This window comes from Pantoea cypripedii, from assembly GCF_011395035.1.
Lineage (GTDB): Bacteria > Pseudomonadota > Gammaproteobacteria > Enterobacterales > Enterobacteriaceae > Pantoea > Pantoea cypripedii_A.
In genome coordinates this window covers 335929-393599 of the sequence record NZ_CP024768.1, presented here as the reverse complement: position 1 = coordinate 393599, position 57671 = coordinate 335929, and the positions used below count along the sequence as shown (strand labels likewise).

Below are 57671 nucleotides of genomic sequence, written 5' to 3'. Positions count from 1 at the left end.
AACTGGCCACAAAATTTACATGTCAACTTCACATGTCAATAAAATGGACATTCCATCCCGTAGCGGAGTGCCTTATGCGATCCCTGAATGAGCGGTTGCCGTTTAAAGATGAAAGCGATCCGATCTTCAGCCTGCCGGACGGCGCGGAAGTCGGCGAGTGGGATAATTTGCTGTGGCAGGGCTGGCATAGTTTTCAGCGTGGTGAACAACCTGGCTGGATGCGGCGCAGCATTTTGCAGTCGTGGCAACGATCGCAGCAGCGTGGCACCGATCCCCACGATTTTACCTATATCTCCCCACCCGCCGATGAACTGGCCGCGATCCTCGAACATAACGCCGGGCTGATCCTGGTGGCGCGCAGCATCATGGAGAACCTGCTCGCCTACAACCCGGATGGGCATATCAACCTGACCGATGCGCAGGGGGTGACACTGCATTACTGTGGCGCGGATATGACGCCGGTCGGCAGTATTCTGCGCGAAGAAGTGCTCGGCACCAACTGCACCGCGCGCTGCCTGATTGAGCAGCGGCTGGTGTATGTGCTGAGCGGCGAGAACTGGAAATTCGATCTGCGCAAACGTCATCGCCAATGTGCGGCCGCCCCGGTACGTGATGCCAGCGGCCAGCTGATTGGCGTACTGACGCTCACCGCCACGCCCGATAACTTCAATGCTCACACGCTGGGCACCGTGCAGGCGGCAGCTGAAGCGGTAGGCCAGCAACTGATGCTGCGCCGTCTGCTGGCGGAGCAGCAATCGATCCTCGAAACGCTGAATGAAGGGGTGATCGTCTGTGATCGCCATGGCCGGATCAAAACGCTCAATCGTTACGCGCGCCAGATCTTCAGCGGGCTGGATCCCGATGCCGGACCGATTGATGTCCTGTTGCAGCCACAAGGCGGATCGCTGCTGACCATGCCGTTCTGCAACGATCGCGAGCTGCAATTTATGCCCGATGGTGTGCAGTCGATCCCCTGCCTGATTTCGCTGATGCCCGCCCCCGACGGCGGACGCGTGCTGTCGCTGCGCGAGAATCAGCGCATCCGGGCCATTACCCGTCGGGTGATGGGCGTCAGCGCCAGTTATACCTTTGAGATGATTCGCGGCCACGCGCCACGGGTGCAGCAGGCGATTCAGAAAGCGCGCGCCAGCAGCCGCACCGACAGCACCGTGCTACTGACTGGCGAAAGTGGCACCGGTAAGGAACTGTTTGCCCAGGCGATCCATAACGCCAGTCCGCGTCAGCAGGAGGCCTTTATCGCGCTGAACTGCGGCGCACTGCCGCGTGATCTGGTACAGAGCGAGCTGTTTGGTTATGTCGATGGCGCATTCACCGGCTCGCGCCGTGGCGGTTCACCGGGCAAATTTGAGCTGGCTGATGGCGGCACCCTGTTTCTAGATGAAATTGGTGAGATGCCGCTGGAAGCACAAACCAGCCTGCTACGCGTGTTGCAGGAAAGCGAGGTGGTGCGCATCGGCGCGGCGAATCCGCTGAAGGTCAATGTGCGCATCATCGCCGCCACTCACTGCAACCTGCTGGACGCCGTGGAGAAAGGGGCGTTCAGACGCGATCTTTACTATCGGCTGAATGTGGTGTCACTGGCGATCCCGCCGCTGCGCGAACGTCAGGAGGACATTCCCGGCCTGGTGAATACCTTTATTCTGGCACTCTGCACCCGGCTGAAACGCATTGCGCCACAGGTCTCACCGGAGGCGATGCGTTGCTTACAGACGTGGCACTGGCCGGGTAACGTGCGCGAGCTGGAGAATCTGGTGGAGCGGATGGTGAACCTGTGTGAAGGGCTGGAGATTGGCAGGCAGGATTTGCCAGATGAGATGGTGCACAGCCAGCAGCCACCGATCGCGCTGCCCTCGTTGCAGGAAAATGAACGCCAGCATGTGTTGCAGGTGGTGGCGGAGCAGAAAGGCAACCTGCGCCAGTCGGCGCAGCTGCTGGGGATTTCGCGTACCGCGTTATACAACAAACTGCATCAATGGCAGGTGGATGTGGCTGCCTTACGTCAGCCAGGTCACCATAAATGGTGACCCTACGGGTTAGCATGGACATTAAAACGTAGGGTCGGTATTCATGCCGACCTGGTCAAATCGACGATCACAACGACGCACCGCCGCATATCACCAGCTCCTGGCCGGTGATGGCATCTGCGGCGGGCGACAGCACAAACGCCGCCAGCGCCGCTACCTCTTCCGGCTTGATATAACGCCCGATGGGCGGCAGTTTCGGCGGCGAACTGGCGCGCCCCGGTTGCCGCAGCATCGGCGTTTCCGTGGCACCCGGCGCTATCACATTCACCGTGATCCCTTTGGGTGCCAGCTCGGCAGCCCAGCTACGCGCCATCCCCACCATCGCCGCCTTGGTGCTGACATACTGGCTGCGGCCCGCCGCCCCACGTGAAGTCCGGCTGCCTATCAGCAGGATACGATCGCCCTGCTGCATCCGTGGTTGCAGCGCATTAGCCATAATCTGCGCGGCCTGCACATGCAGATACCACAGACGCCCGCTGGCCTCTTCATCCAGTTCGCCGAGCGGCGCGGCGGCCATCATCCCGGCAGCATGCACCAACGCGTCCACTTTTGGCAGCACGGCCAGCGCCTGTGTCAGCAACGCCGCATCAAACAAATCCACGCTGACCGAGGTAAAACTTGGATGATCTTTTTTCACCTGAGTGCGGCTGAAACCCGTCACCTGCCAGCCCTGCTGCAACAGCTCATCGGCAATCGCCGCGCCGATCCCGGAACTGACGCCTGTCACCAGCGCATGTCGGCTCATGACATAACCCAGGATTCATCGACGCGTACATACTTTATCGCCTGACGGAACCAGGTGTAGGCGATGTGCAGCGCGCCATCGTCGCCCTGTTTGATGCTGGGATAGGAGAACTCACGATTCAGCTTCTGCTGCGAGTTATTGGTCATGCAGTAGCCGTCACCTTCGTCGAGATTGCGCTGCCACGGCCAGCTGCGCCCGCCATCAGCAGAAATCGCCAGCGTCATCGGTGCGCGTGGTGCTCCCCAGAACGCGGTACGGCCGCTGTGCACCACCGGCTCCGCCGCAACCGCAACATCACCCTCGTCTTCATCTTCGATCTCGTCATACAGCGACAACCGACGCTCGCTGGCATCGCGGGCGCTCATGGCGTTAAACACCAGCGCCAGATGGCCGTTTTGCAGCGTTGTCACCTGAATCGACGAGTTGTTGTTGGGCAAGGTCGTCGCCTGCGGTGCGCTCCAGCTTTCGCCGCCGTCGTGGGAACGGCTTTGATAAATAAAATCCGCCCAACGGCTGCGATACAGCGCCAGCAGGCTGCCATCGTGCAACAAGGTGATATTCATATGCACACAGCCGAGGCTATCCGGCACCGCCACATCACGCCAGCTTTTGCCTTTATCACTGGAGATTTTCACCGCGCTGACATCATCGTTACCGACCCATTTCACCCCCGGCTGGGTGCGGCAATAGAATACCGGCAGCAGCCAGTGACCATTCGGCAGCACCACCAGCGGCTGGCGGATAAAGGTGCCGGGTTGATCAAGCAGCGTGTCGATAGCACTCCAGCTGCGGCCAAAATCACGAGACTGGCGATAACGTACAATCGCGGTGTCCTGATTGCCGGATTTCTGCGCGGTCCACAGCAGCCACAGCACCTGATCCGGATCGAGAAACAGCACCGGGTTTTGTTCCGATCGCGTCGGATCGTCCGATAACTTTTGCGCCTCACTCCATTGATCACCGCCTTTTTCCAGCCGCGAGCACCAGACCGAAATATCAGCGATCCCTTCCTGGGTCCCACCGAACCAGACGCACAGCAGATCGCCATTCGGCAGCGGCAGCAGATTGGCGGCGTGGTTTTGCGGACAGACCGAAGGCAGCATCGCAGTGAGCTGCTGCGCGTCCTGCGCGTGCGGATGAAGGTTACCGTTGCGCTCAACGGTCACAGTTAAATCGGTCATATCAGGCTCCACTATTTTGCATGGTTGGTTTCGGGGCTTGCTTTTCCTGCACCTGGCGCGACGGGATCAGCCGGTCAATCACCATCACAATCGCGGGTGTCACCAGCGCCACATACATGTTGTTGATACCAAAAGGGTCGCCCAGCAAATACCACACCGAGGTCACCACGCAGGCGGCAATCAGCCCGGCATTGGCACCACGGGTACTTTTAAAGAAAGGCAGGTAGAAAGCGATGATGGCCACGACCGAAATCGACAGGCGGATCGCGCGGGTAAAGAACGACAATTTCAGCACTTCAGGCACGAACAGCACGAAAATCAGCGGCAGGAAGCCAATCACCAGCGACAGCCAGCGCGTCATGCGGAACTCGCGTTCCGGCGTGGGATTGCGGTATGGCACATAAAAATCTTTCACCACCAGTGAGGCGATGGCGAGCGCCACGGTGCTGACGCTGACGAAAATCGATGCCACCAGCGAGGTGGTGACAATCCCTGCCAGCCACGGGCTCATATCCTGCAAAAACACCGGCAGCGCATACAGGCTTTTGATATCGGGATGGAGGAATTTCGCCGCCACACCGATCAGCGCGATGGCGATGGCAATCGGCATGCAAAAGAAGAAAGCCACCCAGGTCGCGCGCTTCGCCGAGGCGGCGCTTTTGGTTGAAGCAATCGCCTGAATCACGAACTGAGTACAGAAGATCGAACCGATGGTGCCAATCAGCCAGGCGAAAATGGTGCTACCGCCGACGTTGCCATCCCAGGTCCAGTAGAAGTGCGGCATTTGCTTGATCATCGGACTCACGCCGCCGGTCATATGCAGCGCCACACCGAGAATAATCATAATCCCGATATATTTCAGTCCGCTGTGCAGCAGCGTCACCCAGGCAATGCCCTTCATGCCGCCGAACATAAAATAGAAGGTACTGACGATGGCGGTGATAAAGGCCGCCGTGGTGAGGTTGAGGTTCAGCACCGTGGAGATGGCCGCTGCACCGCTGACATAGTTGCCCACATTTACCAGCAACAATGCATAAATCATGATCAGCGAAATGATATTTTTGGTCGAGTTGCCGTAACGTTCGGCAATCGCGCCAGAAATGGTGATTTTCCCGGTGTTATAAATACGTTTGACCAGCAAAATACCGAATAACGGAAAGCCAATCGCCGCGCCAATCACTGACCAGGACGCGGCAAAACCATCTTCAAACGCCGCCTGTGCGGTGCCAATGGTCGATTTGGCCCCGATATATTCCGACATCAGCATCACCCCAACAATAAACGCCGGCATGACGCGCGATCCCGCCATAAAGTCGCCGGTGTTTTTACTGCGTAAACGCCAGGTCAGCCAGGTGGTAAACAGGATATAAGCAATCACAATCCCGACAATAATCACCATCCCTTCTGCAGAGAATTGTTTCATTTCAGCCTCATCGATAACGTAGGGTCGTGGCACGCGCTGGGCTTCACGCGCACCGTTATTAAGGGTGGCAGCTGTTATTTTTGCAGGTGTCTGAGCACCGGGTATCGCCACTGAACATAAAAATGATTTAAATCGCTCACACAGGAGCAAAATCACGCACTGACAGGGCTACTTTATAGGTGATGGGCGGATAAATTTGTTTGATCATGCTCACAAACACTCAATGTTGATTGAAAATAATCAAATATCATCCACAGGATCGTGCATCCCGTGGGAGGAGAAAAAGAAGGGGTTGTAATTTTTGCATTCAGCGCAATGGGGATGGCAGTGATATTTTCTGGATATGGAATGGATAGTGAAATATTATTTTGTCCGAATCAGATTGATTAAATTTCATTTAATTCACACCATCAGCCGTGATCGGTTAAATTCAGAACATAATAAACAACATAAAATAAAAATCATTTATATCAATAAATTAAATAATTTTAATTTCCAGAAATTCGTAAATCCACTGGTGATATTCGCCATCAGATCCTGAGGAAATGTGACATAAATCACACATCATGCTATATCTTTATCTCATCAAAATAATATCAAGGAGCGAGCGTCGAATATTTCGACCGCACTGTACCCCTGCATAAAAATAAATTCATTATCTGCAAGGAATACTATGCCTACATCAGAAAATAAAACCTGGCGATATTCGTCGGAAACCCCGTCTGCTCAGGCTGACAATGAAAAGTTATCCGCAAGCGCAACCGCAGAAAACAGCCGCTTTCTCAGCGCAGATGCCTTTTTATTGACAGCGACCGCCATCGCCGCCATTGCTGGCTTTCTCTATGGCTATGACACCGGCATTATCTCCGGCGCGCTGTTGCAGATTACCCATGATTTCAACCTCTCCTCCCATGCTCAGGAGCTGGTGACCAGCGCGATCCTCGTCGGCGCGGTGGTTGGCGCACTCAGCTGTGGACGCCTCTCCAGCCAGCTGGGCCGTCGCTACACGGTGATGATTGTGGCAGCGATTTTTGCGATCGGCGTGATCGGTTCTGGCCTGTCTCCCAATGCTGTCTGGCTGGGTGTGGCGCGCCTGGTACTGGGCTTTGCGGTGGGTGGAGCCTCGCAAATCGTCCCGGTGTATATCGCCGAGCTGGCCCCCCCGGACCGCCGTGGCCGTCTGGTGACGTTCTTCAATATCTCGATTGGCGTTGGCATTGTGACCGCCGCACTGGTCGGTACCTTTATGCAGGATATCTGGAGCTGGCGCACCATGTTTGCCGTCGCCGCCATTCCAGCGGTGATCCTGCTGCTGGGGATGCTGCCGCTGCCCGAAAGTCCGCGCTGGCTGGTGGGCCAGAAGCGCCTGAAAGAAGCCCATCTGGCGCTGGATAGCGTGCGCGACACGGAAAAGCAGGTACGTCAGGAAATTCGTGATATTCAGCGCGTACATGCCAAAGTGGAGCGCAAGGCAGTCGCGAGCTGGGGCGATCTGAAGCAACCCTGGCTGCGCCCGGCATTGCTGGTGGGGCTGGGTATCGCCGCCTTTACGCAGCTCTCCGGCATTGAAATGATGATTTACTACACGCCCACCTTTCTCACCAACGCCGGATTCAGCCGTGATGCGGCACTGTATTCGGCACTGGGCGTGGCGGTGATTTACCTGACGCTGACAATCATCGGCAAACTGCTGGTTGACCATGTTGGCCGCCGCGCCTTAACCCTGTGGATGATGCCGGGTGCCATCATAAGCCTGGTCTTGCTGGGCACGGTGTTCCGTCTTGATGCGCAGGGCGGCGGCCATAGCCTGCTGATCGTACTCTGCCTGTTTGGCTTTATGGTGTTTAACTCCGGCGGGATTCAGGTGATTGGCTGGCTGATGGGGTCGGAGCTGTATCCGCTGGGGATTCGCGAGAAAGCCACCAGCCTGCACGCCGGGATGCTGTGGGGTTCCAACCTGCTGCTGACCGCTACCGCCCTGTCGATGGTCAATCTTCTCGGCATTGGTGGTGCCATGTGGTTCTACGCGCTGCTGAATCTGCTCGGCTTTGTGTTTGTCTATTTCCTGATGCCGGAAACCAAAGGCCGCTCGCTGGAGGAAATTGAAACCTCACTGAAAGCCGGGGAGTTTTACCCGCTCCAGCAGCGCCGTCAGCAGACGGCGGAGGAGTAGATTTTTACAGCGCCTGCTGCAAAAACTCGACAAAGGCGCTGATACGCGCCGGAAGCTGGCGCTGCGGTTGCCAGACGGCAAAGATATCGCCGTCTGGTGCCGTCCAGTCCGGCAGCACATGCAGCAACTTGCCACGGTGAATGCTGTGCTGCGCATCCCACCATGACCGCAGCAGAATGCCATGCCCATCCTGCGCCAGCTGCATCGCCACCTCCCCGTCATTGGTGATCAGCGTGCCGCGCACCTTTTGCGTTAACTGCTGCTCGCCATTACTCAGCCGCCACAGGGCAAAATCGCTTTCGTACTGGCGCAGCAAAATGCAGTTGTGCTGTGCCAGCGCCGCGATGCTCTCCGGCAGGCCACAACGTTCGGCATAGGCCGGGGCGCAACACAGCACGCGCGGGTTGGTACGCAGCTTGCGCGCCATCAGCCGTGCATCCGGCGGTTCACCGACGCGAATATCAATATCGATATGCGCATCAAGGAAACTGAGCGGCTGGCTGCTCAGTTGCAGGCTGAGTGACAGCTCCGGGTGCAGTGCGGCAAAACGTGACACCAGCGGAGCAACATGGCGACGGCCAAAACCAAACGAGGCATTGATGTTGAGCGTACCGCGTAGCACGGCGGTCTGGCTGCTGACCGACTCCTCCAGCTCCGCCAGCTGATCCAGCAGCGGGCGGGCCCCTTCCAGGTAACGTTTGCCCTCGGGTGTCAGCTCCAGCCGACGCGTAGTGCGACGCAGCAACTGCACCCCGAGACGCAATTCCAGCTGGCTCAACCGTTTACTTACCGCCGGTAATGAAAGCCCCAGCTCGCGTGCTGCTGCCGTCAGGCTGCCAAGAGTGGCGATACGCACGAAAAAGGCCAGATCGTCGGTGGAGGTGCGGGATTCTCTACTTTTATTCAACATTGGCTTGCTGTTCAGGCTAATTATTTCCCCATGATGCAAAGTTATACTGCGGGCAGAACATCAACAGCAACCTGCGAGAGACCCTATGAGCGGCAAAACATTTAAAATCGCCGTCATCCCTGGTGATGGCATTGGTAAAGAAGTGATGCCGGAAGGCATCCGCGTGATGGACGCGGCAGCGAAAAAATTCAATATCCCGCTGGAGTGGCAGTGGTTTGACTATGCCAGCGCCGAATACTGGCAGCAGCACGGCAAAATGCTGCCGGATGACTGGTTCGCTTCCCTGCAAACCTTCGACGCGATCTACTTCGGTGCCGTAGGCTGGCCGGAGGTGGTGCCGGATCATGTGTCGCTGTGGGGATCATTGTTGCAGTTCCGGCGGGAGTTTGACCAGTACGTCAATCTGCGCCCGGTACGTCTGATGCCGGGTGTCAAAGCGCCGCTGGCCAATCGTCAGCCAGGCGACATCGATTTCTACGTGGTGCGTGAAAACACCGAAGGGGAATACTCCAGCGTGGGCGGCACCATGTTCCCCGGCACCGAGCGTGAAGTGGTGATTCAGGAAACGTTGATGACGCGTACCGGTGTCGATCGCATCCTGAAATTTGCCTATGAACTGGCGCAGAAGCGGCCGAAAAAACACCTGACCTCCGCCACCAAATCTAACGGTATCGCCATCACCATGCCGTACTGGGATAGCCGGGTCGAAGCCATGTCCACCCGCTATCCGGAGGTGAAGGTCGATAAGTATCATATTGATATTCTCACCGCCAACTTCGTGCTGCATCCGGACTGGTTTGATGTGGTGGTGGCCAGCAACCTGTTTGGCGATATCCTGTCGGATCTCGGCCCGGCCTGTACCGGCACCATTGGCATTGCGCCCTCGGCCAATATCAACCCGGAAGGTAAATTCCCCAGCCTGTTCGAACCGGTACACGGCTCCGCGCCGGATATTGCCGGGCTTGGCGTGGCGAACCCGATTGGTCAGATCTGGTGTGGCGCGATGATGCTGGAACACCTCGGCTTTGCTGAAGCCGGTGCGGCGGTGCTGGATGCCATCGAACGCACGCTGGCGGCGGGCAACAGCCTGACGCGTGACCTTGGTGGCAAAGCTTCGACTGAGGAGCTGGGGGCGGCTATCGCGGCGGCGTTGTAATAAAAAAACGCGCGATAAATCGCGCCGCTACAGGTACTTGCAATCAATTGTAGCGGCGCAATTTATTGCGCGGTTTTCTGGCAACCGATGCGCCGCTACGGATCGGGGGATTTATCGCGCAATATCGTACGGTGCCGTATGCCAGCCTGCTGGCAACGGCTGCGGGCGCACAATGGTAACGTTGTGCAGTTGCAGGTTCTCCACGCCGCGGGCAAACACCCCCGGCAGGCCATGCGGGTAGGCCGCCACACCATAGGCCAGCCCGGTCAGGCTATCCATTTTATAGGCGTTATCCAGCCCCATTCCGGTGGGTGATGCGGGATTGCAGGGCGGGCGTACATCGTAATGCCCCTGCTCCGCCGTGGTCGCCACCACCTGACGCAGTTGCACCTGGCTTATCATCACTTCACGAATCTGTCCCGCCGTTTCAGCATGCAGGTTAATCGCCCCTTCCATCACGCCACTGACGTTGGTGAATTGCAGCTGTTCGATATGGCCGGGTGCAATCGCCGGATCGCGCGCGCGAACCGAAACAAACAACGCATCGGCTTTGCCCCAGTGGCACGGCGGCGCATGGTGGCAGGCCAGCGTCAGGTTGCTGAAATGCAGACGGCGGAAACAGCCACCGTCGCGCGACAGCAGGCCAATCGCCCGATTGGAGTCGAAAATGGTACAGCCGGTGACGGTGACGTCTTCCACGTCATCAAAGGTTTCAGTACCGATTTTGAACGCACAGCTGTACGAGCGCAGCAGGCAGTTGCTGATCATAATCTGACGCGCTGCGCGCCTGAGAGGGGCCGGTTTGTCGGTGGTTTTGATACAGATAGCATCATCCGCCGCGCTGAGGTAACTGTTGCTGACAAACACCGCTTCGCAGCTGTCGATATCCAGCGCATCGGTATTTGGCATGGTCATGGCGTTATCGATGGTCAGATGATCAATATGGACATGGCGACAGCTCACCAGATGCACGGTCCACATCGGTGCCTGTACGATGCTGAATTCCTGCAACGTCACCTGCTGGCAATCTTCAAACACAATGATGCGCGGACGTAACGGACGCGGCAACCGATAGCCCTGATCATCCTTTTCTGCCGCAAACCAGGCTTCACCATCCCCATCGATCACCCCTTTACCGCTAAGGGTGATATTGCGCTGGCCGACTGCATACAGCAGCACATGCTGCGACAGCTCCGCCTGGCTCTGCGCCAGACAATGCTGATAATCTTCCACCCGCTGACTTGCCAGCAACGTTGCCCCCGCCGCCAGATGCAGATGGAGATTTGAACCCAGCGTGACGCTGCCCAGACGGTAACGACCGGCTGGCACCGTGAGCGTACCGCCACCCTGCTGCGCCAGCTGATCCAGCGCACGTTGCAAGCAGGCGGTATCGAGCGTTTCCCCGTCGGCGGCGGGATGAAAATCGGCCAGAGAAAGCTGCATGAGGTTCTCCTATTTCACTGCGCCTTCGGTCACACCACTGATAAATTTACGCTGAAAAACCAGGAACACAGCCACCAGCGGCAGAATGACGATCATTGCCCCCGCCATCAGCACCGGGATATCGATGGTGTTTTTGTTCTGGAAAAACATCATGCCGATTGGCAGGGTACGCAGTTCATCTTTGTTCACCAGAATCAGTGGGATCAGAAATTCGTTCCAGGTCCAGATAAACAATAGCAGCGCCAGCGTCGATAACGTCGGCCAGATGGCGGGCACCAGAATGCCCCACAGAATTTTGCGCCGTGATGCGCCATCCATCACCGAAGCTTCCACCAGCTCGCGCGGCACCTGTTGCAGTGCAGTCGCGATCATCAGCGTGGTGAACGGCAGCGACAGCGCAATCTGCGGCAGAATCAGCGCCAGGTAGGTATTGGTCAGCCCCATCCAGCGCAGCTCGTGATACAGCGGGATAATAAAGGCTTCAGTCGGCAGCACCATGCCCAGCGCGAGCATCGCCGCTACCACTTTTTTGCCCGGGATCTTTAGCCAGGCAAAACCAAAACCGGCCAGAATACCGAGCAGGATGCTACAAATCACCACCGGGATCACCACCAGCACCGAGTTCATAAAGTAAACGTTGAAATGGCCCTGCTGCCAGGCGGTGACGTAGTTTTTAAAGTTGAGCGACGCGGGTAAGGTAAAGACGCCCTGGAACAGCTCCATCTGGGTTTTGAATGAGGTCATCAGCGCCATCAGGAACGGCATAATGGTCATCAGCGCCACCATCCAGATCAGCGCTCGTGAAACTACTGGCGTGCCACGCATCAGTGACGCTCCCGAATAGCAAAGTGGATTAACGCGTTGATCAACAACACAATCATCATACTGAACACCGCCACCGCCGAGGCATAACCGAAGTAGTGCAGGTCAAAACCCTGCTTATACATAAAGATATTGGTCACCATGGTTGCGGTGCCCGGCCCACCCTGGGTCATCACGTAGACCAGGTCGAAGGCTTTCAGGCTGGCGATCACCGTCAGCAGCAGTGCGATACGCAGCTCCGGGCGCAGTGACGGCAGCGTGATGCGCATAAATTTTTGCCGCCGTGAGGAGCCATCCAGATCGGCAGCTTCCAGCAGCGAAGGGTCCATACGTTGCAATCCGGCCATAAACAACACCAGGCAAAAACCAAAGAAGTACCAGGTCGCCACCAGGCCAACCGCAGGCAACGCCCAGGTGAAATCCCCCAGCCATGACAACGCCAGCTGCGGCAGGCCAATGGCACGCAGGAACTGATCGATCGGACCAAACGCCGGGTTGTACAACCAGCGCCACACCACGCCAAGTACCGCCATCGGCATGATGTAAGGCAGGAAGAAGAAGATCCGCAGCAGGCTGCGCTCTTTGTTGTTGCGCGTTTCGTACAGGAAGCTGCACAGCAGCAAACCAACACCAATCGGCAACAAGGTGTAGAACAACATCAGCAAGGCGTTGTTGCCGAGCGCCACCCAGAACACCGGGTCACTGAACATACGCATATAGTTGCTGATGCCGGTAAAAATCGGCATTGAGATGCCATCCCACTCGGTAAAACTGATGCCCAGCGACGCCAGCAGCGGCAGCAACAGAAAGACCGCGTACACCAGCACCGCGGGCAGGAGATAGAGCGCATTGCGCCAGGCAGATTTGTTCAGCATAACCTTACTCGCTTGCGGACCTGTCAGCGGCCCGGCCTCATGCCGGGCCGGATTTATCAGTGCTTCAGGGTTTTCAGGTAACGTTGATAGTTGTTGTCGAAGTTGGTGACCATCTGGTCGGCGGTTTGCCGCCCGCCCAGCAGCAGCTGCACGTTCTGATTCAGCTCGGCGTTCATGGTTGGTGTGGCCCAGTCCACATAATGGCCGAGACCATCATGCTCATTCAGCGCGATCCAGACCTGATAAGCCTCGGCCAGCAGCGGGTTATCTGCCGGGATTTGCGCGTTTTTACTGGCGCTGGCGGGCAGGAAGCCGACTTTCAGCCAGCGGTTCGCCATCTCATCCGACACGATATAATCGATAAACTTCGCGGCGGCATCCTGCTGTTCTTTGGTTTTCGCCGTGCTGGTGATGGAAAACGCCAGGTCAGTCCCGCCCACCATCAGCGCGTGCTGCACACCCGCGCCCATCGGCATCGCGGCAAAGTGGATATCTTTGTTGTCTTTGAACTGCCCCAGATACCAGGTGCCGCTCACCAGGAAGGCGGCCTGACCGTTCTGGAACAAGGTCGCGGCATCATCCTGACCAATCCCCTGGAATCCGGGGAAGAAGTAGCCTTTATCGTTCCAGCTTTTCATCATGTTGCCGGCTTTCACCAGCTTGCCATCTTTAAAGGTGCCGCCCACGTCGTAAATCAGGTCATCCAGTTTTTTACGGTCGCTGCTTTCGATCTGCGCTTCCCAAATGGTGCTGAGCAGTTGCTGGCCCATGTTGCCGTCCAGTAGCCCCAGCATCATCGGCGGGGTGCCCTGCGCTTTCAGTTTTTCCATTGCCTGTTCCAGCTCAGCGAGGGTTTTCGGCACCGCGATACCGGCTTTATCCAGCAGCGCTTTGTTGTAATACAGGCCGACCATTTCACCGAGGCTGGCGACGCCATACAGCTTGCCGCTGCCGAAGTCCTGATTATCGGACCAGCGGTTGCGTTTCAGGATCGAATCCGGGAAGCGTGTGGTCCAGCCGTAGGTTTTGGCGTAATCATCCAGCGGCCACAGCAGCTTGTCTTTCACCAGCGACCCCATATCGCCACCGCCCTGGTTAACCTGAGCAATCTGCGGACCATCACCGGCCGTCAGCGCCAGTTTGAGCGGGATACGGGTATCTTCGAAGGAGTGCACAGAGCGCTGGATGACAATGCCGGGATTCTGTTGCTGGAACACTTTAATCGCTTCATCCACTGCTGCCGTCTGCTGCGGATAGGTATAAATGTCCCACTCGTTCAGGGTCACCGCCTGGGCCGAGGCCATCGCTGCGCCGAGCAGCACCCCAGCCGAAACCAGACGAGACAGGGTGCGAAGCGTGCTATGGAAGTACTGCGAACGTACGGTTGAATCACACATAATGCTCGGTTTCTCCAACAGATGACTGGCATCCCTTCATCTCGACACCCGCAGTTCCCGCAGGTTGATTCAGCAGAAATAACGCACTTATCCATACTTACTTTATGCATAAAAGAAAGTCAAACCTGTGAAGCGCGGAATTTTTGCTCTGTGATGCAGTGCAAAAAGTGAGAAGAAAGGCGGGGTGATCAGCAGGGAATGCTGCTTAATTACGCAGAAAGCCGATGCTTCAGGTCAGTCTTTGGTTAAGCTCAGCATAAATAACTGGCGATAATAAAGCGCATTAACCTACTGATAGAGCATATGAAAATCGTATAGTTATACAGGGATCTCGCGGAACAAACGTTAAAAAGCCTGCGGATTAAGGGGTTGCTACCGCACCATGGCGGCCTTGTTGCACTGATGGTCATGCGCTGTGGTTATGTTTAGTCTTCACTTTGCGGGATGACGCAATTATTACACCTTGAAAACTAAGTACGCTTTCATTACCGTAAAAACTGTTCATCTCCTGACCACAGAGGCTCCACCATGACGGCTGAAGGTGTTATTCGCCACGCCACCGAGGCAGATTTTCCCGCGCTCTCGCGTATTTGTTTAGAAACCGCCAACGCAGGTAAAGACGCGACGGCGCTTTATTCTGACCCCGCCCTGCCTGGCCTGCGCTTTGTGATTCCCTACGCCCGTTTCGTACCTGATTTCGCGCTGGTACTGGAACAGCAGGGAGAGGTCGTCGGCTATGCGGTGGCGGTACCGGATACCCGCGCATTCGAGGCGGTGTTGAACCAGCAGTGGTGGCCGCTGTTGCAGGCGCAATATCGCGACTACCCGGCCAGCGCCCCGCTCGACAGCAAAGTGCTGGAGGCCATCCTCCAGCCGGACGCCGCCACCGATCAGTTGGTGAGCCAGTGGCCCGCGCACCTGCATATTAATCTGCTGCCCGCCGCACAGCAGGGGGGCTGGGGACGCAAACTGATCGAGCAACTGCTGACGCTGCTGCGTCAGGCTGGCGTGCCTGGCGTGCACCTCGGCGTCAGCCTGCAAAACGAGCAGGTCTGCGGTTTTTATCAGCGCCTTGGTTTCACGCCCATCGTGCGCAGCAACGCCATTTATCTGGGCCAGCCACTTTAAGCGAGACACAGCATGACCAGCCTGCATCTGCAAAGCGTTAAGAAGTCTTACGAGCAAGTGAACGTGATTCACGGTATCGATCTCACCATCAACAGCGGTGAATTTGTGGTGTTTGTTGGCCCCTCGGGCTGCGGAAAATCGACGCTGCTGCGCATGATTGCCGGGCTGGAGGAGATCAGTGCTGGCAAGCTGCTGATTGAAGGCGCGGATATGACCCACCAGCCTGCGACCGAGCGCGGTATCGCCATGGTGTTTCAGTCCTACGCGCTTTACCCGAATATGACGGTGCGCGGCAACCTTGCTTATCCGCTGGAGGTGATGAAGCAGCCGAAAGCCGAGATTGAACAGGCGATCGCGCAGACCGCAGCGCGCCTGCACCTTACCGAGCTGCTCGATCGCCTGCCGCGTGCCTTGTCGGGCGGGCAGCGGCAGCGCGTGGCGATTGGCCGCGCCATCATTCGCCATCCGCGTATTTTCCTGTTTGATGAACCCCTGTCGAACCTGGATGCCGAGCTGCGTTTGCAGATGCGTATCGAAATTGCCCGGCTGCACGCCTCGCTGGGCAACACCATGATTTACGTCACCCATGACCAGCTGGAAGCGATGACGCTGGCCGATCGGATTGTGGTGCTACGTCAGGGCCGTATTGAGCAGGTCGGTGCGCCGCTGGAGTTGTATCGCGACCCGGATAACCTGTTTGTCGCCGGATTTATTGGTTCGCCGAAGATGAATTTCTTACCCGCCGAGGTAGCCGCTATGGCTGCTGGCGAGGTCCAGCTGCGCGTGCCCTCCCTCGGCATTCATGGGTTAACCATGAAGATTGACGCGGCCTGCCATGAAGGGCAGAAAGTGACGCTGGGCGTGCGCCCTGAGCATTTCCAGCCAGCCACCTCAGCCAGCGCACCGCTGAGCTTTAGTGCACCCCTGTCGTTCAGTGAGATGCTGGGGCATACCAATTATCTTTATCTGGATGTGGGTCAGGAGCGGTTGCTGGTGATTGAGGAGCGGAATGTGGCGAGCCATCACCATCAACTCGGTGAACCCGTTCGTTACCAGCTGGAAGCTGGGGGGTGCTTGTTGTTTGATGAGCAGGGCTTGCGGATGCGGTGAGGTTCTGTCCGCCAGCAGCGGTTGTGCTCTGAGAAGGTTCCGCCCGCCAGGCTTTGCCGAGTTTCAGGGCCGCCTGTGCAGGCGGACGGGCAAAGGTCCGAGGGCGCGGACCTTTGCAATCCGCGCCCTGCGGCGTCCTCGCGCAGCGCTACGCGCTGTTCCCTCGCTTATCACTCAGGCCTGACGGACCACGCGGATTCGCCATCCATGGCTCATGCCGCGCTCTCGCCGCATCCATGCGGCTCGTCCTGGCCTTCCTTCTGCGCTCGGCGCTGCGAATGCCGCCAACCCCCCGCCTGCAAGCCCGCAGAAAAAACAACAACAAAGGAAAAAACCCAGAAAGTCTTCGCGGGGGCAGCGGGGGTGTGAGCGCCATCCGGACTCGCTGAGCGCGGGAACGATTCCAGGATGAGCCGCATGGATGCGGCGAAAGGCGGCGTTGAGCAGGAGCGAATCGACGCCGGTCCGTCGGAAGCGTGAGGGAGCGAAGGCACCGCGAAGCGGCGAGGAAGGCGGCGCAAGGCCGGGGAATGCAAAGGGGGCGGCCAGGCCCCCTTTGCTCGGTCGCCGCACCGGCGAACTGAAACTGCCAGTGCCCATGGCGAACGAAATTACTCTGAAACAAACAGAACCTCGAAGCTTAAGACGCAATTTCCTCATCGGCTTGCGCCGCCAGCAAATCCAGCAACTTATTCACCGCAAAGCCCGCCGCGCCCTGCGCCCACATCCGATTCGATTCGGTAATAAACTGCAACGGCGTCATATGCGGCGTCAGCTTCAGACGATAGTTCTGGAAGCTCTGGGTGATATTGTCCAGCAGAATGCGCGACGCCATTTGCGGCTCCATCGCCAGATAAACCACATCCGGATCATAAGCAATCGACAGGTTCGCCAGCGACATGCCCAGCTGATGCCCGGCCTCCGCCAGCGCGCTCAACACCTCCGGCGTGGGGCGCAAATCCAGATCGCGCAGCGTCGGCGGTACGTCCTCTTTCAGCGTCTCCGCCACCCGGTGCAGAATCGCCTGCGATGAGGCGACATCTTCCAGCAGGCGCTCAGAGCCATCACCCAGCAGGGCATTACCAATCTCCCCCGCTTTGCCATGACGTCCGCGATAGAGCTGACGATCAAGCAAAATACCCGCGCCAATTCCTTTGCCGAAGGTGGCGATAATCGCCGATTGCGCATGGCCGAGCTGACCAAAAACCAGCGCCGCCATCGCCAGCGCATTAGCGTCGTTTTCGATAAATACCGGTAACGAAAAACGTTCTTCCAGCAGGCGGGCAATAGGCACGTTATCCCAGTCCAGCACGCGTGAACGCACGCAGTAACCATTGCTGGCATCTACCAGACCGGACAGCGCCAGGCCAATGGCACCCACTTTCTTGCCTTCTACGCCGCGCAGAAACTTCGCCAGCGCATCACCCAGCTGTTTCGGGGTCATCGCGCCGGAAGGCATTTGCTGCTCGCCGATAATATTGCCGCCGAGGTCAGTCAGCACAATCAGGTTGCGTTCCGCATTGAGCTGGATGCCGACCACGCTGGCGTGGTCAGGATTGAGGCCGAGCAGAGTTTTGGGTCGCCCCATCGAGACCCGGCGCAGCCCCAGCTCCTGCACGATGCCGCCAGTCAGCAGGCGATTGGTGGCCTGCGAGACCGTTGACATGCTCAGGCCGCTGCGCACTTTGAGATCGGACTGGCTTATTGGCGCGTTTTCGACAATCAGCCGCAGAATGCGGGCGGTTACGTTCGGAGCGGTCATGGTTCTCTTTATCAGCAGAATGAAAAGGTTACGCGAGTTGACTCAGACTGAACTGGCTGGCAAGCCGGATCGCCCCACTCAGCGCATCGCCCTGGGGCGGTACCAGCAGCGCGGCGATCTCCGCCGGAAGCCAGGGCTGAATCGGCGTGGCTAAGCCGCCCATCAACGCCAGCTTACCGTGGCTGCGCGCCAGCAGTGGCTGGACCATTTGCGCGATATCAGCGGCGGTTTGTTCAATTAAGGCAGTACCATGCACATCCCCCACCTGTGCGGCGGCGAACACCTCCGGCACGATCCGGCCCCAGTCGGCGGGTGTCGCCTGACGTGACCAGATTAGCATCTGTTCCGGGCTGTCGTGATAATGCGCCATGATACGTTGCGTCAGCGCCGAGGTCGGCACAATACCTTCATGGGCCAGCAGCGCCAGCCGCAATGCCCGCTGACCGAGCACCGCGCCGGAACCGGCATCAGATAATGCGAAGCCCCAGCCACCGAGCAGCGTAAAGCGTTCACCATCCCAGGCGGCACCCTGGCTGCCGGTGCCGGTAATAAACACCGCACCGGGCGCGCCCTGGTGTGCCCCGGCGCAGGCAATTTCGACATCGGTAAACACATAACGCGCCTGGCAAACCGGTTGCCAGCTAGCCAGACGCGCGTTGATCGACGCGACATTCGCCCCGGCCAACCCCGCCACCAGCACGGTTTGCGCCCGCGCCGCCGCCGGTAATGCTGCCTGAGTGAAGAGATCGTCAATCACCCGATCGATAGCGTCAATCGCCGCCTCAAACTGCGACCAGACATTGGCTGGCCCGCCGCGCGCTTCCGCCAGCAGTTGCCCCTGAGCGTCGGTAAGGCGTCCACGACAGTGCGTTCCACCCCCATCGATACCTAGCATAAGTGACTGCACGCGCTTCCTCCTGCCCTGCACCGCTCGGAATGACTCTTTATAGATGTGCGAAAGATAGGGTAAAAAAACTTAAATCGCAATAACAAATAAATATGGAAGCCACAACATCAAATAAAAATGATTAAAATCATACAAATAATAAAAAGTCAGATTTTTACACCCAGGATATTCATTGACATTAGTTTTTCTGCCGTAATAAGTTAGCGGTCAGATTATCAGCAGCCTGATGGGTCGGGCAGCTAACAGGCAACGGGCTTCAGGGGTATAACATGAAAGTGGGCATTATTGGTCTTGGCTTTCGTCTTTCCCATGTGGTGAAAGAGTTCAGCAAAGCCGATACAGAGTTCTCCGTCGTGGGTTATGTCGATCCGGCTCCAGCGGGTTTACCCAATCTCCACACCTTCGGTATCGATCCCGGTCAGGCGTTTGACAGCATTGACGCGCTGCTGAATCACGGCGGCTTTGATCTGCTGCTGGTCGGTTCACCGAACTTTATGCACCTCGAACATATTCGTCAGGGGCTGGCTGCGGGCTATACCGTGTTCACCGAGAAGCCGGTGGTGATCAATGAAGAACAGACCATGGCGATGGCGCAGCTGGTGCGGCAATACGGTCACGCGCGCATTCTGGTCGGCCTGGTGCTGCGTTACTCTCCGCTGTATCACGACCTGCTGGCAGCGCGCGATGATAAACGCCTCGGCGAGATCACCTCAATCGAAGCCACCGAACATATCAAGCCGTACCACGGTGCCTTCTTCCAGCGCGACTGGCGTCGTCTGGAGAAATATGCCGGTCCGTACATACTGGAAAAATGCTGCCACGATATCGATCTCTATCAGGGCTTGATGGGCGAGCGTCCGGTGCGCGTCGCCAGCTTTGGTGGCCGTAAATCCTTTACGCCGCAGCATGCACCACAGGGTGCCGTCACCCCCGCTTCCGAGTTGTATCACGTTAAACCGAGCGGCTGGTCAAGCACCGATGCGGTGTTTGATAGTGACGCCGATATCGTCGATTACCAGACAGCCATCATCGAATACGCCGGTGGCGCAACCCTCGCCTTCCACGCCAACCTGAATGTGCCGGATGAGTTCCGCCGTTTCTGCGTGATGGGGACGGACGGCATGGCGGAAGGCGACTTTGTGCGTAACTACTTCCGCGTACATAACGCCCGGACCGGCGAGCGTGAAGTGGACACCACCTACAGCGGCAACGCTTACGATGGTCACTATGGCGCTGATGCGCTGATGGCCGAAGAAATTGTGAAGCACATTAAACAGGGAACGCCGCTGAAGGTGACGGTGGTGGATGCACTGGAAGCCGGACTCACCGCGATTAAAATCGACGAAGCGCGTAAATCGAAAACCGTGGTGGATATGACAGAGAGCTGGAAACAATTTGACGCCAGCCTGGGGAAAACAGCGGCCGTATAACGGCCACTGCTCGCGATCCTTGCCCCCTGATCGCGAGCTTTATCATGGCAGTGCGGACTGGCAATACCCTTAACCGGCCTGTTGGCCGGTTTTTGTTGGCGGCACGACGGCAGTTTCGTTCTCCAGCTTCTGACGCTTACGCAAATGCGGGAACAGGGTCATCCAGAGAGCCACCACCACCAGCGTACCAATACCGCCCAGCGCCGCAGCTGGCACCGCACCAAGCCATGCCGCCAGCATGCCGGACTCAAATTCGCCCAGCTGGTTGGAAGTATTAATAAAGATGGCGTTGACCGCATTGACGCGTCCACGCATATCATCCGGCGTATCCAGCTGCACCAGCGAGCCACGAATCACCATGCTGACCATATCAAAAGCGCCTAACGCCGCCAGTGCCAGCAACGACAGCCACAGCTGGCTGGAAAGCGCGAAAATCAGCGTTGCCACGCCAAAACCCGCCACCGCGCCAAACATGATCATCCCAACATGCTTTTCCAGCTTGTGGCGACTGAGCCACACGCCAACCAGCAGCGCTCCTACCGACGGTGCGCCGCGCAACATGCCCAATCCCCAGGGGCCGGTATGCAAAATATCTTTGGCAAAAATCGGCAACAGCGCCGTCGCACCGCCGAGCAGCACCGCGAATAAATCGAGCGAAATCACCCCGAGCACATCTTTGCGTTCGCGGATGAAATGGACACCGGCAAACAGGTTGGTCAGGTTCATCGGCAGGCGCGTCTGTGGCGGGCGCTCATAACGGATACGGCTGACCAGCAGCAGCGAGAACAAATAGAACAAAGCGGCCACGCCGTACACCACATCCGGTCCGGCCACATACAGCAGCCCACCCAGCGTGGGACCAATGATCACCGCCGCCTGCCCCCCCACCGCATTGGCTGCTGTCGCGCGGGCGAGAATTTCTGGCGGCACCAGCGCCGGTAACATGGATGACAGCGCGGGCCATTCCAGGGCTTTTGCCACCGCAATCAGAAAGACCAGGCTCCAGATGGCGGTTTTATCCGCCCAGTGGAACAGCGTCAGCGCCACCAGCGCCAGCAACGCTGCCCACTCCACCAGCTGACCAAACAGCACAATCCGGCGACGATCAAACTGATCTGCCAGATGCCCGGCAGGCAGCGCCAGCAGCACCGAGGGCAGAAACTGCATCAGACCAATCATCCCCAGCGCCATCGCGCTGTTGGTTAACGAGTAGATCTGCCAGCTGACGGCAACCGAGAACATCTGAAAACCAAACGAAGAACAGGTGCGCGCCAGCCAGAAGGCGACAAACGACCTGTGTCGCAGCAGCGAGTCATCCGCAGCTGTTGCCAGTAAACCCATATTTATCCCATCCTGAATTGTGTTGCCGCCAGGCCATCAGGCATCTGGCTTTATGAAAAACCGCGCTGCAGTTTTCCTTATCTTTTTTTTCAGGCCACAGAGTGCGGGATTTTGCCACAACAGGCAACGGCAAGGCGTGCGCTTTAAAAACAGGTGGTTATAGGGGAAAAATTCAAAGGTAGAGATCTGAATATTAGCAGGCTTATTTTTTTATACTGAAAATAGCGTGACTTCCAAAACGTTACAATAAAGCGTTAATTACGGCTTTAATGCAGCCTAATATCTCTTTAGCAGAAACAGATAAAAAAGATGATCTTTGCAAAGGAAACGTTTTATATTAGCAAACGGATTATGGCAGCAGACCTACCATCATTATAATAACTCCAACCTTCCAGTTAATTAATTTATTCATAGAGATAAATGAAAAATAACGCATATAACCCTTATGTTACCGAGCGTATCCGCCGCTTTGATGGCGCAATGGCGGGTATCTGTTATTCAGCACCCTTTATGCATTGTGAGCAGGGCAGCCATACATTACTTAATGATCGCAACATAATTTCTTTGCAAAACCATCTGCCGGATATGCCAGAATTAATAATTATCCCTTTACAGGGAAATATGCTGACTGAGTTTTTACAGGCAACGGATAATTATTCCTTTTTGCAATCCGACAATGTCCGGTTGGCCATCAACTATGATGCCTTACAACAGGCCGGGCCTGAGTTGCAGTCGCGTGCGTTAGATTTCCGCTTCTGGCTCTATGACCTCGCATCGCCCGGTACGCGCTGGCAAAATATTGAGAACTTTCCCTTAAGCGGCATTGTTCTGACTGACGAGTTTTTCAGCGAAAATTATCTCAAGTTCAGCTTTCCATTTATGCTCTCTTCCTTCCGCGAAAGAGAAGCAGAGGTGATATTACGCACTTCACATCTGGTTTTGCCTGAAGAAAGCTATACTCGGTTGCATATCAGCGGCTGGCAGGAACAGCGAACCAGCAGCAATTTATTCGAAGTGTAAACGGTTACACAAAATAGCGCGTTTTCCCTTTATGGCCCGATATCCCCGGGCCTAACGCGATAATTCCCTCATAAAATGTCGCACTACTACCATTCCAGTGCTTTAAAGCACTAAAAAAGTCAAACCTGTTAACGTTTTTAAGATAAAATTTAACGCACAAGGATCATCTGACTTAACGGAAGAGTTCAGCTGCAAACATTTTCATCACCTCGTACCTTATATGGGGGAACAGCGCAACTTGTTGTTTCCTTTTAGATTTATGGCGAAATAAGAGGTCTATATTATGGGGAAAGCTTCCTCATCTTTTGGCATAATTCGCTTCCTGACAGTGCTGTTCGCACTGCTGACAGGCGCGTTTATGCTGGTTGGTGGCATTTGGTTAGCCGCCATTGGAGGTTCCTGGTACTACGTAATTGGCGGTGTGGTTATGTTAATCACCGCTATTTTGTTGTGGCGTCGTAGCAGTTCAGCATTGGTGTTGTATGCCCTGCTGCTGCTGGCCACGCTGGTGTGGGGCGTGTGGGAAGTCGGTTTCGACTTCTGGGCGCTGGCACCGCGTACCGACGTGCTGGTGATTTTTGGTATCTGGCTGGTGTTGCCGTTTGTGTATCGCAAACTCAACAACGCCAGTAAAGGTGCACTGAGCGCGATGGGTATTGCCCTGATCGCCAGCGCCCTGGTGCTGGCGTGGGCGGTATTCCACGATCCGCAGGAGCTGAATGGCACCCTGCCGGACGCGGCGGCCAACGCATCTCAGGCACAGCCGCTGAGCAACATCTCCGATGGCGACTGGCCAGCGTATGCGCGTGATCAGCAAGGCACCCGCTTCTCACCGCTTAAGCAAATCGATGCGAATAACGTAAAAAATCTGCAGGTAGCCTGGCAGTTCCAGACTGGCGACCTGAAGACCCCGAACGATCCGGGCGAAATCACTGATGAAGTGACCCCGATTAAAATCCGCGACACGCTGTATCTCTGCTCACCGCACCAAATCCTGTTTGCGCTGGATGCGAAAACCGGTAAGCAGAAATGGAAATTCGATCCAGGCCTGAAGCCGAACCCGACTTTCCAGCACGTAACCTGCCGTGGCGTGTCTTACCACGAAGTTCCGGCCGCTGCTGATGCGTCCAACACCCAGCCTGCGCTGTGCTCACGCCGTATTTACCTGCCGGTAAACGACGGTCGTCTGTTCGCGCTGGATGCAGACACGGGCGAACGTTGTGCCTCTTTCGGCAACAACGGCGAACTGGATCTGCAGCACAAACAGCCGGTGCTGACTCCGGGCCAGTATGAGCCGACTTCACCGCCGATCATCACCGATACCACCATCATCATTGCCGGTGCGGTGACGGATAACTACTCCACCCGTGAGCCGTCTGGTGCCATCCGTGGCTTTGACGTCAACACCGGTAAACTGCTGTGGGTCTTCGATCCGGGCGCGAAAGATCCGAACGCGATCCCTGACGATGAACACACCTTTACCATGAACTCGCCGAACTCCTGGGCACCGGCGGTGTACGATCCGAAACTGGATATCGTTTACCTGCCAATGGGTGTGTCGACGCCGGATATCTGGGGTGGCAACCGTACGCCAGACCAGGAACGTTATGCGAGCAGCGTACTGGCGCTGAACGCTACCACCGGTAAGCTGGTGTGGTCGTATCAGACGGTGCATCACGATCTGTGGGATATGGACCTGCCGTCTCAGCCGACGCTGGCCGATATCACTGACAAAGATGGCAACACCGTACCGGTGATTTATGCACCGGCGAAAACCGGTAACATCTTTGTGCTGGATCGCCGCACCGGTAAGCCTGTCGTCCCGGCACCGGAAACCCCGGTTCCGCAGGGTGCCGCTAAAGGTGACCACGTTTCACCGACCCAGCCTTACTCAGAACTGACCTTCCGTCCGAAGCAGAATCTGACTGATAAGGATATGTGGGGCGCGACCATGTACGACCAGCTGGTGTGCCGCGTGATCTTCAAGCGCCTGCGCTATGACGGTCCGTTCACGCCGCCGTCTGAGCAGGGTACGCTGGTGTTCCCGGGTAACCTCGGTATGTTCGAATGGGGTGGCATTGCTGTCGATCCGCATCGTCAGATCGCTATCGCTAACCCGATGGCCCTGCCGTTCGTTTCCAAACTGATTCCGCGCGGTCCGGGCAACCCGATCGAGCCACCGAAAGGTGCGGAAGGCGGTTCGGGTACCGAAAGCGGTGTTCAGCCACAGTACGGCGTACCGTATGGCGTGGAACTGAACGCGTTCCTGTCACCGTTTGGTCTGCCGTGTAAACAACCGGCATGGGGCTATGTCTCTGCTGTTGACCTGAAAACCAACGAAACCGTGTGGAAAAAACGCATTGGTACGGTTCGCGATAGCGCGCCGGTTCCGCTGCCGTTCAAGATGGGTATGCCGATGCTCGGCGGTCCGATCACCACAGCCGGTAACGTGTTCTTCATCGGTGCGACCGCAGATAACTACCTGCGTGCTTTCAGCACCAACACCGGTGAAATGCTGTGGCAGGCACGTCTGCCAGCTGGCGGCCAGGCAACGCCGATGACCTATGAAGTGGATGGCAAGCAGTACGTTGTTATCGCTGCGGGTGGTCACGGTTCGTTTGGTACCAAGCTGGGCGACTACGTGATTGCCTACGCACTGCCGGATGAGAAATAGCCATAAATAAAGCGGACTTCGGTCCGCTTTTTTATGTCTCAATATCCGTAGCGGCGCGATTTATCGCGCGTCTTTTAAACACCGCGCGATAAATCGCGCCGCTACGCATCAACGCCTCCGCAACACCCGCGCATTTAATAATGCGCACAACGCCATAATCACGCAGGTCGCCAGAAACACCGGACGCATGCCAAACGCCCCACCGACGAAACCACCAAACAACGGCCCACTCACCTGCCCGACATACTGCGCTGAAGTCGAATAACCCAGCATTTTCCCTACCTGGGCCTGTGGGACATTGTGGCGAATCAGGGCAGTAACGCACGGCATCAAGCCGCCCAACGCCATCCCCATCAGGAAACGCAGCGCGATCAATTGCCAGGCTGCGGTGATAAAGGCCTGCGGAATCAGTAGCAACGCACAGGCAACCAGACCATACACCAGCACCCGGCCATGGCCGATGCGATCCGCCAGTCGCCCGAGGCGTGGAGCAGAAAGAATGCTGCCCAGTGCCGCCGCCGCCATCACCAGGCCCGCGGTGACGGTAATCGCGTGATCGCCAGTGACAAACTGCCCGACATACAGCGTGATAATCGGTTCAATCGACATATTGGCGAAAATCAGCAACATCCCCGACAGCCACATCAACCGCACCACGGGCAGATTAACCGGTTTCTCATCGGTATTGCCGCTCTGCGCCACCTTTTTGGCCTGGCGTGGTGCTTCTTTCAGTAAAAAGGTGGTGGCGAGGAAGGCGAGAAAAATCACCGCGCCGGTCAGCCAGAATGTGTGACGAATACCAATCAAGGGCGGCAGCACCCCGCCCAGCAACGGCCCCACCACATTGCCTGCCATAATGCCGGAGGACAGCACCCCCAGCGCCCAGCCGGTCTGCTCTTTCGGCGTTTGCGCGGCGACCAGAATGGTCGATCCCGAGGCATAGCCCCCCAGCAGCCCCGCCAGCAATCGCAGCGCCACTAACTGCCAGGGGGCGGTTGCCATGCCAATCAGCGACATGGCAATCGCCATTCCCAGGCTGGCGCGGATCAGCATCAGCTTACGACCATAGCGATCCGCCAGTTTGCCCCACAGCGGCGCGGTGAGCGCGGCGCTGAAAAAAGTTGCGCCATAGGCCACCCCCGACCAGCGTGCAATCGCTGCCGGTTCCTGTACGCCAAGCTGCTGCACATATAACGGCAGAAACGGCAGCAGCAGCGTCATCGCCACAATGGTGCTAAAGGAACCCAGTACGCAGACGAACAGATTGCGTTTCCAGTGTTGCTGTTCAGGCGCTAACGCCGTTGGAGGTTGCTGCATAATGATATCCCGGTTTTAAACTGATTCTCAGGCTAACAGCGGTTCAGCATCGATAACAGACAGGCGGGAATATTTGCCACGCAGGTTGCTATTGTTGCCAAAAGGCAACAATCAGCCATCGCCTAATGCGGTGATGAGCGCATCACACAGCAGGGTGACGGGTGACGACGGCTCGGGCTGGTTTTTCAGCAGCAGATAACTATGCAAACGATCCATTTGCCACTCCGGCAGCACCTGCACAATCTCGCCGCGCGCCAGTGATTCCTGTGTCATATAGGCAGGCAGGTAGGCGATACCGGTTCCGGCCAGGGCGGCATTCAGCAGCGCCATGCTGTTATTGGCGCGAAAACGACTGCGCACATCCAGCGCCAGACGCTGTTTATCGCGCCGAAACGGCAAGGCTGCCGTATGGGCCGGGCCGTGAAACAGCAGCAAATCATGACGGGTTAAGCGCTCGGGATGATCGATAGGTGGATGCGCCGCCAGGTAATCCGGTGCCGCGTATAATCCCCAGTCGATGGTGTTCAACTCACGATAGTCAGGCACTTCCGGGGCGCGTTGACGGATCACAATCGCCACATCGGCGCTGCTTTGCGGGTCCTCGTTGATGCGGTCCGTCAGTTCCAGGTCGACGTTGATATGAATATGGCGACGGATAAAGTGGTTCAGCGTCGGCACCACGCACTGGCAACCGAATGTCACCGGAGCCTGCAACCGCACGTTCCCGGCGGGCAACTGATGTACCTGTTGCACAAAAGCATCGGCGCGATGCATTTCGTCGAGCAGGCGGGTACAGAACGGGTAGTACGCCTGCCCCAGCTCCGTCAGCGCCACCTTGCGCGTGGTGCGCTGCAACAATTTGATTCCGAGGCGGATTTCCAGCCGGGCGATTTCACGGCTGACGTAGGATTTTGATACGCCGAGCGTACGGGCAGCTTCGCTAAAACTTTGTCGTTCAACCACGCGCGCAAACAACATCATGGCGGTGAGATTGTCGCTGTTGTCCATTGTCCATAACCGACAGAGGAAAGGAGAACAGCAGCTTAAAAGGATTGGTGCACAATAGCACCTGATTTCCCGCGACGACGTAACTACGGGAAATCAGGCTAGCGACTCAACTGGCCACCGCCAGCGGAAACAGCAGACGATCCTGTTCCACGCGGCGCTGACGACGCAGCTGGCCCGGTGTCACACGGAAGTAGTTTTTAAAGGTGCGGGTATACGCCTGCTGGGTGTCAAAGCCGTAGCTCATCGCCACCTGCAGGATCGCCTCATCACTGTTAAGTAGCGTCAGCGCTGACTCCGTCAACCGGCGCTGGCGAATGTACTCGGCCAGTGAAAATCCGGTGTGCTGACGAAACAGACGTTGCAGGTGCCAGCGGGAATAACCCGAACGGCGTGCTACCTCATCCAGATGTAAATCGTGTCCTAAGTTGTCTTCTATCCAGTCCAGCAAACTGCGGATAAATTGACTCTGATTCATGGCTCCTCCAGATACGACGTGATGTCCAGTGAAGCCACTTTAGCGCGTTAAATTTATCCCTTAATTAGCAGAAAATTAGCGCAGAATTAGCAAGGGGGAAAACGGGTGTAATTCTGCGCTAATTTTGCAGCGCTACACTGTTTGTATTGATTTTAGAGGACCTCATACCATGCGAGTGCTGCTGGTTGAAGATGATGAAATGATTGGCGCTAACCTGCAGCAGGCGCTGGAGGCGGCGGGCTGGTCGGTGGATTGGGTGCGGGATGGCGTCTTTGCCAGCAACGCCTGGGCCGAAGGCGGCTACAGCTGCGTACTGCTGGATCTCGGTTTGCCACGCGAAGATGGTATCCATGTGCTGCGTCGCGCACGCACGCGCGGTGATATGACGCCGGTGCTGGTGTTGACCGCACGCGATACCGTCGCGCAGCGCATCCAGGGCCTCGACAGTGGTGCCGATGATTACCTGTTGAAACCCTTTGATCTGCAAGAGGTGCTGGCGCGAATGCGAGCGATTACCCGACGCCGCCACGGTGCGGCGGATTCCCTGTTAGGCAGTGGCGATGTGCAGCTCGATATGATGACGCGTGAAGTGCTGTATAAAGGCCAGCGTGAGCAACTTACCGCGCGTGAATATGCCCTGCTCTACGCCTTGCTGGAGCGCCCAGGGGCGATTCTTTCGCGCGAACAACTGGAAAACCGCATCTACGGCTGGGGTGAAGAAGTCACCAGCAATGCCGTGGATGTTTTGATTCACGGCATGCGTCGTAAACTGGACAACGAAGTGATTCGCAACGTGCGCGGTCTTGGCTGGCGAGTTCCTGCAATATGAAACCCTTCACTTTTATGCGCTCACTGCGTAATAAACTGCTGACTACCCTGCTGCTGATGCATTTAGCAATGATTGGCGGCGTCACCTCTTATTTTTACAGCTGCTACGGCGATATGATCGGTACGATGAAAGACGATCAGCTGGCGAAAATCGCCGATGCCTGGGCCAGCAGCAAACGCATTCCGGCGCTGATGCCGCTGATGCTCAACGCGGACAAACTGAAAAGCGCCTATGTGGTGCAACTGTGGGATGCCAATAACGAGCTTCGCGCCAGTTCCTGGCCGGAGCTGCGCGCGCCGTTGCAAAATAAAAAGGGCTGGAACGATGTACAAATCGGCGATTGTGAGGATTGCAACTGGCGGGTGTTCAACCGTCCCGGCGAGCCTGGCAGCGATATCGCCAACATTCAGGTGCTCTACAACATCGGCTATATGAAAAGCGTGATGGTGAAGCGCGCCATGTCAGCGATTATCCCACTGATTTTAATGATGCCGCTTTCCCTGTTGGTGATCTGGCTGGTGGTGCGCGCGATTACACGTGATTTACGCGTGGCGTCCCGTCAGATTGCCGCGCAGGAGATGCTGCATCCCGACAGCGTACCGCCGGATGGCTTGCCAGACGAGATCCTGCCGCTGGTTGATGCCTACAATTCGCTGCTCGATAAACTGCGTGCAGCCTGGTCGTCACAGCGCCAGTTCCTTGAAGATGCCGCCCATGAGCTGCGCACCCCGGTGACGGCGGTCACGCTGCAACTGGAAAACCTGCGTCAGCATATCCAGCCGGGTGAGGCCAGCCGCCAGTTTGATCAACTGGAAGCGGGCGTCACGCGCACGCGCCATCTGGTGACGCAGCTGCTGAATATCTCCCGTCAGGAAGATCAGTCAGTAGTGGTGACAATCGAGAATATCGAGCTGGAAGACCTGCTGAAAGAAAGCATAGAACAGCTGATGGTGGTGGCGGATAAGCGGGGTATCGATATTGGCTTTAACGGCACCACTCATTACCGCATTCAGGCCAGCCGCTCCGATTTACGCAGCCTGTTCGATAACCTGATCGGCAATGCCATGTTGCACACGCCAGAAGGCAGCCTGGTGGACGTGTTACTGCATCGCGTCGGCAACCATACCGTGGTGGATATCGTCGATAACGGCCCCGGTATGCCGGAAGCCTTTATCGAACGTGCGTTTGACCGCTTCACCCGTTCGCCAGATGTGCAGGCGCAGGGCAGCGGCCTTGGCCTGTCGATTGTGCGCAGCGTGGCGCAAAAGCATCGTATGCAGGTGGCGCTGTCGAACTGCCGGAGTCCGCAGGGCAAAATCTGCGGATTGCAGGTGCGCGTGACCTTACCGTAACCCCCTCTCTGTCCCGTAGCGGCGCGATTTATCGCGCTGTTTTTTTTACCGTGCCCCTCCTGGCGAAAACCTGCGCGATGAATGTGCCCCTCCTGGCAAAAACCTGCGCGATAAATCGCGCCGCTACATTCTATTTCTGCATCAAACATTTTTGCGGCGGTACGCGACAACGTAAACGGTTGCGGGGTTCCGTTCGTTTCATGACAATAATGTGACATAACTCACATTTCTGGTGAATGGAATTGCAACACTTTTTGACAAACGTGATCAAAATCTATTTTCTATCCGACTGATACAGGCACCCTACGCGAGCTTTAAAAACCGGCGGCTCAGACCGGCTTAAAACAATTCACCGCCCACCCCTGGGATCGACTGACACCGATCGCGCACTTTTACTGCGATCACGAGCATGTGGTTAACGATAATGAAATATAAAGCATTGATAGCAGGGGCCTTACTGGCCAGTAGCTGGACCGGCGCGACACAAGCGGCAGACAGCAACCCGCAATACCTTTCAGATTGGTGGCATCAGAGCGTCAACGTAGTGGGCAGTTACCACACCCGTTTCGGGCCACAGTTTAATAACGACGTGTATCTGGAATACGAAGCCTTTGCGAAAAAGGACTGGTTTGATTTCTACGGCTACCTCGACCTGACCAACTTCTTCGGTCTGGGCAACAGCAACGCCAACGGCATTTTCGACCACGGTTCGCCGATGTTCATGGAAATTGAGCCGCGTTTCTCCATCGATAAACTGACCGGCACCAGCCTGGCATTTGGTCCGTTTAAAGAGTGGTACTTCGCCAACAACTACATCTATGACATGGGTCGCAACGCGTCACAGCGTCAGAATACCTGGTATATGGGTCTGGGTACCGATATCGACACCCACTCTGACGTTGGCCTGTCGCTGAACGTGTACGCCAAATACCAGTGGCAGAACTACGGTGCGGCGAACGAAAACAGCTGGGATGGTTACCGCTTCAAAGTGAAATACTTTGTGCCGATTACAGACCTGTGGGGCGGTAAGCTGAGCTACATCGGCTTCACCAACTTTGACTGGGGTTCTGATCTGCGCGACGAGACCGGTACATCACGTACCAGCAACTCAATTGCCTCCAGCCATATCCTGTCGCTGAATTATGACCACTGGCACGTTTCAACCGTGGCGCGTTGGTTCCATAACGGTGGACAATGGGCGGATGGCCAGGAGCTGAACTTCGGCAACGGTCCGTTTGAAGTGAAATCTACCGGCTGGGGTTACTACCTGGTGGTTGGATATAATTTCTAAATTGGCAAATGCTCCATCTGTAGCGGCGCGATTTATCGCGCAGTTTTTTCTGGCACAGCGCACAGAACTGCGCGATAAATCGCGCCGCTACGGGGTAATGCTTTTAAATCCGCGGCTTGTACGCATTGACCATCCAGGGCACGCCGAACTTATCGGTAAACATGCCAAAGCCGTTCGCCCAGAACGTTGGCTCCCAGTTTTTCGTCACCTGTCCACCTGCCGACAACGCATCGAACCAGCGTTTGCCCTGCACTTCATCCGGGGTGGAAAGGCTCACCGCAAATCCGCTGTAATGCGTCTCGCGATTGCCGTCGCTTAGCATGATTTCGCCCTGTCCGATGCGCAGATGCGCATGCATGATGTGCTCCGGGGGAAACGTCATACCAGACGGACAACCCTCCATTGATTCGGTCTCCGGCATATCGCCAAAGGTCATTTTAAACAACAACTCGCCGTCAGTAGCCTCAAGGTAAAACGCGATGGCCTCTTCGCAACGGCCGTCATAAAACAAATAAGGGGTAATTTGCATGGTCTGTTCTCCATAGTGAACGCCCGATGCCAAGTGTAGTGCGTGGTGGGAAAACAGGACGCGAGCCGGGCCGCACTCTTACCTTTGTTGACAATAGCGGCGGAACAGCTGCGCCATATAGGCGCTCATCGGCGTCAGCGCGGTGTCCTTGCGCTGAATCAGGTAGAACATGGCTTTCGGCAGCGGATCGTCCAGCTCCAGCGCCAGCAGTTGGCCGCCGTGTGTCGGATCTTCAATCACATCCCGTGAGATGATGCTGACAAAATCAGTCTTTGCCACCAGGCTGGTACAGGCCATAAACGTTTCGCAGGTGACGACGATTTTCGGTGCCATACCACGCTCACCAAACATATCGTGCAACAGCCGATAATAACTGCCCTGCGGCGTTGGCATGGTCCAGTCGCAATGTTGTAGCTCCGCCAGCGAGCGCGCATGGGCCATCGGATGCCCTTTACGCACCACCACCTGGTAATCACGTTCCATCAACCTTTCGTAGGTTAACTCCTGATCGAGGTGACTTTGATCGTAGGTATTGATGGTGAAATCCAGCGCGCCCTGGCGCAGCTCATGCACCATCGCCACCAGCTGCCCTTCCACGATACGCACCTTCACCAGCGGATACTCACGGTGAAAATGGTTAATCACCTGGGGCATCACCGTGCGCGCAATGCTGCCGCCGACGCCAATGTTCACCCTGCCGCCCGCCAGCCCCAGCCGCTGCTGAATATCCTCCTGCGCCACGCGCAGCTCCTCCAGCACCAGGCTGGCATGACGAAAAAAGTTATCACCGATATCAGTCAGGGTAACCCCCTGATGCCGCCGCTCAAATAAACGCGCGCCAAGTGATAATTCCAACTCCTGGATCGCCTTGGTCAGCGCAGGCTGTGAAACGCCTGACAGGCGACTGGCGGCGCGAATGCTCCCCTGGCGGGCAACATCGACAAAGGCGCGCAGCTGATGCAGTTTTAAATTAGCGGACATGATGGCTCGGTGATAACTGTTGTTTATCAGGCATAAGATATTCCCATCTTATGCGCGCCAATACCATTGTGTAGATTCGGGACAATGCATAAAAAACCAACATTAAGGAAATAGCGATGAAAACCCTTTCCGACCACGTCAGCGCGCTGGTACCGCAGATGCAAACCTGGCGGCGCGACCTGCACCAGTTTGCCGAATCAGGTTGGCTGGAATTTCGTACCGCAACCCTGGTGGCCGAGGAACTGCATCGCCTGGGGTATCCGCTGAAGCTGGGCCGGGAAGTGATTGATGCCGATGCACGCATGGGACTGCCGTCGGACGCGGTGCTGGCAGCACAGGAAGCGCGCGCACTTGAGCAAGGGGCACTGCCGCAGTGGCTTAGCCATTTCTCCGGCGGCTTTTGCGGCATCGTCGCCACACTGGAAACCGGTCGTCCCGGTCCGGTGATGGGTTTTCGCGTCGATATGGATGCGCTCGATCTCAATGAAAGCAACGCGGCGGATCACCTGCCACAACGCGAAGGTTTTGCCTCCTGCAATGCGGGCATGATGCACGCCTGTGGTCACGACGGCCACACCACTATCGGCCTCGGCCTCGCCAGGGTTTTGATGGCGATGAAAGATCAGCTGAGCGGCACCATCAAACTGATTTTCCAGCCCGCCGAAGAAGGCGTGCGCGGTGCGAAAGCGATGGTAGCGGCTGGCGTGGTTGATGATGTCGATCTGTTTACCGCTATCCACCTCGGCACTGGCGTGCCTGCGGGCGAAATCGTTTGCGGCAGCGACAGCTTCCTCGCCACCACCAAACTTGATGTGCAGTTTACCGGCGTCGGTGCCCATGCCGGTGGTCGCCCGGAAGAAGGCCGTAACGCGTTACTGGCGGCAGCCCAGGCAACGCTGGCACTGCATAACCTGCCGCAACATAGCGGTGGCGTGGCACGCGTCAACGTCGGCGTATTGCAGGCGGGCACGGGGCGCAACGTGGTGGCCGATACCGCGCTGATGAAGGTGGAAACGCGCGGCGTCAGCAACCAGGTGAACGACGATATTTATCAGCAGGCGCTGCGCGTGATTGCCGGAGCAGCGGCGATGTACGGTGTCGAATCTGAGGTCAAACTGATGGGCGGCGCGCGCAGCTGCACGCCAAGTCAGCCGTGGGTGGCCTTTATCCACCAGCAGGCCGAGGCGCTGGGCCTGTTCAACTCGGTTGTCGATACCAAACAGCAGGCGGCCGGTTCCGAAGATGCCACTTATATGCTGGAGCGCGTACAACAACGCGGCGGCCAGGCATCCTATGTGATTTTTGGCTGTGAGCTGGCGGCAGGCCATCACAACGCGAAGTTTGATTTCGACGAAGCGATTATGGCCACGGCGGTACAGACTCTGGCAACCCTGGCGCTGAATCAGGCGCAGTTCGGGAGCCAGCAATGAGTCATCACGACTTTATCGATAACTATATTAACCAGCACCAGGTGCGCTTCAGCGCCATCAGCGATGCCATCTGGGATGTGCCAGAAACCCGCTTCGAAGAGACGAAGTCTTCCGCACTGCTGGCCGACGCGCTGGAGCAGGAAGGTTTCGCCGTTGAGCGCGGTGTCGGTGGCATTGAAACCGCCTTTATCGCCAGCATCGGTAGCGGTAAGCCGGTCATTGCCATTCTCGGTGAGTTTGATGCCTTAGCCGGGTTGAGCCAGAAAGCGGCCTGTGCAGAGCCGCAGCCGCTGGTGGAAAACGGCAACGGCCACGGTTGTGGACACAACCTGCTGGGCACCGCGGGTCTCGCGGCGGCCTTCGCCATCAAAGCCTGGTGGGCAGAACACGGTCAGCGCGGTACGTTGCGTTTTTACGGCTGCCCCGGCGAAGAAGGCGGTTCCGGCAAAACCTATATGGTGCGCGAAGGGCTGTTTGACGATGTCGATGCCGCCGTGACCTGGCACCCGGAAGGCTTTAGCGGCATGTTTAACCTCAGCACCCTCGCCAATATCCAGGCCGCTTTCCACTTCAAAGGGGTGGCGGCGCACGCAGCCAATTCACCCCATCTGGGTCGCAGCGCCCTCGATGCGGTGACGCTGATGAACACCGGGGCCAACTTTCTGCGCGAGCATATCGTGCAGGAAGCTCGCCTCCATTATGCGGTGACCAACGCTGGCGGCGTCTCCCCCAACGTGGTGCAGGCCGATGCCGAGGTGTTGTATCTGATTCGCGCCCCGCAGCTTGATCAGGCTCAGGATATTTATCAACGGGTGATCAATATCGCCAAAGGCGCAGCGCTGATGACTGACACGCAAATGACGGTGCGTTTCGATAAAGCCTGTTCCAACTATGTTCCTAACCGCGCGCTGGAAGCGGTGATGGACGGTTATCTGCGCCAGTTCGGCCTGCCGGAATACAGCGCGGAGGAGCGCGCCTTTGCCACGCAGATCCGCGCCACGCTATCCAAAGATGATCTGCGCAACGCGCGGCTTAACGCAGCACGTACCGGCAGCGAAGCCGGAGTGGCCTGGACTGACGCACTGGGGGATAAGGTGCTGATGGATGAGGTGGCCCCCTATGCGGTGACGCGTGAATTGCTGTATGGCTCCACCGATGTTGGCGATGTCAGCTGGGTGACGCCTACCGCGCAATGCTTCACCCCCTGCTTTGCTTTTGGCACGCCGCTGCATACCTGGCAGCTGGTGGCGCAGGGGCGTACCGCCATCGCCCATAAAGGGATGAGCCTGGCGGCGAAAGTGCTGGCCGCCACCGCCCTCACCCTGCTCAACGACAGCGCAGCACTGGCACGCTGCCGCGAGGAGTTTACCCGCGTGCGCAGTGAACAACCGTATCAGTGCCCGATTCCACCCGGCGTGCAGCCATCAAAGCTGACGTCATGATAATAAACCCGCGCCCCACGCAGGCGCGGGATGCTGTATCCAATAAAAAAATAAAAGTTATACGCAAACACAACATAACGAGACGAGGAAATGCCGATGGAAGTTACCACGGAGAACCGCAGCCCAGGGAAGCTGTTTGGCTGGATTGAGCGGGTCGGAAATAAAGTCCCCAACCCTTTTTTACTGTTCGTGTATTTGATTGTGGTGCTGATGGTGGCCACTGCGGTTCTCAGCAGTTTTGATGTGGCGGTGAAGAATCCGACCAACGGTGAGCTGGTGCGGGTCAATAACCTGCTGAGCGTCGCCGGGTTGCAGTGGATTCTGCCCAACATCATCAAAAACTTCAGTAGCTTCACGCCGCTGGGATCGATTCTGGCGCTGGTGATTGGTGCCGGTCTGGCGGAGAAAGTCGGCCTGCTGCAATCGCTGATGGTCAAGATGGCATCACGCGTCAGCCGTCGCTACGCCAGCTATATGGTGCTGTTTATCGCCTTCTTCAGCCACATCTCCTCCGATGCGGCGCTGGTAGTGATGCCGCCGCTCGGGGCGCTGATCTTCCTCGCCGTGGGGCGTCATCCGGTAGCGGGTCTGCTGGCGGCGATTGCCGGTGTGGCATCCGGGTTTACCGCTAACCTGCTGATCGTCACCACCGATGTGCTGCTGTCAGGCATCAGCACCGAAGCGGCCAAAGCGGTGAGCGACACAGTACACGTCAGCGTGATCGATAACTGGTTCTTTATGGCGACCTCCGTGGTGGTGCTGACCATTGCCGGTGCGCTGCTGACCGATAAGTTTATCGAGCCGCGCCTGCCAGCCTGGAACGGCGGCCATCAGGATCGCCTGCCGCCGCTCACCGCACAGGAAAACCGTGGCCTGAAAGCCGCAGGCATCGCCGCGCTGGTATTTATCGCGTTGATGGCACTGCTGGTGGTGCCGGAACACGCGCCGCTGCGCAACCCGAAAACCGGTGGCATCATCCCGTCACCGTTTATTCAGGGCATTGTGCCGATCATCATCCTGTTCTTTTTTGTGGTGGCGATTGCCTATGGCGCGGTGACGAAGCAGATCCGTCGCCCGGATGATATTCCGCAGTTGCTGGTTGATCCGATGAAGAGTATGGCGGGCTTTATTGTGATGGTGTTCCCGCTGTCGCAGTTCGTGGCCTTCTTCAACTGGAGCAACATGGGCAAGTTTATGGCGATTGGCCTGACCGATATGCTGGAAAGCGCGGGCATCAGCGGTGCTCCGGCATTTCTCGGTCTGATGTTCCTGTCGGCATTTCTGTGCATGTTTATCGCCAGCGGCTCCGCCATCTGGTCGATCCTCGCCCCGGTGTTTGTGCCGATGTTTATGCTGCTCGGCTTCCATCCGGCGTTTGCCCAGATGATCTTCCGTATCGCTGACTCGTCGGTGCTGCCGCTGGCACCGATGTCGCCGTTCCTGCCGCTGTTCCTCGGTTTCCTGCAGCGATACCAGAAAGATGCGCAACTTGGCACCTATTATGTGCTGATCTTCCCCTATCCGGTGGTGTTCTTTGTCACCTGGATTGTGCTGCTGGTTGCCTGGTACGCGCTCGGTTTGCCCATCGGCCCAGGGGTGTATCCCAGCCTGCATTAACCGCATCGCCAGGGACGGCGATCACACTTACGCGAATTGCAACGTACATTGCTAAAATCTCACCGCCTCACCTCTCGGCATCCCCGCCGTAATTGATTATTCTGCTGTTCCTTCGCTTGCTAACGGTTAATTATTTTTAAAACCAATCTCTGCCGTTGGTGAGTTTTGCAAACACCGTCATACCGAGGTTCAAACAACAATGACAACTGCCTGCACAACCGGGGTGGCTGGCGATATTATCGCTGCGGATCGCCGCACCTTAGCCGGGCGCATCGACGCGCTCCCTTCTTCCGCTGGCCTGTGGCGTTTTATCACGCTGCTGGCGCTGGGCGGTTTTTTTGAACTCTACGATCTGTTTGAAACCGGCTACATCAGCTCCGGGCTACTGGCGGCGGGTGTGTTTCACACCGGCAGCGCGGGCGTGTTCGGCATTGCCGATCAGGCCGCTTTTGCCTCCGCCACCTTTCTCGGTTTGTTTGTCGGTGCCAGCCTGCTGGCCCCCTATGCCGACCGTTTTGGCCGTCGCCTGACCTTTATGTGCGCGCTGGCGTGGTACGGCGCGTTCTCGCTGTTGATGGCGTTTCAGCAAAGCGCCGAGATGATTATCCTGTGCCGCTTTCTGGTCGGGATTGGCCTCGGTATCGAGCTGGTGACAATTGATACCTATCTCTCCGAGTGGGTGCCCACCCATCTGCGTAGCCGTGCCTTTGCCTTCTCATTTTTTATTCAGTTTCTCTCGGTGCCCGCAGTGGCGCTGATGTCCTGGTGGCTGGTGCCGCAGACCATCCTCGGTCTGGAAGGCTGGCGCTGGGTGGTGATTGCCGGTGCGGTCTGCTCGCTGGTGATCTGGTTTATTCGTAAGAACCTGCCGGAATCGGCACGCTGGCTGGCGCAGCAGGGCCGTCATCAGGAAGCGCATCGCGTCCTGAGCGAGATGGAAAAACGCTGCGGCATCGCGCCGGGCGAAGATTTTTCCGACCGTGACGCCGCCGCGCAGCTGCCGAAAAAAGGTCGCTTCAGCGAGATCTGGGCACCGGCGTATCGCAAACGCACCCTGATGCTGGTGGTGATGAACTTCTTCCAGGCGATTGGTTTCTTCGGTTTTGGTAACTGGCTGCCCGCGCTGCTGTCCGGCAAAGGGGCAACGGTCACCCATAGCCTGCTGTACGCATTTTTCATCACGCTGGCCTACCCGCTGGGTTCGCTGATTTGCAGCCGCTACGCCGATAAGATCGAGAACAAGTGGCAGATCGTTCTGTCATCACTGATGACGGTGGTGTTCGGTACGCTGTTCGCCTTTATGACCAGCCCGGTGCTGATGATTATCTGTGGCTTCCTGATTACCTACAGCAACGCCTGGCTGACCTTCAGCTACCACGCCTATCAGACCGAGATTTTCCCGACGCACATCCGTGCACGCGCCGTCGGTTTTTGTTATTCGTTCAGCCGTCTGTCAACGGCATTCAGCAGCATTCTGATCGGCCTGATTCTGCAATATGCCGGTAGCGAGGGGGTGATCGCCTTTATCGTGCTGAGTATGTTGATGGTGATGCTGTCGGTGGGGATTTACGGTCCGAAGACACGTGGGATTGATTTGGAGAATATTTAATCGCTGGCAGCGGGTTGACACTGAGAAGGTTCCGCCCGCCAGCAGCGGTTGTGCTCTGAGAAGGTTCCGCCCGCCAGGCTTCAGGCAGTTTCAGGACCGATGTGCAGGCGGACGGGCAAAGGTGCGATGGCGCGCACCTTTGCAATCCGCGCCCTGCGGCGTCCTCGCGCAGCGCTACGCGCTGTTCCCTCGCTTATCACTCAGGCCGTACGGACCACGCGGATTCGCCATCCATGGCTCATGCCGCGCTCTCGCCGCATCCATGCGGCTCGTCCTGGCCTTCCTTCTGCGCTCGGCGCTGCGAATGCCGCCAACACCCCCGCCTGCAAGCCCGTGCTATCTGAGTTGCGCGATAAATCGCGCCGCTACAAATAACTGCACGCTGTCGTAGCGGCGCGATTTATCGCGCAAAAAGCAATGAAGAAATAAATGGAAAGCAAAATGCGTGCAGCGGGGCGGGAACGCCATCCGCACATGGATGCGGCGAAAGGCGGCGTGTAGCGGCGCGATTTATCGCGCAAAAAAGTCGCGAAGCGGCGAGGCAGGCGGCGCAGGGCCGGGGAATGCAAAGGGGGCGGCCAGGCCCCCTTTGCTCGGTCGCCGCACCGGAGAACTGCAACTGCCGGTGTCTGTGGCGAACGAAATCACGCCAATGCAAACGTAATGTTACTGCTGCTGCTCCAGCACCTTAATATCCGCGTTGCCCTGATGCGTCTGCACGGTTTCATCCTTACGTAAGGAGGCGACATCCTTCGCCGTTACCGTCGCTTTAGCGCCATTGCCCCAGCTGCCGCGAATAAAGTTCACCACATCTGCCACCTGCTGATCATTCAGACGCCAGCCAAATGCCGGCATAGTGATCGCGGTAGGTGCGCCCTGCACGCCCGGCAACGTTCCGCCGGTCAGCACGATATGGATCAACGACGTCGGATCGTCTGCCAGCACCACCGGATTGCCACGCAGCGCCGGGAAGAAGCGCTGATAACCGCTGCCGTCCGTTTTATGGCAGGCAGCACAGCTGTCGACATACACCGACGCACCTGGCTGGCTGTCATCACCTTTCCACAACGCCTTCGCCACCGTGTCATCCTGAGTAAACACCGTCTGGCTGGCGTCTTTCGCTCCCAGCGATTTCAGGTAACGGGCAATTGCCGTGATATCGTCATTGCTCAGGTGTTGCAGGCTGTGCTCTACCACATCGGTCATACCACCGAACGCGGCGGTGTGATCGTTACGGCCATAACGCAGGAACTGACGCAGATCGTCCTCGCTCCAGCGTCCCAGGCCGTCGCGGTTGTCGCCACGCAGGTTGCTTGCGGTCCAGCCATCAATCGGCGCGCTGCTGCCGGAAAGGTAAGCATGCGCATCATCATTGCTGAGCGCCTTCTCCTGCATGGTGATGCTACGTGGCGTATGGCAGGCACCACAGTGGCCCAGCCCCTCCACCAGATAACGACCCCGCGCCAGCACCGGATCTTCCTGTGCGGCAGGCTGGAACGCTTTCACGTCCGGCGCAAACATGCCGCGCCAGATTGCCAGCGGCCAGCGCATCGACAGCGGCCACGGAATGTCGCTGTCTTTGTTGGCCTGCGCCACCGGTGCCACGCCGTGCATAAAGTACGCGTACAGCGCCTGCATATCCTCGTCGCTCACCACCGCGTAAGAGGGATACGGCATCGCCGGATACAGCGTGTCACCGTTTTTCGCCACGCCATGACGCACCGCTTTCTGGAAGTCGTCGTAGCTGTAGTCACCAATCCCGGTGGTTTTATCCGGGGTGATGTTGGTGGAGTAGATGGTGCCAATCGGCGTCGCCATCGGCAGTCCACCAGCAAAAGGTTGGCCGCCTTTTACGCTATGGCAGGCCACGCAGTCACCGGCGCGTGCCAGATATTCACCCCGTTTTACCAGGGCGTCATTTGCCTGATCGTCCGCCAGCGCAGCGAACGACAGCGTGCCCAAAACCAGGGCCAGAATGCTTTTCATCATCGCCGTTTTCCTTATGCCTGCACCAGTGGACCTGGGTTCTTCAGATACTGTTCGCGGATGGCTTTCGCCGACCAGTAGGTCAGTGCCGCCACCATGCCGGTCGGGTTGTAGCCCAGACCCTGCGGGAACGCAGACGCGCCCGGCACAAACACGTTCGGCACATCCCAGCTCTGCAAATAACGGTTCACGGCGCTGGTTTTCGGATCTTCACCCATAATCGCCCCGCCGCTCATGTGCGTGGTTTGATACACGGTGGTATCGAAGTGGCTGCCGGGTCCTTTGGCTCCGCCGATGATCATCTTTGGATTCATGGCTTCGGTGATTTTGCGCATCTTGCCGACCATGAACTGCGCCATCCTGATGTCGTTGTCCTGCCAGTCAAAGGTCATACGCAGCAGCGGCTGGCCGTAGACATCTTTGTAGTTCGGATCGAGATCGAGGTAGTTGGCACGGTATGACTGGTGCGCACCGTGGGCATCCATCGAAATATGGTGGTTGTAGGTATCCGCCACCGCCGCTTTCCACTGGCTGCCCCAGTTCGGCGTGCCTTTCGGTGTCGGCAGGCCGGAAACCGGCTTGGTACCCGCCTGGTTCACCCAGAATGGCGAGCCACCGACGAAGCCGTATGGACCGTGGTCGAAGTTGTCGGCGTTGAAATCATCCACCGCTACCCCTGCGCCACCCGCACCGATAAACGGGTTGGTGGTGGTGTTTTTGTCGAACAGCGCTTTCAGCGTCGAGATGTTCTGATAAGCAAAGTTACGGCCAACTACGCCTTCGTTGGTGATCGGGTTATACGGCTGGCCGATACCGGACAGCAGCATCAGGTGCACGTTGTGGAACTGGAACGCCGACAGGATCACCAGATCCGCAGGCTGCACCACTTCACGGCCCTGACCATCGAGATAAGTCACGCCGGTAGCGCGTTTTTTGTCGCCAGTCAGATTGACGCGTAACACATATGCGTTGTTACGCAGCTCGAACTTCGGCTCCTGACGCAGCGCGGGCAGGATGTTCACGTTAGGCGAGGCTTTGGAATACATGTAGCAGGCGTAACCGCTGCAATAACCGCAGAAGTTGCACGGGCCCATCTGCGCGCCGTAGGTGTTGGTGTAGGGGCCGGAGGTGTTGGCCGATGGCATATCATACGGGTGATAGCCCACCGCTTCTGCCGCCTGAGCAAACAGCTGCGCCGAGTAAGTACGCTTCTGCGCGGGCAGCGGGAAGTCGCTGGAGCGGTCCGGGGCGTAAGGGTTGCCGCCTTTCTCCTTGCCGACCATCTTGCCTTTGATGGTCCAGGCACTGCCCGAGGTACCAAAGACTTTCTCCGCCTGATCGAAGAAGGGTTCCAGTTCGTTATAGCTGACGCCGAAATCCTGAATCGTCATGCCTTCCGGGATAAAGTTTTTACCGTAACGCGCTTCATAATGGCTGCGCAGATTCAGCTCGACCGGATCGACACGGAAATGTACGCCTGACCAGTGCAGACCGGCACCGCCGGTACCAGTGCCGGGCAGAAACGCCGCCAGCTGGCGATACGGCACTGCCGTCTGTGACGCGTCGTGACGAATGGTCACGGTGCTTTTCGACAGATCCTGGAACAGCTTTTTACGGATGTTGTAGGTCAGTTCATCAATGGATTGCGGATACGCGCCATCCGGGTAGGTATCACGATGCGGACCGCGCTCCAGAGCCACTACATTCAGCCCGGCTTCGGTCAGTTCTTTTGCCATGATGGCTCCGGCCCAGCCGAAACCCACCACCACCGCATCCACTTTCTTCAATTCGTTTGCCACGGTTACGCCCTCTCCCCGCGAATATCCACTGACGGGAACGGATAGCGTTCACCGCGTTCCACCCAATCCATGTAATCAGCGCGTGCGCCGGGGAAGCCGATCAGCTTCCAGCCCACCATGCCCTGATTGCCACCGTGAATAGGATCGCTGAAGTAACCCTCGCGGGTGTTTTGCAGCAGGAAGGAGAAGAAGGTTTTGGCCGGCAGCTGGGTGAATTCAGCTTTGCCGCTTTCGAAGTCGCTCAGCAGGGCATCCTGCTGTTCGCCGCTCAGCTCAGCAAATACTTTGCCGTGCTGGTGCTTGCTCCAGCTGTCTGCATCCGCCAGACCAAGACGGTAGATCTGCTGCGGCACCAGCGACAGCTGATAACCCAGCTCTTTCGGCAGTTCAGGATTGAACGGTCCCTGCATGTACCAGTTGCTGCCGGTGGCATACGGAGTGTTCATCTGACGATCGATAAACTCCGGCACCCCGGCTTCCAGTGCGCCAGGACCGCGTTCATCAAAGGGGATCAGACGCGCCACCGCAGCCTTAATAAATGCAAACTCTTCAGCCGTAAACCAGGTCGGCTGATAGTCACGGGCGGTTTGTGGCGCGCTGCTTTGTTCTGCTGCTCCGGCAGCCATTGGCGCAACCAGTGCACCCATCGCTGATGTACCCACGGCCATTGCTGGCGCCAGGGCGATGGTTCTCAGCAGAAAATTTCTGCGTGTATGACCATTTTTGTGTTCTGACATGACATTGCCTCAGTGCCGCATATAATGTGGCATGAAAGGTTAACTGATTGCGTTGTAATGATTTTTATGTGCGGGCCTAAGGATACAGCATCACCGTTACCGGTAACATTGCAGCGCAGTGTAACACCGTTGCTGACAAAGATTTAGCGTAAGGACACAAAATCGCACAAAATAATTAACATTTTGCGCAGCGGCTTTACACCGCCGGCGCGACATTGTCATGGTCTGATACAACAGCCTACAGACAGTTAAGGCCCCTAAACGGTATAAAGGGATCTGATAACAGCGGAGTGTCTATGTTTAAGTCCTATTTTCCCCGGCCAGCGCTGTTTTTCAGCACGGTGGCCATCTGGAGTTTGCTGGCGATTTTTGCCTGGTTTGGCTTTGCCAGCGACTTACCTTCCATGTGGCCCACGATTGCCGCAGCAATGAGTAAACCCCTGCCTGATAACGCACTGCGTTTTATCGCTGCCAGCCAGCTGTGGTTTTACGCCTATTACTGGCTGGTGGTGGCGCTGTTTGCCATCGCCTGGCGCATCGCCGATAACCATCCGTGGCAGCGCTGGTCAGTGTGGGGTTCCGCACTGATTATCTTCGTTACCTGGTTTGGTGTGCAGGTCGGGGTGGCGGTCAATGCCTGGTATGGCCCGTTCTATGATTTGATTCAGAAGGCGTTAACGAAAGCGGGTTCGGTGCAGATCGCTGAATTTTATCAGCAGGTTGTCGCCTTTTTAGGCATTGCGCTGATTGCCGTGGTGATTGGCGTGATGAACTCCTTCTTCATCAGCCACTGGGTGTTCCGCTGGCGTACCGCAATGAATAACTACTACATGCACAACTGGCAGCGCCTGCGTCATGTGGAGGGTGCGGCGCAGCGTGTGCAGGAAGATACCATGCGTTTCGCCAGCACGCTGGAAGACTGGGGTGTCAGCTTTATTCAGGCGATCATGACGCTGATTGCCTTCCTGCCGGTGTTGATCACCCTGTCGCATCATGTAAAAGATATCCCGCTGCTGGGCAATATCCCTTACGCGCTGGTGATTGCTGCGGTGCTGTGGTCGATTTTCGGTACCGGTCTGCTGGCACTGGTGGGTATCAAGCTGCCGGGTCTGGAATTCCGTAACCAGCGGGTGGAAGCCGCCTATCGTAAAGAGCTGGTTTACGGCGAAGATGATGCATCGCGCGCCTCACCACCCACCGTCACCGAGCTGTTTGGCCGCGTGCGTTTTAACTATTTCCGCCTCTATTTCCACTATCTGTACTTCAACATCACCCGCATTCTTTATCTGCAGGTGGATAACGTGTTCGGGCTTTTTTTGCTGTTCCCGTCGATTGTGGCTGGCACCATTACGCTGGGTCTGCTGAACCAGATCACCAACGTGTTCGACCAGGTACGTTCGTCGTTCCAGTACCTGATTACCTCGTGGTCAACGCTGGTGGAATTGATGTCGATCTACAAACGTCTGCGCAGTTTTGAACAGATTTTGCAGGATATCCCGCACGAAGAGATGATGCGCGAAGCAGCGGAATAAAGCTGCGCATTCATGCGCATCCTTTGTAGCGGCGCGATTTATCGCGCGTTTTTTTCCGACATCGCGCACGGAATTGCGCGATAAATCGCGCCGCTACGGGAGGGTAATCAGCGAGGCTGATTACCCTTTTTTCGCCAGTGCCGCAAACACCTGTTCAACCGCAAAAGCGCCAGGGTCCTTCACGCCATGCAAACTCTGCTGATTGAGATAGGCCGAGCGTCCGGCTTTGGCACTCGACATCTGCGCCGTCGCATCCGCGCCTTTCTTCGCCGCATCAGCGGCATCCTGCATGGTTTGTCCCGCCACCAGCGCCCAGAGTGCCGGTTCCAGCGCATCGATTAATGTGCGATGCCCTGGCTGCGCGCCACCGTAGTGTTTCATACGTTCCAGCCCGTACATCAGCGCTTCCGGTAGCTCATAGCCCTCGTCCACCCGCTGTCCGGCAGCAGTGAACAGAATCGACATCAGCACACCACTCGAACCACCCATCACCGTGGAGAGCTGTTCACCGACCAGCGCCAGCAGCACTGACAACTCCGCCAGCGGCAGCTGATGTTCGCGCAAACCACGCTGGATTTTCTTCGCCCCGGCAGCAAAGGTAGAACCGGTATCACCATCGCCCACTTTGGCATCCAGTGCATTCAGGTCACTCTCCAGCTCGATCAGCGTTTGCGTAATGCGTTTCACCACTTCAGCTGTCGCCTTGTCCTGCGATGGCGTCACTTCCAGCTCACTGAGCGGGGCCGTCGCGGTTTGCAGGCTGACCGGCGCAAAGTCATACATCGGCACCCAGCCGCTCACCTGCACCGGGGCGCTCAACGCCTCAAGGAAGTGCGGCTCCAGCGCCAGCAGCGACAGCGAAAAGCCTTTCATATCCAGCGCACTGACCAGCGTAGCCGGACCAATCAGATGGGTGATGCGTGCCGCCAGCGGCGACTGCAACACTTCGCGCGTCAGCAGCGCCAGCTCAAGCTGTGAAAAACCACCGAGGTTATTGATCAGCAGCAGCGACTGTTTGCCGTCAGGCAGCGTCTGGGCCAGTTTATCCGTCATGATGCTGCTGATTTTCCGGCTGTTTTGCGTATCAAGCGTCACCACACCCGGCTCACCGTGAATGCCCATACCCAGCTCGCTGTGCCCTTCCCGCACGCGATCATCGCGTTTTTCACCCGGGATATGGCAGGTACCAAACGCCAGCCCGATCGACGAGGTGGCCTCTATCGTCTGCTGCGCCAGCGCTTTGACGGCACTGAGCGGTTTACCCTGCTCGGCGGCGTAACCGGCAATTTTGTGCACCAGTACGGTCCCGGCAATCCCCCGCGGCTGTGGGTTTTCCGGCAGGGCAATATCGTCCTGCACCATCACCAGCTCCACTTTGTAGCCGAGCTTTTTCGCTTTCTCCGCCGCCAGGCCAAAATTGAGGCGGTCACCGGTATAATTTTTCACAATCAGCAAACAGCCCGCGTCGCCGGTGACATTGATAATGGCACTCAGCACCGCATCAACACTTGGCGAGGCGAAGATATCGCCGCACACCGCCGCCGTCAGCATCCCTTTACCGACAAATCCGGCATGGGCCGGTTCATGGCCGGAGCCACCACCGGAGATCAGCGCGACTTTGCTCTTGTCCCAGTCATTGCGCACCACCACGCGGATCTCATCACCGAGATCCAGCCGACTGAGGTTATGCCACGGGGTACTCAGCAGAATCCCTTCAATAGCTTCGTTAACCAGGTCGTACTTCTTATGCATAAAAAACTGGCTCATTACGTTCTCCCTTTTGGTGTTGTGGTACTTAAAGGTAGCGCAGTAAGCGCAGAGAAACGCTGAGCAGAGACAGGAAATGCAAAGGGCGGCACAAGCCGCCCCGTAAATTCAGATAAGGATGATCACAATGCGATGCGCAGCACGCTATCCGGATTTTTCGGTGGTTCTTTACGGGAGCCAGGCTGTTTGATGCTGACAAACAGGGTTTTGCCATCCGCCGAGAGCGCCAGGCTATTTGGCAGGCCCGGTGATTTCACCGTGCGTTTCACTTTGTAGTTGCTGGCATCAATGATGCTGATTTCACCGGCTTTGCGGTGCGTCACATACAGTTCATCACGGTCGGCATTGAACAGCACCGCCAGCGATTCAGGGACATCAATCCGATGGATAACCTGCTGGGTACGGGTATCCAGCACCAGCACCTGCGGCTGTTTGGAATCACTGAGGAAGGCGCGATGCCCTTTGGTATCCAGCGCGATGTTCAGGAAGAAATGATCTTTCTCGGCATCAATTTTCTGACGTTTTTCAATCGCATTCAGACGGGTGTTAATGGTGAGCAGCTCACCGTCAGCGTTGGTGACGTAGAGTTTCTGCGCAGCGGAATCCAGCGCCAGACCAGCAGCCATTTTACCGGTATTCGGCACGGTGCTGATCAATTGCAGCGTTTTGCCATCCACCACCCACACCACGCTTTCCTGACCCAAACCGCCGATATACACGCGGTCAGTCGCCGCATCGGCTACCAGTTCACGCGGTTGCAGCGGGCGCACAGTTTCGCTGCGTTTCCGGCCATCCAGCACCAGCGTATTCAGCACCTTGCCGCTGGTGGCATCCACCGCCGTCACCGCCGCATTCACGGTGTTACCGATGTAGAGGATATTGGTTTTGGGGTTGATGGTGGCACCGAAGGCTTTCAGATCGGTATCGATGGTTTGTTTTACCGTCAGATTTTGCGGATCGAGACGATAGACGGTGCCGCCCTTTTCATTGGTGGCATTTTGTGACGTCGCCAGGAACAGCGCGTTATCGCTGTTGCTGAAGGCCAGTTCATAGGCACCTTTTGAGATCGGCTGATTCAATTCCTGAGTATCTGCCGCCATTACCGCAGAGGTAGACAACAGGGCTGTCGCCAGAAACAGTGGACGCAGCGCCCACTGCACAGTTTTATTCGCTTTCATGACTTCTCCATAGCAAAACCACCGCCTCACGGCAGTGAATGAAAGCCCGACATTGCAACCAGATAGTTAAAAGCAGCCCGAGGCAGGCCGACGAAGGATTTTATTTTTGCGAATAGTAATCATTTACGAAGAGAAGTGACAGGATTTTATCGGCTTAAACGCGGCCAGGGCGCCCGGAGGCGCCCTGTCAGCACAGATTGTTAACTGACTTATTTGGTCAGTTCAGCGGTCATGTGCACGCCGTTGTTGAAGGTGGCTTCAGTGACTTTATAGGAAGCACCAGCAACTTGTGCCTGAGCAGCAATTTTCGCTTCAGCACCGTCCAGAGTAGACGCGGTAGCGGTCACGCTCTGAGCAAAGCTGGCGAAAGGCAGGACTGAAAGAGCAACAACAGCAGCAAAAGTTTTGATAGATTTCATGGTCAATTCCTCGGTCAACATTTGATTAGGTAAGGCGTAATCGCCTTGTTGAGATAAATAATAGGCCGAAAATTGATCAACAAAAAGCGGAGAGATTTGCGGTTATCATTCAAAAAAACTGACCATAAAAAGCACGTTATGGTTAGCTTTTGCACGCCGTGTTAATAATCTGCGTTTTAGTTAAAAGGCAGGATATATCGCTGCGATTGGTCCGAACTGATAGAAACCGTAGCGGCGCAATTTATTGCGCAATGCCGTGCGCGGTGCCGGAAAAACCTGCGCGATAAATCGCGCCGCTACAGTTGTCATCGTTACCCGTGATGCCGCACGCGGGTGAAAATGGTTATCGCCGCCAGCAACATCAGTACACCGCTGGAGAGGAATACCCCGCCTGCGCCCTGCAAATCAAACATCCAGCCACCCGCAGCAGCACCGGCGGTGATCGCCAGCTGGATCGTCGCCACCAGCAAGCCACCACCGGATTCCGCGTCATCCGGCACAGCACGGGAAATCCAGGTTGACCAGCCGGTCGGCATCGAACCAAATGCCAGTCCCCATACCGCGACACCTACCGCCACCAGCCACGAGACGCCGCCGAAACTCACCAGCACCAGCGCCGTGACGCTCATCAGCAGCGCCATACCACTCAGGGTCAGCGAGACGCTGCGCGTCACCAGATACCCCGCCAGCGAGGTGCCGAAGAAGTTCGCCACACCAAACGCCAGCAGCACCAGCGACAGCTGATTGACGTTAAGCTGCGCAGCACTTTCCAGGAACGGACGCAGGTAAGTAAAGAAGGCGAAGTGGCCGGTAAACATCATGATCACCGCCAGCATCCCCCAGCGCATCACGCTACGGCGCAGCAGGTCCAGCACGCCACCACTGCGGGCCTTGTTTTCCGGCGGCATGGCAGGCAAGGTAAAGAACTGCCAGAACAGCGCCAGCACGCCTAATGCACCGGTTAACAGGAAAATATTACGCCAGCCAATCAGCCCGCCAAGATAGCTGCCGAGTGGTGCGGCGATGATGGTCGCCAGCGAAATCCCGCTAAACACAATCGATAACGCACGCGGCACCTGGTCATTCGGCACCAAACGCATGGTGATGGCGGTCGATAATGTCCAGAAACCGCCAATCGCCATGCCCAGCAACACCCGCGCCAGCAGGATCATGGTGAGGTCCTCGGCAAAGGCCACCAGCAGCGCCGAGGCAATCAGCAGCAGGGTAAACGCCAGCATCACCAGCCGACGATCGAGACGGCGGGTAAGATTGCCAATCACCAGGCTGGTGAGCAGCGCCACCAGTGCAGTCACCGTGACGGTTTGTCCCGCCTGTCCTTCACTGACCTGCAACGAAGCGGCAATGGGCGTCAGCAGGCTTACCGGCAAAAACTCGGCGGTAATCAGGCCGAATACGCCGAAAGCCATGGCAAACACCGCGCCCCACGCGGGCTTCTCCACTGGCAAACTCTGTTCGACGACATCACTATTCAGGCTCATCTGCGATCCCCATCACAAAATATTAAAGAGTGAGCATAGTGAGCAACAGCAAGACGATCTATGATAAAGAAACTTTGTTTTTTGATAATTCGTCTGGAATCGTATGAGCCGCTATGAAGATCTGACCAGTGAACTGCTGATGGGTATGCGCCTGTACGGTGTCAGGTATCAGCGTATCGCCCTCAATGCGCCCTTCGGCTTGCAGTATGACGATGCGCCAGGCCGGGCGCAGTTGCATTTTGTCGGGCGCGGATCGCTGCTGATCCGCTCTGCCTCCGGGACGATCTATCCGCTTGAGGCCGGTGACGCGCTGCTGATCCCGCACGGTCGCCCCCATGCGCTGATCTCCAGCGAGGAGGTGCACTGCGAACCGATCAGCACCTTCAACAGCAAGCCGATCTGCGACAGCGTCTGTGCCATTAATGGCGCGGAGGGGGATTGCGCAGATAACGCTGAAGTGGTGCTGTTCAGCGCCTGCATGGCGTTTGAACTGGGCGGGATGCAGCCGCTGGTGCACACCATGCCGGATGTGATGCTGGTCAGCACGCTGCTGGCGCAATATCCGGAAATCCAGCCCATCCTTGATGCCATGGAACGGGAAACGCGCCTGCGCCAGGCAGGGTTTGCCGGGATTTTGTCACGTCTGGCGGACGTGGTGGCGGCGCAGATTGTGCGTGGCTGGGTGGAAAACGGCTGCGGCAAAGGCAGCGGACTGGTGCAGGCGCTGCGCGACCCGCGACTCAGCCTGGCAATGGCTGCCATGCACCGCGCGCCGGGTGAAAACTGGACGGTAGAACGACTGGCACGCGAATCGGGCAGCTCACGTTCGGTGTTTGCTGCCCGTTTTCAGTCGGCCACGGGCATGACGCCGCTGCGTTATCTCACCGAGCTGCGTATGCGGCTGGCTGTGCAACGCATCGTTAACGAGGGAGAGGCGATGGAAAGCGTCGCCTTTCATCTCGGCTACGGCTCGCTGGCGGCATTCAGCCGGGCATTTAAGCGTATCGTCGGACAACCGCCAGGCGCACTGCGCGCCCGGCGAGAAGTGATATCGGAGCTTTAACGGAACACGCTGATCGCTTCCACCAGGCGATTCGCCTGGCGTGCCATACGTTCTGACGCTTCAGCCCCTTCCTGCACGCGCGCGGCGTTTTGATGGGTGATGTCATCCAGGTCTTCCACCGCGCCGCTCACTTCGCTCAACGCCACGGATTGTTCTGCCGTCGCCGCACTGATCTGCGCGATTAACGCGGTGACATGCTGCACCTGCTCAACGATTTCCTGCATGGTGCGCCCGGCAGCATCGGCGTGGCTGCTGCCCGACTGCACGCGGCTGGCGCTGGTTTCCACCAGCTTTTTGATCTCGCTGGCCGCAGTGGCGCTACGCTGCGCCAGGCTGCGCACTTCGCCGGCCACCACGGCAAAACCTTTGCCCTGCTCCCCGGCGCGCGCCGCTTCAACCGCCGCATTCAGTGCCAGGATATTGGTCTGGAAGGCAATGCCGTCAATCACACTGGTAATATTGGCGATACGCTTAGCACTGTCGGCGATTTCCGCCATCATACCGACCATTTCCTGCATCACTTTACCGCCCTGCACCGCCGCCTGGCTGGTGTTGGCCGAAAGATCATTCACTTCGCTGGCGGTTTCGGTATTGCTTTTCACTGTCGCCGTCATTTCGTTCATGGTGGCGGCGGTTTGCTGCACATTCGCAGCAGCCTGCTCGGTGCGGCGGCTCAGTTCATCGTTGCTGCGCGCGATGGCATCACTGGCACCCAGCACGTTAATCGCCTGACCACTGACATCATCCACCAGCCAGCGGAACATCAGCCCGAGCTGACCAATGGCGCGCAGCGTGACACCAATTTCATCGACGCGATCCATCTGCTCCACTTTATGGCTGGCCCCGGTCGCCACGCTCAACGCCTGACGGCAGATGCGTTCCATCGGTCGTGAAATCTGCTGCTCCAGCCACAGGCTGGTCAGCAGCAGCAGCAGCGCCATACCGCCGCTAAAGCCGCCCAGTGCCAGCGGTGGCAGGCCAAGCAACCAGACGCCCAGCACCGACAGCGGCAGCAGGGCTACCAAAGGTGAGCGGATCCGCCAGCGCAGCGGCAGAGTTTTGAGCAACGTGCTGAAACGGCCAACAATTAACCCCTTATGAAAACGACGTCCTTTACTGCGTCCCTCACGGAAATCCCGATAGAGCGCCTCGCTCTGGCGAATCTCTTCAGGCGTCGGTTTGGTGCGTACCGACATATATCCCCGCACCTGCCCCGCGCGTACTACCGGTATAGCGTTGGCACGTACCCAATAATGATCACCGTTTTTACGCCGGTTTTTTACCAGCGCAGTCCAGGGTTCGCCCTGTTTTAACGTCGCCCACATATCCGCAAAGGCTTCCGGTGGCATATCCGGGTGCCGCACCATGTTATGCGGCTGGCCATTAACCTCCTCCGGGGTAAATCCACTGACCTCAATAAAAGCATCGTTGGCGTAGGTGATCATGCTGTTGAAATCGGTGGTGGACATCAGGGTGGCATGATCGTCAAAGACGTATTCACGCTGAGTGATGGGCTGATTGTTACGCATTAGTGAGTCCTTGCAAGCCAGAGGCGAGAAAAATTGATAACCCTTATTTATCTTTTCGGCAGGAAAAGGTCGTAACTTTAATAGGGTTATCGAATTTTAAATCCGCATAACGCAGGGGATTGAGAGGTTCAGGGGAGCAAAAAGGGAGAAAAACCATTAAATTTAATGTAGTGGCGCGAATTATCGCGCCGTTTTTTGACGTTGATCGATTAACTCAAATCCACCCCGCGCGTGCCACCCCACCAGGTAAAAGCGAATCCGCCTACCCAGGCAACCATCAATCCGGCGAGATACACCGCCATACCGGCGAAGATGCCCTGTGGTGAGGTCATGAGCGGCAGCGTTACCAGCCCGGACGGGCCGAAGACCGTGTTCATCCCGACCGGCAATCCCAGCCAGGCAACCAGGCCGATAAAGAAACCGCCCAGCGCCCCGCCACAGCAGGCGGTAATAAAGGGTTTCAGGCGCGGCAGGGTGACACCGTAAATTAACGGCTCTCCTACCCCTAACAAGCCCGGCACAATCGCCCCTTTGATCTGGCTGCGTAACTGCGACTGTTTATCCGCCCGGCACCACAACGCCAGCGCCGCCCCCACCTGGCCAGCTCCCGCCATCGCCAGAATCGGAAACAGCGAGTTAAAACCCTGGCTTTCCATCAAAGCAAAATAAACCGGGATAAAGCCCTGATGAATACCGAACATCACCGCAATCAGAAATAATCCGGCCAGAATGGCGCAGCCAAACGGATTGCTGTTCAGATGAATAAACAGCCATGACATGCCTTTAAATAATTCCCCGCCAATCGGCATAATCACCAGGAAGGTCACCGCGCCCGTGATCAACAAGGTCAGCAAAGAAGTCAGAATCATATCCAGATTATCGGGAATGATTTTACGCAGCTGCCGCTCCAGCCAGGCACCAAATATCGCCGCCAGCAGCACGCCAATAATATTGCCGCGTGGATCGATAGTCAGACCGAAGAAGTTCTCCATGCCGCTGTAATAACCCACGGTGGCGGTGGGGACATAGCCCAGCACAAATAACGACGCGATAATCGCCCCATTCACCCCGGTGCCGCCAAAGGCTTTTTGCGCGTTGTAACCAATCAGAATACTGAGGAAGGTGAACAGACCTTTGCCAAACACCTTCATATAGGCGACGGTCGCCAGCAGCCAGTGAGGATGATCGCCTGGCGTGGTGAGATGAAAAATCTGCTCGATCAGCGTGGCGAAACCAAGCAGCAGACCAGCACCAATAAAACCGGGGATCAGCGGGGTAAATATGGTGGCAAAGCGTGTGAGAAACTGATGCAGGCGGCTGGTTTGCTTCGCTTTTAGCTGCTGCTTTTGCACTGAGGCGATGGATTGCAGATCCGCCGGGTTATCCAGCATCGTTTGCATCATCTCCGCCGCGCTTTGCGCTTTGCCGGGACCGAGCACGATCTGCAACTGCGCATCGCTGTCGATCACCCCGAGCACCCCTGGCAGGGTTTTCAGCCGGGCGTGATCGGCGAGCTGCGCCTCCGCCAGCGTCAGGCGCAGGCGCGTCATGCAATGGCCGCAGTGCGTCACATTGGCTGCCCCGCCCACGGCGTGCAGCATATCGCGCAGCAAGGACTCGGTGATGGCGGCCATTATTGCGCTCCTGCGTCACGTAACGCCTGACGAATAAAGCCATGATGCTGGCCCAGCAGCGCTTGCGCTTCCTCAGCCTGCAATCCCGCCAGCACCATCACAATGGCGGTTTTGCAGTGGCCCTGACAGGCTGCCAGCGCCTGCTGTGCCGTTTCTTCATCGCAGTCGGTCGCCTGGCGCACGATATTAATCTGCCGCTGCACCAGCTTTTGGTTAGTGGCTTCCACATCCACCATCAGGTTGCCGTACACCTTGCCACTGCGGATCATCGCGCCGGTGGTCAACATATTCAGCACCAGTTTCTGCGCCGTACCGGCCTTCATCCGTGAGGAACCGGTGACCACTTCCGGGCCAACCACCGGGGTCAGGGCCACATCGGCCACCTGCGCCATTGCGCTATTGGGGTTGCAGGTTAAGGCAGCGCGAAATGCCCCCTGCTGCTTCGCGTAATCAAGCGCGCCCAGCACGTAAGGGGTGCGGCCACTGGCTGCAATGCCCACCAGCACATCTTTGGCGCTGAACTGAATATCACGCAGATCCTGCGCACCCTGCTCAGCGTTGTCTTCGGCGTTTTCCACCGCCTGCAAAATCGCCGTGTGCCCCCCGGCGATTAACCCCACCACCTGGCTGCGCGGCGTGCCAAAGGTCGGCGGACATTCACTGGCATCAAGAATCCCCAGACGCCCGGAAGTGCCAGCACCACAGTAAATCAGGCGGCCACCCTGGCTAAAGGCGGCGGTGATGGCATCCACCACCTGGGCAATCTGCGGCACGATAGCCTCTACGGCGAGCGCCACCTTTTTATCTTCATCGTTGATAACGCGCAGCATCGCTTCCGTCGATAACTCATCAATATGCTGACTGGCCGGGTTACGGCCTTCGGTGACCATCTGGCTAAGATCGATTTTCATGCGCACACGCTCCGGTGAAAGAATAATTTATTCGCAAAACTATATATCAAATTGAATTCTTAATTCACTCAGGCAGGAAAAGATTTTTTCAGTTTTGTGGGGCAGAAAGAAAAAACCCGCCGGGCGGCGGGTTGTCGTTTTAGCTACGTCGCATTGCGCGTACGTAATTGCAGCTCGTAAGCGGCGGCCTGTTCGGTGTCGAACTGGTTTTCCCAGCGCGCGATCACCAGCACTGCCAGCGCGTTACCGATGACATTCAACGCGGTACGCGCCATATCCATAATGCGGTCCACACCGGCGATAAAAGCCAGGCCTTCCAGCGGAATCCCTACGCTGCCCAGCGTCGCCAGCAGCACCACAAAGGAGACACCCGGCACACCAGCAATCCCTTTCGAGGTCACCATCAGGGTCAGCACCAGGATGATTTCATCGGTCAGCGACAGGTCAATACCGTACAGCTGAGCAATAAAGATCGCCGCGATGCTCTGATACAGCGTGGAGCCATCAAGGTTAAAGGAGTAACCGGTCGGCACCACAAAGCTGGTGATGGCTTTCGGTGCGCCATAGGCTTCCATCTTTTGCATAATGCGCGGCAACACAGTTTCCGAGCTGGAAGTGGAATAGGCCAGAATCAGTTCATCTTTCAGGATACGCATCAGGGTGGTGATACGCAGCTTACACAGACGCGCTACCGCGCCCAGTACCACAAAAGCGAAGAACAGAATCGCGACGTAAACCAGCAGCACCAGCTTGGCCAGCGGCCACAGCGAGGCAAAGCCAAAGTTGGCAATGGTGACCGCAATCAGGGCAAACACCCCAACCGGCGCGTAGCGCATGATCATATGCGTCACTTTGAACATGGTTTCGGAAACCGAACGGAACAGCCCCACCAGCGGATCGCGATGTTCCGCTGGCAGTGATGACAGCCCCAGACCAAACAATACCGAGAAGAAGATAATCGGCAGCATGTCACCTTTCACCAGCGAGGCGAAAATGTTCTGCGGGATCAGCGACAGAATGGTGGTCACCAGGCTGTGAGGTGCACCCTGCACCGCCTGGGTGGTGGCTTCATATTTAGAGATGTCCACCGTTGCCAGCGTTGACATATCAATGCCGCTGCCGGGTTGGAATACGTTGGCCAGCGTAATGCCGACCACAATGGCAATGGTGGTGATCACTTCAAAATAGACGATGGTTTTGACACCAATGCGCCCGAGTTTTTTCGCGTCACCGACACCGGCGATGCCGACAATCAATGATGAAATCACAATCGGCACCACAATCATCTTGATCAGATGAATGAAGATATCGCCGGCCGGGCTGAGAATATTGGTGATTAACCATTCACGATCGTCCGGCTGATTATGCAGCACCGTGCCGACCACAACGCCGAGAATCAGCGCGATCAATATTTGCCAGGCGAGGCTGAGCTTAAAACCTTTCATAACGCGTTATATTTCCTCAGTTAAAACCCCTTTGCTCTGCTGCGAAGGTGCAGAAGATGATACACACAGGGAAGTGAGCAAAAGCCCGATAAAATAGAGGGTTATACTGGACTGCATCCGGTACTGCTTTGCGGGCATTTTGCACGCGTCCTGTGATGCAGCCTGAGTGGATACCTGCGGAACAGGGGCGAGATAAGTACCATTTTCACTACGGTAAATGCAACCCCTGGGGGGTTCGCTTAAATCTTATCCGCTGCTGTAGCATAAAATGCTGATCCGATGACATAACCATAACCCGCTGTTATGAAAAGTTTTAATTCGATAATTTTCCGCATAGCTATGCATAACCGAACAAAAAGCCGCCGGGTCCGTTTGCTGCTATTTTGTTCAGAACTTTCTCAGGTTTCGCGCACAACGTGTTGCCATCCCTGCTGATCACACAACGAAATTTACCGCGTGAATAGCCACACGCTTAGGCCGTGATCCAGGCTGCAAAACCAAAACAAAGCTCTCGCGCAAGGCTTCAATTAACCTTTGATTGACATATGATTAACATCTTCAAGGAGGTCAGCCATGAGCCAAATTCACAAGCATCCCGTTCCTGCTGCGATTGCAGAAAATGCCCTGATCAATGCCGGGCAATATGCAGCGATGTATCAACAGTCGGTTGACGATCCCGAAACCTTTTGGGGCGAACAAGGCAAAATTCTCGACTGGATTACGCCGTACACTTTAGTGAAGAACACGTCC

The 57671-nt window shown here is 56.9% G+C and carries 45 protein-coding genes (1 of these 45 running past the window's edge); 18 read left to right on the top strand and 27 right to left on the bottom strand.

Annotation, left to right across the window (positions count from 1 at the left end; genetic code table 11):
• The first annotated feature begins 74 nt into the window (after positions 1-74).
• On the top strand, positions 75-2045 hold the full coding sequence (locus CUN67_RS01765; protein WP_208713755.1) for a sigma-54-dependent Fis family transcriptional regulator: 1971 nt from the start codon (positions 75-77) through the stop codon (positions 2043-2045).
• 67 nt (positions 2046-2112) lie between these two features.
• Here the strand turns inward: CUN67_RS01765 and CUN67_RS01760 are convergent, their stop codons facing one another.
• From CUN67_RS01760 to CUN67_RS01750, 3 genes are read right to left on the bottom strand one after another with little or no spacing between them, the layout of a single operon-like run.
• Complete coding sequence (locus tag CUN67_RS01760; protein ID WP_208713754.1) at positions 2113-2790, bottom strand: SDR family NAD(P)-dependent oxidoreductase; 678 nt, start codon at positions 2788-2790, stop codon at positions 2113-2115.
• Positions 2787-3971: a sialidase family protein gene (locus CUN67_RS01755; RefSeq protein ID WP_208713753.1), complete on the bottom strand. Its 1185-nt coding sequence runs from the start codon at positions 3969-3971 to the stop codon at positions 2787-2789. Before CUN67_RS01755 ends, CUN67_RS01760 begins: the two co-directional genes overlap by 4 nt.
• A 1-nt stretch (position 3972) precedes the next feature.
• Positions 3973-5394 (bottom strand): sodium:solute symporter family protein, encoded by a 1422-nt coding sequence (locus CUN67_RS01750; RefSeq protein ID WP_208713752.1) that lies wholly within the window; start codon positions 5392-5394, stop codon positions 3973-3975.
• A gap of 673 nt (positions 5395-6067) precedes the next feature.
• Between CUN67_RS01750 and CUN67_RS01745 the strand changes: the two genes are divergently transcribed.
• Positions 6068-7567: a sugar porter family MFS transporter gene (locus tag CUN67_RS01745; protein WP_208713751.1), complete on the top strand. Its 1500-nt coding sequence runs from the start codon at positions 6068-6070 to the stop codon at positions 7565-7567.
• Positions 7568-7571: 4 nt separating this feature from the next.
• Here the strand turns inward: CUN67_RS01745 and CUN67_RS01740 are convergent, their stop codons facing one another.
• On the bottom strand, positions 7572-8477 hold the full coding sequence (locus CUN67_RS01740; RefSeq protein ID WP_208713750.1) for a LysR family transcriptional regulator: 906 nt from the start codon (positions 8475-8477) through the stop codon (positions 7572-7574).
• Between the two features lie 85 nt (positions 8478-8562).
• Between CUN67_RS01740 and CUN67_RS01735 the strand changes: the two genes are divergently transcribed.
• On the top strand, positions 8563-9633 hold the full coding sequence (locus tag CUN67_RS01735; protein WP_208713749.1) for a tartrate dehydrogenase: 1071 nt from the start codon (positions 8563-8565) through the stop codon (positions 9631-9633).
• A 111-nt stretch (positions 9634-9744) separates the two neighbouring features.
• On the opposite strand, the gene CUN67_RS01730 is transcribed toward CUN67_RS01735, so the two are convergent.
• The 4 genes from CUN67_RS01730 to CUN67_RS01715 are packed head-to-tail and all read right to left on the bottom strand — an operon-like array spanning position 9745 to position 14170.
• The gene (locus CUN67_RS01730) at positions 9745-11076 is read right to left on the bottom strand and encodes a glycoside hydrolase family 28 protein (protein WP_208713748.1); all 1332 of its coding nucleotides are present in this window, start codon (positions 11074-11076) and stop codon (positions 9745-9747) included.
• A gap of 9 nt (positions 11077-11085) precedes the next feature.
• Complete coding sequence (locus CUN67_RS01725) at positions 11086-11901, bottom strand: carbohydrate ABC transporter permease (RefSeq protein ID WP_208713747.1); 816 nt, start codon at positions 11899-11901, stop codon at positions 11086-11088.
• Positions 11901-12773, bottom strand: coding sequence for a carbohydrate ABC transporter permease (locus CUN67_RS01720; RefSeq protein ID WP_084871901.1), 873 nt, complete (start codon positions 12771-12773; stop codon positions 11901-11903). The genes CUN67_RS01725 and CUN67_RS01720 overlap by 1 nt, the downstream gene beginning before the upstream one ends.
• A 56-nt stretch (positions 12774-12829) precedes the next feature.
• On the bottom strand, positions 12830-14170 hold the full coding sequence (locus tag CUN67_RS01715; protein ID WP_208713746.1) for an ABC transporter substrate-binding protein: 1341 nt from the start codon (positions 14168-14170) through the stop codon (positions 12830-12832).
• A gap of 528 nt (positions 14171-14698) precedes the next feature.
• Here CUN67_RS01715 and CUN67_RS01710 point away from each other — a divergent pair.
• Together CUN67_RS01710 and CUN67_RS01705 are read left to right on the top strand one after the other, a co-directional pair.
• Positions 14699-15298, top strand: coding sequence for a GNAT family N-acetyltransferase (locus CUN67_RS01710; RefSeq protein WP_208713745.1), 600 nt, complete (start codon positions 14699-14701; stop codon positions 15296-15298).
• 12 nt (positions 15299-15310) lie between these two features.
• Positions 15311-16408 carry an ABC transporter ATP-binding protein gene (locus CUN67_RS01705; protein WP_208713744.1) on the top strand — a complete coding sequence of 366 codons (1098 nt, stop codon included), beginning with the start codon at positions 15311-15313 and terminating at the stop codon, positions 16406-16408.
• A gap of 640 nt (positions 16409-17048) precedes the next feature.
• On the opposite strand, the gene CUN67_RS01700 is transcribed toward CUN67_RS01705, so the two are convergent.
• Both CUN67_RS01700 and CUN67_RS01695 read right to left on the bottom strand, forming a co-directional pair.
• Positions 17049-18170: an ROK family transcriptional regulator gene (locus CUN67_RS01700; protein ID WP_208713743.1), complete on the bottom strand. Its 1122-nt coding sequence runs from the start codon at positions 18168-18170 to the stop codon at positions 17049-17051.
• A 28-nt stretch (positions 18171-18198) separates the two neighbouring features.
• On the bottom strand, positions 18199-19065 hold the full coding sequence (locus CUN67_RS01695) for a BadF/BadG/BcrA/BcrD ATPase family protein (protein WP_439332278.1): 867 nt from the start codon (positions 19063-19065) through the stop codon (positions 18199-18201).
• Between the two features lie 281 nt (positions 19066-19346).
• On the opposite strand from CUN67_RS01695, the gene CUN67_RS01690 reads away from it, so the two are divergent.
• Positions 19347-20507 (top strand): Gfo/Idh/MocA family protein, encoded by a 1161-nt coding sequence (locus tag CUN67_RS01690; RefSeq protein WP_208713741.1) that lies wholly within the window; start codon positions 19347-19349, stop codon positions 20505-20507.
• 69 nt (positions 20508-20576) lie between these two features.
• Here CUN67_RS01690 and CUN67_RS01685 read toward each other — a convergent pair whose 3' ends face one another.
• Positions 20577-21848: an MFS transporter gene (locus CUN67_RS01685; protein WP_208713740.1), complete on the bottom strand. Its 1272-nt coding sequence runs from the start codon at positions 21846-21848 to the stop codon at positions 20577-20579.
• 480 nt (positions 21849-22328) lie between these two features.
• On the opposite strand from CUN67_RS01685, the gene CUN67_RS01680 reads away from it, so the two are divergent.
• Together CUN67_RS01680 and CUN67_RS01675 are read left to right on the top strand one after the other, a co-directional pair.
• Positions 22329-22868 (top strand): hypothetical protein, encoded by a 540-nt coding sequence (locus CUN67_RS01680; protein WP_254711371.1) that lies wholly within the window; start codon positions 22329-22331, stop codon positions 22866-22868.
• Between the two features lie 283 nt (positions 22869-23151).
• A complete protein-coding gene (locus CUN67_RS01675; protein ID WP_208713738.1) occupies positions 23152-25542 on the top strand; it encodes a glucose/quinate/shikimate family membrane-bound PQQ-dependent dehydrogenase in 2391 nt (796 codons plus the stop codon).
• A 108-nt stretch (positions 25543-25650) separates the two neighbouring features.
• Here the strand turns inward: CUN67_RS01675 and CUN67_RS01670 are convergent, their stop codons facing one another.
• The 3 genes from CUN67_RS01670 to CUN67_RS01660 form a co-directional block, all read right to left on the bottom strand.
• Positions 25651-26859 (bottom strand): MFS transporter, encoded by a 1209-nt coding sequence (locus tag CUN67_RS01670; RefSeq protein WP_208713737.1) that lies wholly within the window; start codon positions 26857-26859, stop codon positions 25651-25653.
• A gap of 111 nt (positions 26860-26970) precedes the next feature.
• The gene (locus CUN67_RS01665; RefSeq protein ID WP_084871890.1) at positions 26971-27867 is read right to left on the bottom strand and encodes a LysR family transcriptional regulator; all 897 of its coding nucleotides are present in this window, start codon (positions 27865-27867) and stop codon (positions 26971-26973) included.
• 106 nt (positions 27868-27973) lie between these two features.
• Positions 27974-28342, bottom strand: coding sequence for a helix-turn-helix domain-containing protein (locus CUN67_RS01660; RefSeq protein ID WP_208713736.1), 369 nt, complete (start codon positions 28340-28342; stop codon positions 27974-27976).
• A 169-nt stretch (positions 28343-28511) separates the two neighbouring features.
• Here CUN67_RS01660 and CUN67_RS01655 point away from each other — a divergent pair, with 169 nt between their 5' ends.
• From CUN67_RS01655 to CUN67_RS01645, 3 genes are all read left to right on the top strand, one after another.
• Positions 28512-29171 carry a response regulator gene (locus tag CUN67_RS01655; protein WP_084871889.1) on the top strand — a complete coding sequence of 220 codons (660 nt, stop codon included), beginning with the start codon at positions 28512-28514 and terminating at the stop codon, positions 29169-29171.
• On the top strand, positions 29168-30523 hold the full coding sequence (locus CUN67_RS01650) for a sensor histidine kinase (protein ID WP_208713735.1): 1356 nt from the start codon (positions 29168-29170) through the stop codon (positions 30521-30523). Before CUN67_RS01655 ends, CUN67_RS01650 begins: the two co-directional genes overlap by 4 nt.
• Positions 30524-30947: 424 nt before the next feature.
• Positions 30948-31814 carry a nucleoside-specific channel-forming protein Tsx gene (locus tag CUN67_RS01645; RefSeq protein ID WP_084871887.1) on the top strand — a complete coding sequence of 289 codons (867 nt, stop codon included), beginning with the start codon at positions 30948-30950 and terminating at the stop codon, positions 31812-31814.
• Between the two features lie 103 nt (positions 31815-31917).
• On the opposite strand, the gene yjdN is transcribed toward CUN67_RS01645, so the two are convergent.
• Together yjdN and CUN67_RS01635 are read right to left on the bottom strand one after the other, a co-directional pair.
• Positions 31918-32343 carry a VOC family metalloprotein YjdN gene (gene yjdN / locus CUN67_RS01640; protein WP_208713734.1) on the bottom strand — a complete coding sequence of 142 codons (426 nt, stop codon included), beginning with the start codon at positions 32341-32343 and terminating at the stop codon, positions 31918-31920.
• A 78-nt stretch (positions 32344-32421) separates the two neighbouring features.
• The gene (locus CUN67_RS01635) at positions 32422-33324 is read right to left on the bottom strand and encodes a LysR family transcriptional regulator (RefSeq protein WP_208713733.1); all 903 of its coding nucleotides are present in this window, start codon (positions 33322-33324) and stop codon (positions 32422-32424) included.
• Positions 33325-33440: 116 nt separating this feature from the next.
• On the opposite strand from CUN67_RS01635, the gene CUN67_RS01630 reads away from it, so the two are divergent.
• From CUN67_RS01630 to CUN67_RS01615, 4 genes are all read left to right on the top strand, one after another.
• Positions 33441-34754, top strand: coding sequence for an amidohydrolase (locus tag CUN67_RS01630; protein ID WP_208713732.1), 1314 nt, complete (start codon positions 33441-33443; stop codon positions 34752-34754).
• Positions 34751-36196 (top strand): M20 family metallopeptidase, encoded by a 1446-nt coding sequence (locus tag CUN67_RS01625; RefSeq protein WP_208713731.1) that lies wholly within the window; start codon positions 34751-34753, stop codon positions 36194-36196. Before CUN67_RS01630 ends, CUN67_RS01625 begins: the two co-directional genes overlap by 4 nt.
• A gap of 96 nt (positions 36197-36292) precedes the next feature.
• Positions 36293-37813 carry a p-aminobenzoyl-glutamate transporter gene (gene abgT / locus CUN67_RS01620; protein WP_208713730.1) on the top strand — a complete coding sequence of 507 codons (1521 nt, stop codon included), beginning with the start codon at positions 36293-36295 and terminating at the stop codon, positions 37811-37813.
• Between the two features lie 199 nt (positions 37814-38012).
• On the top strand, positions 38013-39422 hold the full coding sequence (locus CUN67_RS01615) for an MFS transporter (protein WP_208713729.1): 1410 nt from the start codon (positions 38013-38015) through the stop codon (positions 39420-39422).
• Between the two features lie 666 nt (positions 39423-40088).
• Here the strand turns inward: CUN67_RS01615 and CUN67_RS01610 are convergent.
• From CUN67_RS01610 to CUN67_RS01600, 3 genes are read right to left on the bottom strand one after another with little or no spacing between them, the layout of a single operon-like run.
• Entirely contained in the window at positions 40089-41411 is a 1323-nt protein-coding gene (locus CUN67_RS01610) for a c-type cytochrome (protein WP_208713728.1), read from the bottom strand.
• A gap of 11 nt (positions 41412-41422) precedes the next feature.
• Positions 41423-43207, bottom strand: coding sequence for a GMC family oxidoreductase (locus CUN67_RS01605; RefSeq protein WP_208713727.1), 1785 nt, complete (start codon positions 43205-43207; stop codon positions 41423-41425).
• Between the two features lie 2 nt (positions 43208-43209).
• Positions 43210-43944 carry a gluconate 2-dehydrogenase subunit 3 family protein gene (locus tag CUN67_RS01600; RefSeq protein ID WP_208713726.1) on the bottom strand — a complete coding sequence of 245 codons (735 nt, stop codon included), beginning with the start codon at positions 43942-43944 and terminating at the stop codon, positions 43210-43212.
• 296 nt (positions 43945-44240) lie between these two features.
• Between CUN67_RS01600 and sbmA the strand changes: the two genes are divergently transcribed.
• Positions 44241-45476: a peptide antibiotic transporter SbmA gene (gene sbmA / locus CUN67_RS01595; protein ID WP_208713725.1), complete on the top strand. Its 1236-nt coding sequence runs from the start codon at positions 44241-44243 to the stop codon at positions 45474-45476.
• A gap of 120 nt (positions 45477-45596) precedes the next feature.
• Here the strand turns inward: sbmA and CUN67_RS01590 are convergent, their stop codons facing one another.
• The 4 genes from CUN67_RS01590 to CUN67_RS01575 all read right to left on the bottom strand — a co-directional run bounded on the left by CUN67_RS01590 (position 45597) and on the right by CUN67_RS01575 (position 50339).
• Positions 45597-47243: a dihydroxyacetone kinase subunit DhaK gene (locus tag CUN67_RS01590; RefSeq protein WP_208713724.1), complete on the bottom strand. Its 1647-nt coding sequence runs from the start codon at positions 47241-47243 to the stop codon at positions 45597-45599.
• A 122-nt stretch (positions 47244-47365) separates the two neighbouring features.
• Positions 47366-48421, bottom strand: coding sequence for a YncE family protein (locus CUN67_RS01585; RefSeq protein ID WP_208713723.1), 1056 nt, complete (start codon positions 48419-48421; stop codon positions 47366-47368).
• Positions 48422-48630: 209 nt separating this feature from the next.
• The gene (locus CUN67_RS01580) at positions 48631-48840 is read right to left on the bottom strand and encodes a DUF1471 domain-containing protein (protein ID WP_208713722.1); all 210 of its coding nucleotides are present in this window, start codon (positions 48838-48840) and stop codon (positions 48631-48633) included.
• Positions 48841-49151: 311 nt separating this feature from the next.
• Positions 49152-50339 carry an MFS transporter gene (locus tag CUN67_RS01575; RefSeq protein ID WP_208713721.1) on the bottom strand — a complete coding sequence of 396 codons (1188 nt, stop codon included), beginning with the start codon at positions 50337-50339 and terminating at the stop codon, positions 49152-49154.
• Between the two features lie 103 nt (positions 50340-50442).
• On the opposite strand from CUN67_RS01575, the gene CUN67_RS01570 reads away from it, so the two are divergent.
• A complete protein-coding gene (locus CUN67_RS01570) occupies positions 50443-51402 on the top strand; it encodes an AraC family transcriptional regulator (protein WP_208713720.1) in 960 nt (319 codons plus the stop codon).
• Here CUN67_RS01570 and CUN67_RS01565 read toward each other — a convergent pair.
• The 4 genes from CUN67_RS01565 to gltP form a co-directional block, all read right to left on the bottom strand.
• Positions 51399-52931 (bottom strand): methyl-accepting chemotaxis protein, encoded by a 1533-nt coding sequence (locus tag CUN67_RS01565; protein WP_208713719.1) that lies wholly within the window; start codon positions 52929-52931, stop codon positions 51399-51401. The two genes, CUN67_RS01570 and CUN67_RS01565, sit on opposite strands and share 4 nt — an antisense overlap.
• A gap of 209 nt (positions 52932-53140) precedes the next feature.
• The gene (gene murP / locus CUN67_RS01560; RefSeq protein WP_208713718.1) at positions 53141-54565 is read right to left on the bottom strand and encodes a PTS N-acetylmuramic acid transporter subunit IIBC; all 1425 of its coding nucleotides are present in this window, start codon (positions 54563-54565) and stop codon (positions 53141-53143) included.
• Complete coding sequence (gene murQ / locus CUN67_RS01555) at positions 54565-55476, bottom strand: N-acetylmuramic acid 6-phosphate etherase (protein WP_208713717.1); 912 nt, start codon at positions 55474-55476, stop codon at positions 54565-54567. Before murQ ends, murP begins: the two co-directional genes overlap by 1 nt.
• Before the next feature lie 143 nt (positions 55477-55619).
• Positions 55620-56921, bottom strand: coding sequence for a glutamate/aspartate:proton symporter GltP (gene gltP, locus CUN67_RS01550; RefSeq protein WP_208713716.1), 1302 nt, complete (start codon positions 56919-56921; stop codon positions 55620-55622).
• Between the two features lie 573 nt (positions 56922-57494).
• Here gltP and acs point away from each other — a divergent pair.
• On the top strand, positions 57495-57671 hold the beginning of the coding sequence (acs, locus tag CUN67_RS01545) for an acetate--CoA ligase (RefSeq protein WP_208713715.1). 1779 nt of this gene lie beyond the right edge of the window; the window shows 177 of its 1956 coding nt (coding positions 1-177); it begins with the start codon at positions 57495-57497; the stop codon falls past the right edge of the window.

Bases quoted from the DNA above. Each gene is read 5' to 3' on its own strand.
- CUN67_RS01655 (WP_084871889.1), top strand. From the start codon at position 28,512: ATGCGAGTGCTGCTGGTTGAAGATGATGAAATGATTGGCGCTAACCTG.
- gltP (WP_208713716.1), bottom strand. From the start codon at position 56,921: ATGAAAGGTTTTAAGCTCAGCCTCGCCTGGCAAATATTGATCGCGCTG.
- yjdN (WP_208713734.1), bottom strand. From the start codon at position 32,343: ATGCAAATTACCCCTTATTTGTTTTATGACGGCCGTTGCGAAGAGGCC.
- murQ (WP_208713717.1), bottom strand. From the start codon at position 55,476: ATGAAAATCGATCTTAGCCAGATGGTCACCGAAGGCCGTAACCCGGCC.
- CUN67_RS01690 (WP_208713741.1), top strand. From the start codon at position 19,347: ATGAAAGTGGGCATTATTGGTCTTGGCTTTCGTCTTTCCCATGTGGTG.
- CUN67_RS01600 (WP_208713726.1), bottom strand. From the start codon at position 43,944: ATGTCAGAACACAAAAATGGTCATACACGCAGAAATTTTCTGCTGAGA.
- CUN67_RS01585 (WP_208713723.1), bottom strand. From the start codon at position 48,421: ATGAAAGCGAATAAAACTGTGCAGTGGGCGCTGCGTCCACTGTTTCTG.
- CUN67_RS01645 (WP_084871887.1), top strand. From the start codon at position 30,948: ATGAAATATAAAGCATTGATAGCAGGGGCCTTACTGGCCAGTAGCTGG.
- abgT (WP_208713730.1), top strand. From the start codon at position 36,293: ATGGAAGTTACCACGGAGAACCGCAGCCCAGGGAAGCTGTTTGGCTGG.
- sbmA (WP_208713725.1), top strand. From the start codon at position 44,241: ATGTTTAAGTCCTATTTTCCCCGGCCAGCGCTGTTTTTCAGCACGGTG.
- CUN67_RS01630 (WP_208713732.1), top strand. From the start codon at position 33,441: ATGAAAACCCTTTCCGACCACGTCAGCGCGCTGGTACCGCAGATGCAA.
- CUN67_RS01650 (WP_208713735.1), top strand. From the start codon at position 29,168: ATGAAACCCTTCACTTTTATGCGCTCACTGCGTAATAAACTGCTGACT.
- CUN67_RS01740 (WP_208713750.1), bottom strand. From the start codon at position 8,477: ATGTTGAATAAAAGTAGAGAATCCCGCACCTCCACCGACGATCTGGCC.
- CUN67_RS01760 (WP_208713754.1), bottom strand. From the start codon at position 2,790: ATGAGCCGACATGCGCTGGTGACAGGCGTCAGTTCCGGGATCGGCGCG.
- CUN67_RS01705 (WP_208713744.1), top strand. From the start codon at position 15,311: ATGACCAGCCTGCATCTGCAAAGCGTTAAGAAGTCTTACGAGCAAGTG.
- CUN67_RS01675 (WP_208713738.1), top strand. From the start codon at position 23,152: ATGGGGAAAGCTTCCTCATCTTTTGGCATAATTCGCTTCCTGACAGTG.
- CUN67_RS01730 (WP_208713748.1), bottom strand. From the start codon at position 11,076: ATGCAGCTTTCTCTGGCCGATTTTCATCCCGCCGCCGACGGGGAAACG.
- murP (WP_208713718.1), bottom strand. From the start codon at position 54,565: ATGGCCGCCATCACCGAGTCCTTGCTGCGCGATATGCTGCACGCCGTG.
- CUN67_RS01665 (WP_084871890.1), bottom strand. From the start codon at position 27,867: ATGGACAACAGCGACAATCTCACCGCCATGATGTTGTTTGCGCGCGTG.
- CUN67_RS01590 (WP_208713724.1), bottom strand. From the start codon at position 47,243: ATGAGCCAGTTTTTTATGCATAAGAAGTACGACCTGGTTAACGAAGCT.
- CUN67_RS01575 (WP_208713721.1), bottom strand. From the start codon at position 50,339: ATGAGCCTGAATAGTGATGTCGTCGAACAGAGTTTGCCAGTGGAGAAG.
- CUN67_RS01680 (WP_254711371.1), top strand. From the start codon at position 22,329: ATGGCGGGTATCTGTTATTCAGCACCCTTTATGCATTGTGAGCAGGGC.
- CUN67_RS01715 (WP_208713746.1), bottom strand. From the start codon at position 14,170: ATGTGTGATTCAACCGTACGTTCGCAGTACTTCCATAGCACGCTTCGC.
- CUN67_RS01580 (WP_208713722.1), bottom strand. From the start codon at position 48,840: ATGAAATCTATCAAAACTTTTGCTGCTGTTGTTGCTCTTTCAGTCCTG.
- CUN67_RS01755 (WP_208713753.1), bottom strand. From the start codon at position 3,971: ATGACCGATTTAACTGTGACCGTTGAGCGCAACGGTAACCTTCATCCG.
- CUN67_RS01670 (WP_208713737.1), bottom strand. From the start codon at position 26,859: ATGCAGCAACCTCCAACGGCGTTAGCGCCTGAACAGCAACACTGGAAA.
- CUN67_RS01570 (WP_208713720.1), top strand. From the start codon at position 50,443: ATGAGCCGCTATGAAGATCTGACCAGTGAACTGCTGATGGGTATGCGC.
- CUN67_RS01610 (WP_208713728.1), bottom strand. From the start codon at position 41,411: ATGATGAAAAGCATTCTGGCCCTGGTTTTGGGCACGCTGTCGTTCGCT.
- CUN67_RS01615 (WP_208713729.1), top strand. From the start codon at position 38,013: ATGACAACTGCCTGCACAACCGGGGTGGCTGGCGATATTATCGCTGCG.
- CUN67_RS01735 (WP_208713749.1), top strand. From the start codon at position 8,563: ATGAGCGGCAAAACATTTAAAATCGCCGTCATCCCTGGTGATGGCATT.
- CUN67_RS01710 (WP_208713745.1), top strand. From the start codon at position 14,699: ATGACGGCTGAAGGTGTTATTCGCCACGCCACCGAGGCAGATTTTCCC.
- CUN67_RS01720 (WP_084871901.1), bottom strand. From the start codon at position 12,773: ATGCTGAACAAATCTGCCTGGCGCAATGCGCTCTATCTCCTGCCCGCG.
- CUN67_RS01685 (WP_208713740.1), bottom strand. From the start codon at position 21,848: ATGGGTTTACTGGCAACAGCTGCGGATGACTCGCTGCTGCGACACAGG.
- CUN67_RS01625 (WP_208713731.1), top strand. From the start codon at position 34,751: ATGAGTCATCACGACTTTATCGATAACTATATTAACCAGCACCAGGTG.
- CUN67_RS01765 (WP_208713755.1), top strand. From the start codon at position 75: ATGCGATCCCTGAATGAGCGGTTGCCGTTTAAAGATGAAAGCGATCCG.
- CUN67_RS01725 (WP_208713747.1), bottom strand. From the start codon at position 11,901: ATGCGTGGCACGCCAGTAGTTTCACGAGCGCTGATCTGGATGGTGGCG.
- CUN67_RS01695 (WP_439332278.1), bottom strand. From the start codon at position 19,065: ATGCTAGGTATCGATGGGGGTGGAACGCACTGTCGTGGACGCCTTACC.
- CUN67_RS01660 (WP_208713736.1), bottom strand. From the start codon at position 28,342: ATGAATCAGAGTCAATTTATCCGCAGTTTGCTGGACTGGATAGAAGAC.
- CUN67_RS01635 (WP_208713733.1), bottom strand. From the start codon at position 33,324: ATGTCCGCTAATTTAAAACTGCATCAGCTGCGCGCCTTTGTCGATGTT.
- CUN67_RS01750 (WP_208713752.1), bottom strand. From the start codon at position 5,394: ATGAAACAATTCTCTGCAGAAGGGATGGTGATTATTGTCGGGATTGTG.
- CUN67_RS01745 (WP_208713751.1), top strand. From the start codon at position 6,068: ATGCCTACATCAGAAAATAAAACCTGGCGATATTCGTCGGAAACCCCG.
- CUN67_RS01565 (WP_208713719.1), bottom strand. From the start codon at position 52,931: ATGCGTAACAATCAGCCCATCACTCAGCGTGAATACGTCTTTGACGAT.
- CUN67_RS01700 (WP_208713743.1), bottom strand. From the start codon at position 18,170: ATGACCGCTCCGAACGTAACCGCCCGCATTCTGCGGCTGATTGTCGAA.